The sequence below is a fragment of the Mycobacterium sp. NGS68 genome (assembly GCF_059812195.1).
In genome coordinates this window covers 55,287-111,353 of record NZ_JCALCE010000010.1, presented here as the reverse complement: position 1 = coordinate 111,353, position 56,067 = coordinate 55,287, and the positions used below count along the sequence as shown (strand labels likewise).

The following is a 56,067-nucleotide window of genomic DNA, read 5'->3' as shown; positions in this document are numbered from 1 at the left end:
GGACCAACCGACGGGCCCGCCTCGCCGTGACGTATTCGGCCGGCAACGGACCGGCGACGGTGTTCGCCAAGGCCGCCGATCCCGCGCACAAGGCGATGATCCGGCTGACCAGCGGCATGTTCCACGAGCCGCGACTGTTCATGTGCGGCGTCGACCTGCCCCTCGAGCACCCCGTCGTCTATACCGCCGCGATCGATGAGGCCGACTACGACTTCGTGATGATCATGGAGGACCTCACCGCGCGCGGCGCCGATCCCCGCGACTCGACCAGGCCCATGACGGTCGAGCAGGTGGCGACCGGCGTGCGCGGCCTGGGGCGGATGCACGGAAAATTCTGGGGCGAGCGCGTGCTCCGCGAACCCGCCTTGGGCTGGCTCGAACCGTTCCTACCCTGGGACGGAATGGAATTGGCGCCGCTGCCGGCCGCGCTGGAACAGCTCGGCGACGACGCGCCGCCGGAGGTCATGTCGTTGACTATCGACCAGCTGATCGAGTCGATCTGGAAGCCCTACATCAGAACGCTGACAACGCCGTCCGAGTCGCCGCAGACCCTCCTGCACGGTGATCCGCACATCGGCAACACGTATCTGACGCCCGACGGCGAGGTGGGTTTCCTCGACTGGCAGGTCGCCCGGCGCGGCAACTGGTCGCTGGATCTGGGCTACTTCCTGCAGGGCGCGCTGACGATCGAGGACCGCCGTCGCAGCGAGCGGGACCTTCTCGAGCAATACCGCGAGTCGCTGGGGCTGCCCTCCGACGAACTGCCCAGCGCCGACGACATCTGGCTGCGATACCGCGCGTCGGTGGCACACGGGCTGACGCTGTGGCTGGTGACCGCGAGCGCCGGCGCCTGGCAGCGACGCGACATTTCCGTCGCTCTGGCGCAACGGTATTCGGTCGCCTACGCGGACTTGGACACCGCCTCCGCGCTGGCCGCGCTCTCTTAGGACCACTTGTCCGCGAGCGCCGCCACCCAGTCAGCCACCGCGTCGGCAGTTTCCGGCGGCGACTCGACCAACACCAGCTCGTCGACACCCAGTTCGGCCAACGCGCCGACGTCGGCGACGTGGGCGTCGCGCAGGGCCACGGCAAGCCGCAGATCACCACGGTCACGTCCGGACTCCGCGCACAGCCGCTCCAACTTGCCGATACTTTCCCTTACGGCCTCGACGCCGTCCAGGTTGAAGCCGTACCAACCGTCGCCCCAGGCGGCCACCCGCCGCAGGGCCGCATCGCTGTTGCCACCGAGCACGACCGGGATGTGGCGATCACGAACGGGCTTGGGATTGACGCGAATTGAGTCGAAGCCGACGAACCTTCCGTCGAAGGACGCGACGTCGTCGCGCCACAGCGTGCGCATCGCCGCGACGTACTCGGCGGTACGCGCCGCGCGGTGCTCGAAGGGGACGCCCAGCGCGTCGAACTCCTCCTTGGACCAGCCGACTCCGATCCCCAGCGTTAGCCGGCCGCCGCTCAGCTTGTCCAGGCTTGCGGCCTGCTTGGCCACGACCACCGGATTGTGTTCGGGCAACAGCAGCACGCCGGTCGCGATGCGAATGCGCGACGAGGCCGCCGCGGCGAAGCCCAACGTAATCATCGGATCGAGCCAATCCGCTTGAGCGGGAACGGCAATGACGCCGTCGTCGGAATACGGATAGCGCGACGAGGATCGGTCCACCATCACGACGTGCTCGCCGGCCCAGAGCGTGGCGAAGCCATTGCTTTCCGCCGCGGAGGCAACCGCATCGATCACGGCACGGTCGGCGCCGGAGCCAATTCCCAGGGCATGCAATCCCAGTTCCATCGGTCAGCGGCCGTTCAAAAGTTTGGCGAGCACCGCCGCGTGGCTGCCATCCACCTCGCGGGTGGCCGTGACCAGGGTGACGCCACCCTTCTCGGCCAGCTGCCGCAGCTCCTCCAACGCCGGGTTGCCGTCCAGCTCCGCTTCGTAGCGCGACGCAAACTCGTCGAATCTCTCGGGTCGGTGGTGGTACCACTCACGCAGATCCTTCGACGGGGCAACGGCTTTGAGCCAGATGCCCACCCTCGGGTCCTCCTTACGGATTCCGCGTGGCCAGATGCGGTCGACAAGCACGCGCCGGCCTTCGCCGGGGCCGACGTCGTCGTAGATCCGTGCGGTGCGGATCCGGCACTGGGTAGCCACGTCAACATCGTGGCACCCCGCGGGACGAAAAGCTCGCTTGTCGCCCGGGTGGAGTAAAGTCGAAAGTATGTTCGAACAATTGGTGGCGGTGGACCCGACGGCCGGTGAGTCGGCGTTGATCGAGCGGATCGCGCAGTTGGAGCGGGTGAAGTCTGCGGCGGCGGCGGGGCAGGCCCGTGCGACGGCCGCGCTGGATGCGGCGCGGCGGGCCGCCGAGGCTCAGGCCCGGGTGCCCGCACGGCGGCGTGGTCGGGGGTTGGCCAGCGAGATCGCGCTGGCGCGGCGGGACTCTCCGACCCGCGGTAACCGGCATCTGGGGTTCGCCAAGGCACTGGTACACGAGATGCCGCATACCCTGGCCGCGCTGGAATGCGGGGAGCTCTCGGAGTGGCGCGCCACGCTGATCGTGCGCGAGAGCGCCTGTCTGGATGTCGAGGACCGCCGCGCCCTGGACGCCGAGTTGTGTGCCGATGCCGCGGGGCTGGACGGGATGGGGGATGCGCGGGTGGCCGCGGCGGCCAAGGCTATCGCCTACCGCCTCGACCCGCACGCGGTGGTTGACCGTGCCGCCAACGCGGAACAGGACCGCACGGTCAGCATCCGCCCGGCGCCGGACACCATGACGTATGTGACCGCGTTGCTGCCGGTGACCCAGGGGGTGTCCGTGTATGCCGCGCTGCGGCGCGCCGCCGACACCTGTGCTGACGGGCGCTCGCGTGGGCAGGTGATGGCCGACACTCTGGTCGAGCGGGTCACCGGCCGTGCCGCGGCGGTGCCCGTGCCGGTCGCGGTCAACCTGGTGGTCTCCGATGCCACGCTGCTGGGCGGGGCGGACACCCCGGCCGAAGTCGGCGGCTACGGGCCCATCCCCGCCGCGGTGGCCCGCAACCTGATCGCCGACGCGGCCACCGACCGCCGCTCGCGGGTGACGTTGCGCCGGCTCTACGCGCACCCGGGCAGCGGCGCGTTGGTGGCCATGGAATCGCGCGCACGGCTGTTCCCGCGCGGGCTGGCCACGTTCATCGAGCGTCGCGATCAGCGCTGTCGCACCCCCTACTGCGACGCGCCGATCCGCCACCGCGACCACGCCCTGGGCCGACGGCGGCCCCACGACGGCGGTCAACGGACTGGGCACCTGCCAGCAGTGCAACTTCGCGAAGGAAGCCGCCGGCTGGAAGGTCCACACCCGCATCGATGAAAACCACACCCACACCGCCGAATACACCACTCCCACGGGTCACCGATATCGGTCAGGGGCCCCGCCGCGGGCTCCGGTGATCACGATCAGCGAACTCGAAATCCAAGTCGGCATCACCATCGCCCGACACGCGGCCTAGGAAGGACTGCGGCCGCCGGTGAGCCGCTCTACGTCGATGACCTCGCCGCGATTGATGCTCACCCAGTCGCGGCCGTCGAGGTAGGGGCGCAGGCTTCGTCCGATGAGCTCGGCGTCGGCTTGCGTCTTGGGCCGCTGCAGTTCGTAGACGTGTGGCAATTCGGCCATGCCCGTGACGACGTTCCACAGCGTCAGGGCGTCGGGACCGGTCGGCGGGTCGACCAGGACCGGCCCGAACAGGCACTGCCCCGACAGAAAGAGCGTCGGCACCCCGTAGCCACCCGCGTCGACCACCCGCTGATGCTCGGCGCGCACCTCGTCGTGGGTGGTCGGGTCCTCAAGCGCGGCATCCAGCACCGTCGCGCCGGCGCCGATGTCGCCCAGCAGCCGCCGCGCGACCTCGGGGTCGTGTGGTTTGCCCCCCAACGTATGCAACTCGTGTCCGATCGCGGCGTACCACCGGTCCAGCAACGACATGTCGGTGCGTCGCAGCAGAGCGCCGATCCGCATCAGCGACCAGCCATAGGACCAGTCGCGCTCCCACGGGTGCTTCTTACCCTCGACGCGGTTGATCTCCTCGAGACTGAAAAACCGCCAGTCGACGGTGATCCCAAGCTGTTCGCGGACGTCGCGAATCCACAGCGACGTTTGATAGGCAAACGGGCACATCGGGTCGAAGTGGAAATCCACTGCAGTGTTCATCAGAACTCCGTCCAACACGAAGAATCATAGCCGCGCCCCACCAGGCCCCGTGTTTGTTCGCCATCGACAACATGAGCGCGCAACTTCATCGACTCGAGACTGCGTTGGCGCCAAGGCCGATTCGTACCGTAGCCCGATGAGTCCTCGCTACGCGGGGACATAGAACGGGACAACGATTTTCGATAGGAAGGGTCACCGGGGATGAAGGACTTACTTGGACGGCGCGCGATCGTGTCGGGCGCCGCCCGCGGGATCGGCCTTGCGATCGCCAAGCGGCTCGTCGAGGGCGGCGCCAGGGTCGCGGTGGCAGACCTCGACGCGGACGGGGCCGACGAGGCGGCGGCGCAGCTGGGCAACGGCAGCATCGGAGTACGTTGCGACGTACGGTCCACGGCAGACGTGGAAGCGGCGGTTACCACCACCGTTGAAGCCTTCGGCGGCGTCGACCTGCTGGTCAACAACGCAGGAATCGAAATCGCCAAGCCGATCACCGAACTCACCGAGGATGATTTCGGTCGCATCCTCGACATCAACGTCACGGGCACATTCCGCTTCACCAGGGCCGCGATACCGGCGCTGGCGGCGGCCGAAGGCAGTGCGATCGTGAACTTGGCGTCTGTCGCCGGAACCGCGGGCGGCCACTGCTCAGCGCGTATTGCGCATCCAAGGGTGCGGTCATCCGCTTCACCGAATCGGCGGCGATCGAACTGCGCCCCGCGGGAATCCGCGTCAACGCGGTCTGCCCGGGCTTGATCCAGACCGAGATGGCCGACCGGCTGGCCGCGCCGATCGAGGCGGTCGCGCCGATCTCGTTCGACGAGCTCATCACTCTCAAGCAGGGCCGCTTCGGCACCCCTGACGAGGTTGCCGAGACCGTCGCCTTCCTCGCCTCCGACGATGCGCGATTCGTCACCGGCGCCCACTACCTGGTCGACGGCGGCCTGACCGCCAGCCTTTTCTAAAGGAGGACGAAACATGACACATGCAACCTCGACCCAGACCGCCGCGGCATCCGATTCGCTGGCCGGCAAGGTCGCCGTGATCACCGGCGCCGCACGCGGTATCGGTCACCAGATCGCCCAGGCATACGCGGCACGCGGTGCCAAGGTCGTGCTGTCCGACGTCGACGAGTCGGCCGCCGAGGCGGCCGCCGACGCCGTGCCGGGTGCCGCCGCGCAGCGCTGCGACGTGCGTGACGAGCACAGCGTCGCCGAACTCTTCGATCGCGCCGCCGATCGCTACGGCAGGGTCGACATCGCGGTCGCCAACGCCGGCATCGCTACGGTCGCCCCGCTGCTGGAGATGTCGCTGGATACCTGGCGCACGATGATGTCCATCAACCTCGACGGCGTCTTCCTCACCCTGCAACATGCGGCGCGCACGATGGTCACAACGCAGACAGCGGGATCCATCATCACCATGGCCTCGGTGACTGCCCTGGGTGGTGTGCCACTGGTGGGGCATTACGCGGCGGCGAAGGCGGCTGTCGTGAATCTGAGCAAGACGGCGGCACTCGAACTGCGTCCGGCCGGCATCAGGGTCAACGCGATCCTCCCGGGTTTTGCCGAGACCAAACTCGTCACGGCCAACCGCGAGCACTACGAGGCCGCGCTGGGTACCGATTTCGACGGCCTGATCCACCAGTCGCAGGGCGGGTACGTCGACGTGCACGACGTGGCGAACCTGGCGCTGTTCCTCGCCGGCGACCGGTCCAGGTTCTGCACGGGAGGCGCCTTCGTGGTCGACGGTGGTCTCACGGCAAGCCTGCTCTGACACCGAGCAGAATGGGCAGATGATGACCGGACCGACGGAGCTTGGGCGCTTTCAGGAATTGGCCGCTTCCCCGTTCGCGATGAATCGACCGACCCCCGAGGCCAGCGCCACGCTGCGTGACGAGCTGTTGTTCCAGCGCGCCACGCAAACCTATCTGTGGGCGCTGCCGTTGCTCAACACCCTTGGCATGCAAGAAGGCTCGGAGGTTCTGTTCGGTTCCGGCTACCACGTCCTGCCGGTCTGGAAGAAGCGACTGGACGCCAAGACGCTGATCACCACGCCCAACTCGGACGTCATCTACGCGCTGGGATACGTCGACCTCGGAACCGACGGGCCCTTGGTGTTCGAGGCGCCGCCCCGCCTGCAGGGAATTCTGCTGGACTTCTGGCAGCGACCAATCCCGGTGGACGGCGGCAAGTTCTTCGGCGACGTCGGGCTCCCCGGGCCCGACGCCGGCGAGGGCGGCACGTTCCTGTTGTTGCCGCCCGGCTACGCCGGCGAGGTGCACGAGGGCCACTACGTCTACCGCTCGAGCACCAACGGCGTCTTCGTGTTCCTGCGCGCGTTCTACGACGACCCGGACAACCTCACGCCGGCGGTTGAACTCGTGGAGCAATCGCGCATCTACCCGCTCGGTCAGCGCGAGCAGGCCGAGCCGATGACGTTCCCGGACGCGTCCGGTGTCCCGGCCAACATGCTGCCGGCGACCGACGGCCGCGCGTTCGAACAGCTCAAGCGACTGCTCGACCGCGAGGGCACCGCGCTGGCCGGGCCCGACTGGCTGGGCCTGCTGGCGGCTCTCGGCATCGTCAAGGACCAGCCGTTCGCCCCCGACGAGCGCACCCGCGCCATCCTCGATTACGCCGCAAAGACCGGCTACAAGATGAGCCGCGTGATCTGCTTTCAGGACGATGTCGGCGGACGTTCGCTCCGGGTCTATCCGGACCGCCGTTGGGTCAACCCCGTTGCCGACGGGACACCCGAAAACCCGTCTGGCCCACTGGATCTGAGCTGGCATCGGGTCGCCGCCGGATATCTCGACGTGGATCTGCGAAGCTGGTTTTTCACCAACTACTACTCGATCAGCCCGGGGATGATCTCGCAGATTCCCGGTCGCGGTGCCAAGTACATGATCGCGTTCACCGACGCCGACGGCCAGCCGCTCACCGGTGACGATGAGTATCGCCTGCACCTGCCCGCGAACATCCCGGCGGCCAATTTCTGGTCGTTGACCCTTTACGAGGCCGAGAACGGAGCCGGCCTTGCCAACGACCAGCGGTTTCCGTCGTTGGGTGTGCGGGATCATCCCGAGGAGGGCGACGACGGCAGCGTCGACCTCTACCTGAGTCCGAGACCTCCCGCCGGCAAGGAGCGCAACTGGCTCCAAACCGTATCGGGCAGAGGATTTTTCGCCATATTGCGGCTTTACGGCCCGACCGAGGAGGCGATCGATAAGACATGGATACCCGGCGACATCGAGAAGATGTGACCACCGGCCCGGTCGCGGGCACCCGCATGACGGATTCGTTCGTCCGTCAGATGGGGCGCGTTGCGTACCTCTGGGCGTGGCCCATGATCAACATCTACAACCGCTTCCTGACGTACCAGAAGATTCCGGCCCCCGGGCTGGCCGGCGGTGTGCTTCCGGTCGCGCCGCCGAACCGCCTGTGCATGCTGCGCGACTACATCGAGCCGTCCGAGCGCGCGGTGGCCTGCCCCAATCAGGATGTGGTGTACGGCCAATCGGTCTGCGACCTCGCCGACGAGCCCGTCGTGCTGCAAGTCCCCGACTTCGGCGACCGATTCTGGGTCTACCAGGTCGTCGACCAACGGACGGACAGCGTCGCCGAACTCGGCAAAATGTATGACACCACGCCGGGCTTTTATCTGCTCGCCCACGACGATTGGGCGGGGCAGGTACCCGACGGCATCACCGCGGTCTTCCGTTGCCCAACCCGGATCGGGGCGGCGTTTCCGCGGGTGTTCATGGACGACACAGCAGAAGACCGCACGGCGATCCAGCCGGTCGTCAACCAGATCACCGGCTATCCCCTGTCGGAGTTCGACGGACGGATGAAAACGGTGGACTGGTCGGATGTCCCGTCATACCCCGGCGACACGGGCGACGCCGAGGTGCGCTGGGTAGACCCGGACGCGTTTGTGGACCAACTGCCGGCCGTGCTCGACGCAGTCCCGCCGCTACCTGGGGAGGAGGCGATCTACGGCCAGATTCGCGCGCTGCTCGAAGCGGCCCAGGCGGACTCCGGCGCGGCCGCGGCGCTCACCGCCGCCGCCCGCGAGAGTGACCAGGATCTGGTTCGCCCGCTCTTCGAATTCCGCAACTACGGTCTGCCGCTGCCGCACCACTGGACATACGTGCCCAACGGTGCGCGGTTCGGCACCGACTACTTCACCCGCACCGCCGTGGCGCGGTCGAACATCTTCGTCAACAAGAGCATTGAGACGATGTATTTCTATCAGGACCTCGATGCCCGCGGAATTCGTCTGAATGGCGCGAACAACTACACCGTCACGTTCGCCGAAGACCAGCTGCCGCCCACCCGCGGATTCTGGTCCCTGACGCTCTACAACCAGCACCACTTCTTCCACCCCAACGACCTGCGGCGGTACTCGCTGGGCACCAAAAACAAGACATTGAGGCTCGACCGCGACGGGTCGTTGACCCTGCACGTCGGCACGCGACCGCCCAACGACGACGCCCTGCCCAACTGGCTTCCGGCCCCCGACGGCGATTTCTCCCTCTACCTGCGCGCCTACTGGCCGGACCAGGCGATCCTCGACGGTAGCTGGACCCCTCCCCCGGTTCAGTAGTGATACGTGTCCGACGGGGCGGGCATGTGCACCCTTTCGTCCTCGAACTCCGACGCCTCGATGCCGTACGCGCGAGCCAGCTCCAGGATCTTGGTGGCCCGCGCTATCCGAGGTAGGTCGGACCCGTTGCGGATCTCTCCCCCGTCGCGTTCGAATTCGGCGAAGAACTCTTTCGCCCAACCGATTTCGTCCTGAGACGGCGACAGGCCCTGGTTCACCACCGCGCACTGGTCCGGTGTGAGGCAGATCTTCCCGGTCATTCCGAACTCGACGGACACCGCCGTCGCCTCGATCAGCTTCAGCGCATTCGAGCCGATGGTCGGCCCGTCGATCGCACTGGCCAAGCCGGCCGCTTTGGCGGCGATCGTGAAGCGGGACCGGGCGTAGGCCAGGGTGGTCGGCTCCTCGCCCAGGCCGGTGTCGCGCCGGAAGTCGCCGATGCCGAAGGCGAGCCGGAACGTGCCCTTGGCCGCGGCGATCTCGGTGATGCGCTCCAAACCTCGGGCCGTTTCGACCAGGGCCACGATCGGCACGTTGGGCAGCCGTCGGGCGGTCTCGGTGACGTGGTCCACCGATTCGACCATCGCCAGCATCACGCCGCCGACCGAGCTGGTGGCAAGGGCGGCGATGTCATCCGCCCACCAGGGGGTGCCGAAGCCGTTGATGCGCACCCAGTCGGTGTTGGTGCCGTCGAGCCAGCGCGCCACGTTGTCGCGGGCGGCGTCCTTGCCTTTGGGCGCGACGGCGTCCTCGATGTCGAGAACGACGATGTCGGCCCGAGAGTGCGCCGCGGCCTGGAACCGGTCGCCATGCGCGCCGTTGACCAGTAGCCAGCTGCGTGCGAGGACCGGATCGATGCGTGAGCCGATGTTGTCAGGATCCGCGGCCGGATCCACCACGTTGCTGTTGACCTGTTCGGGCATCCCATAACCGTAGCGACCTGCTCAACCACAGCAATCCCGGCACGCAAACGCGGGCCATGGTGTTGGATGGCGGGGTGGCAGACATCAGCCGCGGCCGCACAATAGCCGCTCAGCCGCAGGCGATCTGGGACGTTCTGGCCGACTTCGGCGCGCTGAGTTCCTGGGCCTCGAACGTCGATCATTCCGCCATCGCCAACGAAGGCCCCGGCGGTGCACCGCTGGGCACCACCCGCCGCGTGCAGCTCGGCCGCAACACCGTACTGGAGCGCATCACCGCGTTCGACGCGCCCACGACGCTGGCCTACGACATCACCGGCCTGCCGCGGCGGTTGCGCAAGGTTGCCAACCGCTGGACCGTGCGGCCTCTCGCCGAGCGGCCTCAAGCCACCGAAGTGACCTTGACGAGCACCGTCGAGATCGGGTCCGGCCCGCTGGCCCGCGTGGCCGAACGCGTCGTCGCCCGGACCATGGCCAAGCAATCCGACGCACTGCTCGCCGGGCTGGCACGCCGAATGGAGAACGCCCATGCCTGACCGACCCGACATCGTCATCCTGATGACCGACGAGGAGCGCGCGGTCCCGCCCTACGAGTCGCCCGACATCCTCGCCTGGCGCCATCGCACGCTCGCCGGTCGCCGCTGGTTCGACGAACACGGCGTGAGCTTCACGCGGCACTACACCGGCTCGCTGGCCTGCGTGCCAAGTCGCCCAACGCTTTTCACCGGCCAGTACCCCGATTTGCACGGAGTCACCCAGACCGACGGCATCGGCAAGCGGTTCGACGATTCGCGGCTGCGCTGGCTGCGCGCGGGCGAGGTGCCGACGCTGGGCAACTGGTTTCGCGCGGCCGGCTACGACACCCACTACGACGGCAAGTGGCACATCTCGCACGCCGACCTGCACGACCCCGAAACGGGGGGTTCGTTGGCCACCAACGACGACGACGGCGTCGTCGACCCCGCCGCCGTCCAGCGCTATCTCGACGCCGACCCGCTCGCCCCGTACGGCTTCTCCGGCTGGGTGGGACCCGAACCCCACGGCGCCGGCAACGCCAACAGCGGCCTGCGGCGCGACCCGCTGATCGCCGACCGTGTGGTCGCCTGGCTGAAGGAGCGGTATGCGCGGCGTCGGGCCGGTGACACCGCGGCAATGCGCCCGTTCCTGCTGGTGGCAAGCTTCGTCAACCCGCACGACATCGTGCTCTTTCCGGCGTGGGTGCGGCGCAGCCCGCTGCAGCCCGGGCCGCTGGACCCGCCGCACGTACCGCCGGCGCCCACCGCCGACGAAGACCTCGCCACCAAACCGGCCGCGCAGATCGCCTTCCGCGAGGCGTACTACTCCGGATACGGCCCCGCGCCGGTGGTCGGCCGCACCTACCGGCGCAACGCGCAGCGCTACCGGGACCTTTACTACCGGCTGCACGCTGAGGTCGACGCGCCGATCGACCGGGTGCGCCGCGCGGTCACCGAAGGCGGATCAGCTGACGCACTGCTGGTGCGCACCTCCGACCACGGCGACCTGCTCGGGGCGCACGGCGGGCTGCACCAAAAGTGGTTCAACCTCTACGACGAGGCCACCCGGGTGCCGTTCGTCGTTGCCCGCGTCGGCCAGAACGCCACGCGGGCGCGCACGATCGACGCGCCGACGTCGCACGTCGACCTGGTGCCGACGCTGCTCGGGGCCGCCGGCGTCGACGTCGACGTGGTGGCCGCGAGTCTGGCCGAGCGGTTCTCCGAGGTCCATCCGCTGCCGGGGCGCGACCTGATGCCCGTGGTGGACGGCGCCCCGGCAGACGAGCACCGGGCCATCTACCTGATGACCCGCGACAACGTCCTCGAAGGCGACACCGGCGCTTCGGCGTTCGCCCGGCAACTGGGTCGCGATTCGAATCCTCCTGCACCACTGCGTATTAGGGTGCCGGCACACGTCGCCGCCAACTTCGAGGGGCTGGTGGTCAAGGTGGACGGCCGGCTGTGGAAGCTGGTCCGCACCTTCGACGACCCGGCCACCTGGACCGAGCCGGGCGTCCGGCACTTGGCCACCAATGGCATTGGCGGCGAGGCTTATCGCACCGATCCGCTCGACGACCAGTGGGAGCTCTACGATTTGACGGCCGATCCCTACGAGGCCGTCAACCGCTGGACCGATCCCGAATTGCATGAGCTGCGTGCGCATTTGCGGATGCAGCTCAAGCAACAGCGCGCGTCGTCGGTGCCGGAGCGCCATCAGCCGTGGCCCTACGCGCACCGACAGCCACCCGAGCGCACGTCAAAAGGCATGGGCCCGCGCGTATTGCGGCGATTTGGCCTCTAGACCGTGGTGGGCCCACCCGTCGATTCCGCCATTCCGGCGATAGGCCATGCTGGCATGTGATGGTAAAGGTCGGCGTACAGATTCATCCGCAGAACACGACGATGGCTGCCCTGAAAACGGGTTGGCAGGGCGTCGACGAGCTGGGCGTCGACAGCCTGTGGACCTGGGACCACTTCTTCCCGCCGCTGTATGGCGCACCCGACGAATCACACTTCGAGGGCTGGCAGATCCTCGCGGCAATGGCGGTGACAACACGGCGCGTTTCGCAGATCGGCATGCTCGTGACGTGCTGCGGCTACCGCAATCCGGATCTACTCGCCGACATGGCGCGCACACTCGATCACCTGAGTGACGGGCGGGCCGTCCTGGGTGTCGGGGCGGGGTGGATGGAAAAGGACGAAACCGAATACGGCTACCCGGTGCGGACCCCTGCGCAGCGACTCGATGGGCTTGCCGAAGCGCTGCCTCGCATTCGCCGCCGACTTGGGCGGCTGCAGCCGGGACCGATCGGCCGGTTGCCGCTGCTGATCGGAGGCAACGGCGAACGGCGCACCCTGCGACTGGTAGCGCAATACGCGGACATGTGGAACGGCTACGGGGACGCCGAAACGGTTCGCGTCAAAACCGCCGTCCTCGACCGATGGTGCGAGGAGATAGGCAGGGATCCCCGCGAGATCGAACGCACGGTGTGGATCCACGAGGCGGACCCAGACCTGATGCGTTCCCTGGTCGATGCCGGAGCCGACCATCTGATCCTCGGCCTGCGCGCGCCCTACGATCTGCACGAGGTGGAGCGCCTGGTAGCAGTGCGGCAAGCGTTTTAGCGAACCTGCTTGAGGGTATGCGGCCGAAAGCGGTGCACAGCCCACAGCCCGCGTTTCTCTACCCCCCTCTCAGGAGGTGTATCGCCCATGAGCGAGATGCTCATCGAGTCGCCCGACGAAGTCGTCGCATTCCTCAAAGCCCAACACAACCTCATCGAGGACATGTTCGACGAGGTGCTGCTCGCGTCGGATCCCGAAGCCCGCGAAAAGCCGTTCATCGAGTTGCGCCAACTGCTGGCCGTCCATGAGACAGCCGAAGAGATGCTGGTGCACCCCCGCGTCCGCCGCGACTTTCGGGCCGGCGACGAGATCGTCGACGCGCTGCTCAAGGAGGAGCACGACGCGAAGGAACAGCTGTCGAAGATCGAGAAGCTCGACATCACCTCGCAGCAGTTCATCGACGAACTCAGCAAGCTGCGCGATGCCGTGCTGGAGCACGCGGAGCAAGAAGAGCGCGACGAATTTCCGAAACTGCAAAGGGAACTCGACGCCGCCGAACTCAAGCGGATGGGGACCGCCGTACGGGTCGCGGAGGCCATCGCGCCCACCCGGCCGCACCCCGGAGTGGAATCGGCGAAGCTCAATTTCGCCGTCGGGCCGTTCGCCTCGATGCTCGACCGCGCGCGCGATCTGATCCAGCAGGCAGTCGGCTAGCCCGACGTACTCTGGATCGAGTGAGCGTCACTGTTCTGCACAAGCGCTTTGCCACCGACCTGCCCGAGATGGCCGTCGAGTGGCGGGCTGAGGCGGCCACCGAACCTCGGCTGCTCGCCCTCAACGATCCGCTGGCCGCCCAACTCGGCCTCGACGCAGCGTGGCTGCGGAGTCCCGACGGGCTGCGTTTCCTGGTGGGCAACCTGGTCCCCAGCGGCGCCACCCCGGTAGCGCAGGCCTACTCGGGACATCAGTTCGGCGGCTTCGTCCCGCGACTCGGCGACGGTCGCGCGCTGCTGCTGGGCGAGCTCGACGGCCCCGGCGGTCGTGCGGTCGACATCCACCTCAAGGGTTCCGGGGCGACGCCGTTCGCGCGCGGCGGCGACGGCTTTGCCGCGGTGGGACCGATGCTCCGCGAATACGTCGTCAGCGAGGCGATGCACGCGCTGGGGATCCCGACCACCCGATCCCTGGCCGTCGTCGCAACGGGGCGCCCGGTGCAGCGCGAGACGGAACTTCCCGGCGCGGTGCTTGTCCGCGTCGCCAGCAGTCACCTGCGGGTGGGGAGTTTCCAATACGCCGCGTCCACCGGTGACCTGCGCCTGTTGCGGCGCCTGGCCGACCACGCGATCGCGCGCCACCATCCCGGCGCGGCACAGGCGGAGCGCCCTTACCTGGCGCTGTTCGAGGCGGTGGCCGGGGTGCAGGCTGCGCTGGTGGCGCGCTGGATGCTGGCCGGCTTCGTCCACGGGGTGATGAACACCGACAACATGACGATCTCCGGTGAAACCATCGACTACGGGCCGTGCGCCTTCATGGAGGCCTACGACCCCGACACGGTATTCAGTTCGATCGACCACTGGGGGCGCTACGCGTACGGCAACCAGCCGGCCATCGCCGGCTGGAATCTCGCCCGGTTCGCCGAGGCGCTGCTGCCGCTGCTCGCCGACAACCTCGAGGAGGGTGTCGCGCTCGCGGAGCAGGCGTTCGGCGCGTTTCGGTCCGGGTACGACGACGTATGGTCGTCCGGCATGCGCGCCAAGCTCGGGTTGCCGCCGGATGCCGACCCTGCAGTGGCGGAGGAGCTACTGGGCCTGCTGAAGGAAAACCGCGTCGACTACACCTCGTTTTTCCGCCGGCTGAGCCAAACCGCCCGCGGTGAAACAGAATTCGATCAGCCTGGCTTCGCCGACTGGATCTCGCGCTGGCGGGCCCTGGGGCCGGACGCCGACGCGATGGACCGCGTCAATCCGGTATACATTCCGCGCAACCACCTGGTCGAGGAGGCCCTGACGGCGGCGACGGCCGGGGATCTCGGTCCGTTCGAACGGCTCGTGGAGGCGGTGCGGGCGCCGTTCACGGAACGAGAAGGCTTCGAGCGGTATGCCCTGCCGGCGCCCGAGGATTTCGGCGTCTACCGCACCTTCTGCGGCACCTGACTCACAGGAACGAATTCTCCGCGGTCAGTCCGCGGTCGGGAAACGCGCCGAGGGCAAAGGTTTCCGCGTTGCCCAGGCCGCTGCCGCCCCCGACGGGGTCCTCGACGCGCACCAGCAGGTCCCTGAGCTGGTGCAACTCTCGCGCGTTCGCGGGGTGGTCACAGTCGGTGACGTGGTTGCCCTCGACCTTCAGATCGCCGACCCACTGGCCCAGCACCCAGTCGTTCCAGCCGTAGTAGCCGCCGGTGCCGAGGTGGAAGCCCGTCGGGCCGGCGGCGGTGATGGTCAGGGGGCGCCTCGACCCGGCGGAATCGATCAGGGTGATCGTGCCGTGGGTGAGTCGACGGTTGTCGTCCTGAAAGTACAGGTCCTGCTCGACGCAGGTGAACCGCTGCGACGTGCCGTCGGCATTCTGTTGCTCTGCCTGACAACGGATCTCGGTGAATCCGTCGCCACGCTCCTCCTGGTAGAAGACGAACAGCGAATACGCGGAGCCGTCGGCCCGGGTCAGCGTCATCGGCAGCCAGGTCATGAACATCTGCTTGATCTTGCGGCTGCCGCGCGGCAGGCCCGGTATCGGCTTGCCGACGCCGGGTCGCAGCCCCCAGGAGTGGTCGCGGATGCAGATCCACTCGTCGTCGTCGATCGCGGTGCGCACGCCGTCGCATTCCACCCAGCCGGACGCGACGCCAATCTGGTGGTAGCGCAACACATTGTGGGTGACCCGGTACCCGTCCGGGCTGCGATCCGGCCACGGGTCTTCCAGCGCGGCGTCAAACGTGCCGCGCAGGACGACGTCGAACGAGATCGGGGCGTGTTCGCTCGCGTCGAGGCTGACCCGGATCGCCCGCAGCGGTTCGACGACGCGGTAGTGAATGGGCCCGACGGACGTGCCCGCCGGGTCGCTGGAGAGGCGCCGCCCCGCGCGCACGGTCCACTGCTCGGTTCCGCGGCACACGCCGGCCGCGCCGTCGAACACGCCCCGGTTGGTGTACTTGCCGATCCCCAGCACCACCTGCAGCGAGTTGTCCCGCGCGTGCGCGATGGTCCAGATCTTCTCCGTCCACGACGGATCCGATTGGCTCACCGTCGCAAAGGTATCCACGATCTGATGGGTCAGGAGTTCATCCTCGGGCACCAGCGAGCCGTAATTCGTTGACAGCACTGCGATCACCTGCTGAAGGTCGGGTTTGCCGGCTGCCACAGGAGAGACCGACGAGGTTGGGCCATCCGTCAGAGTGTGACATTTGGCCTCCGAGATGTAAAGTACGCGATGTGGCTTCTCGTTCCTTCGCGGAGGCCGAGTCGTCGACGAGACGGCGGATCCTGGCCGCGACGTTCGTCGTGCTCGCCCGCAGCGGCCGCCGCCGGCTGCAGTTGTCCGACGTGGCCGCCGAGGCGAAGGTCTCGCGCCCGACGGTGTACCGGTACTTCGGCACGAAGGAAGGACTGCTGGAGGCGTTCGGACTCTACGAGCAGGACAATTTCGATGCCGGCATCGCGGCCGCCATGGCCGGGCTGAGCGGCGCCGCCAGGCTTGACGCCGCACTGCAGTTCATCGTCGACTTCCAGAGCACGTACTCGCTGGGATCGCTGGCCGACACCGAGCCCGATCATGTGCTGTTCCAGATGAAGCGGGTGCTGCCGGTCATGCAGGAGCGCATCGCGCGCATCATCGGCACCGACGACGGGGACGTCGCAGCCAGCGCCGTAGTCCGGATTGCCGTCTGCCACTACATGATCGGCGGCGGCACTCCCGGGCAATTCCTGGCCGAACTGCGGCACGCCGCCGGATTGGAGTCGCCTAGCCGTCGAGCCAGTCCGCGATCCTGGCCGCGACCAGCTCGGGCTGCTCGAGGTGCAGGAAATGCCCTACGCCATCGATGATTTCGAAGGCCGACCCGGTGGTGGGCAGGTGCGGGGCCAGATCGACGAGCAACTCCGCACCGATGGCACCGTCGTCGGCTCCGTGTAGATACAGCGTCGGCACCGGCGGCGGCTGCATCGTGGCGGCGGCCTCGGCCCCCGCCTCCGGGTCCGCGAACTCCGGATTGAACGAGGCCCGGTAGGGGCAGATGACGTCGGCGATGTTCTCGGGCGTCAGATATCGTTGCAGGTCAGCCACGTCGGCGCGCGGGTCGTGGCCCGGCGACCAGTCCCGCCACAGCCCCTCCCAGAAACCCGGGGCCAGCAATGCGGCCTCGGCGAGACCGACCTGCTGGATCAACCAGATGTAGAACGAGCGCTTGAGTTGGGCGTAGCCGAATAGGCCGGCCGTCAACGCGGCGATCGGCGGAACCGCCAGCGCAACGAATCGCCGAAAGGCCGTCGGGTCCGTCGCGACCACTCCGTATCCCGCGTGGGCGCCCCAGTCGTGGCCGACGAGGATCGCGCGCTCGTCACCCGCGTATGCGCGACGGGTCTCGAGGATGTGACGCACATAGGTGCCCACGCTCACGGGCGCGGACACCGCTGCGGCGTAGCCCGGCAACCACGGCGCCGCGACGCGGTATCCGCGCGAGGCGAGGTCGGGCCCCAGGTAACGCCACGTGTTGGGCGTGTCCGGAAAGCCGTGCACCAGCACCGCCAGCGGTAGCGTCGCATCGTCGATGTCGCCGAACGTCAGGGGCGCGGTCACCCGACCAGCGTATTACATAGGACTAGCGAAACGTAAACACCGGATTCTTTACATCGGGCCCGCGCTGTGTAAATCTTGCTCGCATGGCAGGCATCGCCCTCGTGCAACGCGATCTGGCCGCCACCCGAGAGCAACTCGAGTCGTGGTTCGAGCACAGGTTCGGCCGCAGGACCGCGGTTTCGGATCTGCGCGCGGCCAACCGCGCCGCTGGATGGTCCAGCGAAAGCCTGGTCTTCACCGCCGAAATGGACGGTGCCGGCACGGAGTACGTCGTCCGGATCCCGCCCGCCGGTGGCGGCATCTTTCCGGCGTACAACCTGGACGCACAGACCCGCACGCAGAATCTGCTGCACGAGCACGGGATCGCGACCCCGTCACCGATCCACTACGAGCCGGACGAATCGTGGATCGGCTCAAGGTTTCTGGTGATGCCGCGGATTGCCGGGCATACGCCGTCGGACACGTCGTACGCCACGCGGGGATGGCTGCACGACGCCGGGCCGGAAGTACAGCGGCGCGTGCACGACTCGTTCCTCGAGACGCTGGCCGACCTGCAGCGTGTTCCTATCGAGGGCACCGCCTGGTTGCAGCGGCCCGCTGGGGTTGGCGTCTCGGCCGAATTGTCCTGGTGGCGAGACTATGTGAGTTGGGGCACCGACAACAAGGTGCCCGCCCTCATGACGGAGGCATTCGACTGGCTGGTGCGGCGCCAACCCGAGGAAACCGGTCCGCTGGCGGTCTGCTGGAACGACGCCCGGCTGTCCAACGCGATCTTCGACGACTGGGGTGGGCTCGTCGGGGCGCTGGACTGGGAACAGGCCTGCGTCTGTCCAGCCGAGACCGACTTCGCCTGGTGGCTGGCCACCCGGCGGCAGACGTTGGAGGTCAACGGCCTCGACCTCGATCCTGAGCTGCCGGGATTCGACGCCCGCGAGCGGGTTATCCGGCGCTACGAGAACATGATTGGCCGCAGCCTTGTCGATCTGGGCTGGTATGAGATCTTCGCCATGGTGCGGATGGGCTGCTGCATCCTGCGTACGCAGGTGCTGCTGCGCAAGATCGGGCAAGGCGACCACTTCCTCACCCGCGCACCGTTTCTGCCGAGGTGGACGGTCGATACGATCCGCCGCTGACGGCGCTAGCCCAGCTGCGCGAGGTCGGCTGCCATCGCGTCGAGACGGCGCAGCGTCTGGTCGCGCGGTTGAGTGGGCAGATCCAGCAGAACCCGCTCCACTCCGAGATCCCGATAGCCCGCAACGGCTTTCGCCGTCTGGTCCTCGCCCCATTGACACACCGTCACCGGCACGTCGTCACCGGCGACCGCACGCAGTTCCTCGAGCGCAACCGCCAACAGTTCCGGCAATGGGCTGATGGCAATCCAGCCCGCGTTCAGTCGGGCGATGCGCTTGAAGTTCACCGGTCCCCCGCCCACGTAGAGCGGTGGGTGGGGCTTCGTCACGGGCTTGGGCCAGCAGTAGATCGGGTCGAAATCGATGTGCTTGCCGTGAAATTCGGCCCGCTCCTGTGTCCAGATCTCGACCATCGCGGCCAACCGCTCGTCGGTCACCCGCCCGCGCACCGCGGGGTCGACGCCGTGATTGGCCAGTTCCTCGCGCAGCCACCCAACTCCGACGCCGAGGCGGAAACGCCCCTGCGAAACCAGATCGAGGGAGGCCACCTCCTTGGCGGTGATGATCGGGTCCCGCTCGGGGATCAACGCGATTCCGGTGCCAACGACCAACGACGTGGTGGCCACCGCGGCGGCCGTCAACGCCACGAACGGATCCAACGCGCGGAAGTACTTACGCGGAATCGGACCACCGCTCGGGTACGGCGTCTTCGTGTCGACTGGGATGTGGGTGTGTTCGGCGACGAACAGCGACTCGAACCCTCGTTCCTCGAGCGCCACGCCCAGCTCCACCGGGCCGATGCCTTCGTCGGTGACAAACGTCAGTACCCCGAATCGCATGCGCTGAGTGTACGCGCCCGCGGCCGGGCCTGCGGTGACTCAGGCAACAACGGCGGCTAAAGGCCTTGCCGCACATCAGGTCTGCAGATCCAACGCCGCGCCGATTAGCGCCAGATGGCTGAGTCCTTGCGGCAGGTTGCCCAGCGGGGCGAAACCCTGCTGACGGCAAGGCGATTCGCTTGGCGCTGAGGTCACGGGGTCAAGTTCCGGTGCCGGCACGCCATCGCGTTCCCCGATTCGCAGCCAATAAACACCGCCGTATCTGTCTGACCGGGCGGTGAGCGGGTAACCGTCCGCGATGGCGACTATCGGATACTTCTTATCGTGCGAACAATTCGGCCCGGCGGAACTGATCGACCAGGCCAAGCGCGCCGAAGCTGCCGGCTTCGAGGCACTGTGGATCTCTGATCATTTCCATCCCTGGAACGACGAGCAGGGTCAGAGCCCGTTCGTCTGGGGAGTGATCGGCGCCCTGTCGCAGGTGACGTCGTTGCCGGTGACGACAGCGGTCACTTGCCCGACGATCCGCATCCATCCGGCGATCATCGCCCACGCTGCCGCTACGGCCGCAGTCCAACTGGAGGGTCGCTTCATCCTCGGCGTGGGCAGCGGCGAAGCGCTCAACGAGCATGTTCTGGGTGATCGCTGGCCCTCGGTCGGCGTCCGCCAAGAGATGCTCGAGGAGGCGATCGAGGTGATCCGATTGCTGCATGCCGGCGACGAAGTCAGTCACCACGGCAAGCACTACGAGGTTCAAGAGGCGCGCATCTACACCTGTCCGGATAAGCCCGTACCGATCTACGTGTCCGGATTCGGCCCGCAGGGCGCGCGGCTGGCCGGGCGAGTAGGCGACGGGTATTGCCTGGCGATGCCCGAAGCCGACTTGGTGCAGACCTTCCGAGACGCGGGCGGCGGCGACAAGCCGGTACAGGCGGGCACCAAGGTCAGCTGGGACCGCGATTCCGATGCCGCCCTCAAGGTGGCGCACCGGTTGTGGGCCAACGAGGCCTTGCCGGGTCAATCCGCGCAAATTCTGCCTCGGCCAAAGGATTTCGCTGCCCTGATGTCGCTGGTGGCCCCGGACAAGGTTGCGGAATCAGTCGCGTGCGGGCCGGACCCCGACAAGCACGCGGCCCAGGTCCGCGCCTACTTTGACGCTGGTGTCGACGAGGTGTACGTGCAGCAGATCGGGCCGGACATGGAAGGCTTCTTCAGCGCCTGGGAAAGCGACGTGCTTCCGCGGTTGCGCCAGTAACCACCTGCGCGCCCTGACCGGCTCCCGTTGTCCGGCGCGCGGCGCCCCACAACCCGACGCCGATGCCAACGATCGCTCCGCCCAGGCCGACGATCTGCTGCGAGCGCTTCATCTCGTCGTGCACGCTCATCCCGCCGAGCAGGTCGGAGGCGTCCGCGCCGGCGGACGCCAGGAACCAGCCGCGGGTGTTCCTGCCACGCAGCCCCGACGCCAGCAGCAGCCCGCCGATCAACGCGTCGCGGTAGCCCATCGACCGCAGCAGCAGCCGCGCCGTCGGCGACGACTCCTCGGCGTCGGCGCCCCATAGTTGGTTGGCACGCAGCGGATCGACCAGGAATGAGACGCCCGAGGCGAGCCGGATGCTGCCCGCGACGAGCGCGGCACGGTCTATCGACATGGCCGGAGCCTAGCCTGCCCGATCAGGGCTATGGGCACGCATTCGCGATCTGTAGCGAGGCCGGCCAGAACGCCGTCATCAGTCCGAATGCCCCGAGGTCAGAGCCGACCGGCGTCACCTTTTCCAGCCGGTCCTGGATCTGGTGCATCTGTTCGGGGTGCACGACCGTCCAGGCCAGCCCGATGCACAGATACGGAATGGCCAACCAGAACGCCAGCTCGATCAGGGCTCCGATGCTGACCTGGTGGTTCAGCAGTCGTCCGATCATGGGTAGACGCTACGCCGGATCGACGTGAGAGGCTTGAGGCACCATGCGGAACCCGTTCCCCGACGCACTGCGCAGCCGCTTGAGCCGGCGCGAGTCCACCCTCGAGCTCATCGAGGAAGCCGAAGAGGAAGTCGAAGCGGAAGCCGAGGAGTACGCCGAAGAGGAGGCGGCCTCCGACAGCGGCGAGACGCCCGAGACAGTCGACCTGCCGAATGCCGAGCCGGCCCTGCTGCTGCAGCGGATGGAGAATCGGCTGATCCGGCTCAACCTGTCCACGCCGGACGTGTTGAGCGCCGAGGAACTGCGCAGGCTGCGTTACATCCTCAACTTCGTCAGGCTCGACGATTTCGAGCCGGGCGCGGCGGGTCCGTGTGGAAGCCGCGGGCGCGGCGACATTGCCGTCGGCGCCGAAGTGGCCCCGTGGCGGTCCCGGGTCACCGACGCGCTATACGGACCGTTGCGCGAGGAGCGCGACCCGATCACCGCCCTCAAGACGGCGCGCGACGCGCTGGACACCCTGGTCGACGACCAGAACGACCAGCGGCAGGTGCTCATCGAGCGCCACGGGAACGACTTCTCCCCCGCCGAACTCGACGCCGAGGTCGGTTACAAGAAGCTGGTCGCGGTCCTGGGCGGTGGCGGCGGCGCCGGCTTCGTCTACATCGGCGGCATGCAACGGCTGGTGCAGGCCGGGCAGGTGCCCGACTACATGATCGGGTCGTCATTCGGCTCGATCATCGGCAGTCTGGTCGCCCGCACGCTGCCGGTGCCGATCGAGGAGTACGTCGACTGGGCGAAGACGGTGTCCTACCGCGCGATCATCGGACCCGAGCGGGTGCGCCGCCGGCACGGCCTGGCGGGCCTGTTCGCGCTGCGCTTCGACCAGTTCGCCCGCGCGCTGCTGAGCCGTGAGGACGGCGAACTCATGCGCATGTCCGACCTGGCCATCCCCTTCGACGTGGTGGTCGCCGGCGTTCGCAAGCAGCCCTATGCGGCGCTGCCATCCAAGTTCCGCCATCCCGAACTGGCCGCGCTGCAGGGGCGGTCGCTGCCCTTTATTCCGATCGGCATCGGCCCGCGGGTGGGCGCACGCATGTGGCAGGTGTCGGCGTTCATCGACGTGCGGGTGGTCAAGCCGATCGTGATCAGCGGCGACGATCCCGCCCGCGACCTCAATGTCGTTGATGCGGCGTCATTTTCGTCGGCCATCCCCGGCGTGCTGCACCACGAGACCAGCGACCCGCGGATGATCCCGATGCTGGATGACCTGTGCGCGGAGAAGGACGTCGCGGCGCTGGTCGACGGCGGCGCGGCGAGCAACGTCCCCGTCGAGCTGGCGTGGAAGCGGGTCCGCGACGGAAAGCTGGGCACCCGCAACGCGTGCTATCTCGCCTTCGACTGCTTTCACCCGCAATGGGACTCGCGGCACCTGTGGCTCGCCCCGATCCTGCAGGCGATCCAGCTGCAGATGCTGCGCAACGCGCCCTACGCCGACCACCTGGTCCGGTTCCAGCGCACGCTCTCGCCGATCAACCTGGCGCCGTCGGCCGCGGCCATCGACCGCGCGGGCAAGTGGGGTCGTGACAGCGTCGAGAAGGCGATCCCGGTGACGTCGGCGCTGTTGGAGCCCACCTGGTGGGAGGGGGACGCTCCCGCGGTTCCCGCCGACGAGCCCAGGACCCACGCAAAGTCGGTGGCGTCGTCGATGAGTTCGGTGATGGCGGCGATCCAGTTGCCGACGAATCGCTTCGCCCGGTGGCGCGACCGCCACTTGACTTGACCCGGCCCACAGCCAGTCGGCGCGGCTATGGGGCGTGAGCGGCTAACATGTCCTTCATGCCCGATCGGGAACGGCGCCCCTCCGACCCGACTGTCGCTGCCTCGCTGGACGGCTATACCGTTGCGGCCCCGATCAACGAGGGCCAGACCACCGCGGTGCCCAACGCCCGGCCCACCGAAAAGGTCGAGCTCGCCTGGTCGACCGGCGATGTCCTCGGCGGCGACGAACTCCCCGAGGAAGTCCGCGAGGAAACACCCCAGGGCCGGCGCCCGCCAGCCGTCGAAAACCAGTCGTGGGGGACGACACTGCGCATCGCCAGTTTGCTGGTGGCGGGCTGTCTGGTGCTCGCGGGCGCGATTGCCTTGGGGAACTGGGCGTTGGGGTCGGAGAAGACTCCCAAGCAGGCGGCGCCGCCGCAAAGTGCAACCTCGAGCGCGTCGGCTGCTCCAACGAGCAGTGCCCCGCTGGTCTCTACACCGGACCAAGACAAGGCGTTCATGCAGGCTCTCGAAGAAAAGGGCATGGCGGGCCTCGAGCCGGACAAGGCGACCGCCACCGGCAAGCAGGTCTGCGAGGACATGCGTCGTGGGGTGCCTCTGACAATCGAGATCGACAGCTTCCGCCAACAACAGCAAGCCGCCGGTTCCTTCCTCGCCGAGCACGCCCAAGACTTCGTGAACACCTCCATCGACGCGTACTGCCGGCAGTATCGCTGACACAGCATTGACAACCTCGCCGGTCGGCAGACATAGTGATTCCGCGTTAAGTGAAAACAATATTCTCAGATAACGCGCGCAGGAGGCGAGGTGGCCGTGACAGAGCGCCCGATGGCGTGGTTGCCGTTCTCCATCGCCGAAGCGTCGTTGTCCCCCCACCCCGACGGCGATGCCGACCTGCCGCAGGCGTGGTCGCATCTGACACGCCGGCTCGAAAGTGCCTCGCAGCTGGTCGAATCCGACCCGGTGAACCGGAATCGCCTCGACTTCACCGGGGGTATCCGGCACCTCCTGGTGTTGCTGGCGGCCGGAATCGACGAGGCGCTACGCGCCGATCCGGACCCGATGCTGGCGGTGCGACGCACCAGCACCGACGACATCGTCACCTGGGGTATGGAGTGCCCGGACTGCATCTACACCCGGGCGACCATGCGCGGCGGTGAAAGCTACCGGTTGTTCGGCAACCGCGGCACAGCCCGCTACGTCGGACTGCAGACGATGAACGGAATCGTCTCGACCGCAAACGAATTGGTCGACGAACTCGAGGTGGACGCCGACGGCAACTTCGAGGTCGTGCTGTCCGCCGACGAGCGGGACGGCAACTGGATGCGCCTCGACGGGGCTAACCCCACCCTCACGGTGCGGCATTTCTTCTACGACTGGGACACCGAGACGCCGTCGTCGCTGCACATCGAACGCCTCGGCGAGCCGGCGCCGGCCGGCGGCGGCGGCCCCGCCGGCACTCCGGCCCCGGACGTGGCGTTGTCCCGGCAACTGATCGCGCTCGGCGATTTCGTGCAGGACAACTTGCAGTTCTTCCTGCAGTTCGGAGCGGCGGCGCCGGCCAACGGCTTCCTGCCCGCGATCGATCGGAGCGCGATGGGCGCGGCCGCGGAGAACCGGCCCGTCATCGGCCGCTGGGAGCTCGGCCCCGACGAGGCGCTGATCCTCGAAGTCGAGCCGCCCGAGGGCGTGTATTGGAGCTATTCGCTCGGCAACCCGTGGTGGGAAACCATCCACTACGGCCGCCACCAGTCCAGCCTCAACGCCAAGCAGGCCGTCGTCGATGCCGACGGGCTGGTCCGGGTCGTGCTGTCGGCACGCGACCCCGGCATCGCGAATTGGCTGGACACAGCGGGGTTCAGCAACGGCCCGATGATCCTGCGCTGCGTGCGCACCGCCACGGCTCCTACCCCGACCACCCGACTGGTGTCGTTCGACGACATCGCCGCGGCCCTGCCCGCCGATACCGCGACAGTAACCCCCGACGAACGGCAGGCAATACTCGCGCGGCGCCGCCGCGCGGTACAGGAAAGGTTCGGAAGATGACGTTTTCGGCCGACCAACTTGAGGACGGCGCCCGGGCCGCGACGGGCCTCGAGGACTTCGGCTCCCCCTACTATCGGGAAGGGTTGGAACGCACCGTCGAGGCGTTGAACACCGAAGCCGGGCTGTCCGAAATGGGCAACGTCATCCAGCACGCCACCCTCAGCAACGCCCTAATCCAGCGCCTCAAAATCGAGGACGCCTACGCTCGGCACCCCGAAATCGACGACGAGGCGGTCGGCGGACCGGTCTTCGTCATCGGACTGCCCCGCACCGGGACCACGGCCCTGAGCCAACTGGTGGCCGCCGACCCGCAGTTCCGTTCGCTGCGGATGTGGGAGTCACAGGCTCCGACACCGCCGCCCGAGGCCGCCACCCAGCACACCGATCCGCGGATCGCGCAGGCCGAAGCGGGCCTGAAGATGCTGCACGACATGTTCCCGCTGATGAAGACGCTCTACAACTCCGAGGCGACGGCCCCGACCGAATGCCAGGACCTGATGGGCATGAGTTTTCGCACCTTCCATTTCGACGGAGTGGTGCGGGTCCCCGGTTATCTTGCGTGGCTGATGGATTGCGACATGCGCGAGACCTACACGTTCCATCGGCGGGTGCTCAAGCTGCTGCAGTGGCACTGTCCGCCGGTCCTGTGGCACCTCAAGACTCCGGTGCACATGTTCGCCCTCGACGCCCTGGTCGAGGCTTACCCCAACGCCAAATTCATGTGGAGCCACCGCGATCCGGCCAAAGTGATGGGTTCGGTCTGCAGCCTCATCCGCTACGTGCGCAGCTGGAGTAGCGACCGTGACGACCCCGAAGAACTCGGCGCGGAACAGCTGGACAGCTGGGCCGAGGCCGTGCGCCGGGCGATGAACTTCCGCAAGCGGGTCGGTGATGACCGGTTCGCGGATGTGGCCTTCGCCGATCTCCAGACCGACCCGGTGAACACGTTGGCAACCACCTACGAAACCCTGGGTCTGGACTTCACCGACGACACCGTCCGTTCGGTCGAAGGGTGGGCCGCCGAGCACAAACCCGGCTCCCGCGGCGCCCACGACTACGACCTGGCCGACTACGGCCTGACGCCGGACGGCGTCCGAGACCGGTTCGCGGAGTACCTGCGCGCCTACGACGCGAGCGCATGACGCGGCCGGCCACGCGGCGACGGGACAAGCGCCCGCCCGACCCCGACGTGCGTCGCGCCATCCTGACCGCCGCGTCGAAATCCGTTCGTGAGCAAGGAGTCCGGGGGCTGAGCATCGCTGCCGTGCTGGATCGCGCGCAGCTCAGCACGCGCGCGTTCTACCGTCATTTCGAATCGAAGGACGAGCTGGTCGCGGCGCTCTTCCTGGACATGGCGCGCGTTGAAATGCAGCGGCTGCGAAGAAAGATGGCCAACGCCGCCACCCCCGTCGAGGCGGTGGCCGCCTGGATCGACGGGCGACTCGACCTGGCGTTCGACGAGAACCTCAAGTCCGATCTGCGGCATCTTTCCCTCGAGGCGCAATCGCAGATGTTCGCCTCGCCCGAACTGATTGCGCCCGCCTACGCCCAGATGCTCGAGCCGCTCATCGAAGCGCTGCGGCGCGGGGTTGACGAGGGCGTGTTTCACGGCATCGATCCGCACGTCGACGCGCAAGCCATCCAGGGCGTGGTGTGGGCCGGTACCGAACGGCAATGGGCAACAGGCGATTCCGAACACGGCGAAGTTCGCGATCGGGTGCTCCGGTTCTGCCTGCGCGGATTGGGCGTAACGGACGACAAGCAACACTGAGCACGAGGAGACACGATGGACCTGGGATTCGCGGGATCGAAAGCCGTTGTCACCGGCGGCAGCAAGGGCATGGGGTTGGCCATCGCGGAAACCCTGGCCGCGGAAGGGGCCAGCGTGGCGGTGATGGCCCGCGGGCGGGCCGGCCTGGACGCCGCGGTGGAGAAGTTGCGGGACGCCGGCGCGCCGGACGCCGTGGGCATCAGCGTGGACATGTCCGACGCCGCGTCGATCGCCGACGGCTTCGCCGCGGTTGCGGATCGCTGGGGACAACTCAACAGCCTGGTGCACACCATCGGCCCGGGCGACGGCTACTTCGAGCAGATGGACGACGCGGACTGGGACGCCACCTTCGCGCTCGGCACCATGTCGGGGGTGCGCTCGATCCGCGCCGCGCTGCCCCTGCTGCGGGCCGCCGAGTGGGCGCGCATCGTCACGCTGTCCGCGCACTCCATCCAGCGGCAGAATCCACGCATCGTCGCCTACACGGCATCCAAGGCGGCGCTGTCCAGCGTCACCAAGAACCTGTCGAAAAGCCTTGCCCAGGATGGCATCCTGGTGAACTGCGTGTGCCCCGGCACCATCGTGACGGCCAGCTTCACCGAGAATCTGAAGGACATCCTGGCCGCCGACGGCCTCGATGCCACCAACCCGGTCGACGTGATGACCTGGATCGACAAGTACTTCCACCAGCCCTGCGACCTCGGCCGGGCCGGGCTTCCGGAGGAGATCGCATCCATCACGGCTTACCTGGCGTCGCGGCGCAACGGCTACGTCACCGGCGCGACCGTGAACGTCGACGGCGGCTCGGACTTCGTCTGATGCCGCCCCGGGCCAGGGGCCGGTGACGCCGGTTTCACGGCGCGGTCACTTCCCCCGGCGCCGCAGCAGCAGCGACAGCGGCATGATCAGCCCGAGGGCCACGGCTCCGACGATCAACCCGACGGCCGCGGACACCCCGGTGTCGACCAGCCACGCCAGCAGGTCACCGATCGACGGAACAGCGTGGCGAACCTGATCGTCGAGGTGGTGCAGCAGGCGGTACGGGGTGTGCCAGCCGAGGCGGTTGGAGCCGGTAATCAAAATGTGGCCGCCCACCCAGAGCATCGCCACCGTTCCGACCGTCGAAAGGGTCGCGAGCACCGTGGGCATGCCGGAGACCAGCGCCCGACCGACCCTCTGCCCGGTTCGGGAGGTGGTGTGGGTGAGGCTCAACCCGACGTCGTCCATCTTGACCACGATCGCAACGACGCCGTAGACGACAAGGGTGAGGACGAGGGCGACGACGATCAGGATGAGGAGCCGGGGCACGAATGACTCGTCGGCCACCTCGTCGAGGGCGATCACCATGATTTCGGCAGACAGGACCAGATCGGTGCGCACCGCGCCGGACACCATCTGGTCCTCGTCGGCCGGCGTCTCGTCGGCGTGATGTCCCCGGATGCTGCCCCAGATCTTCTCGGCGGCTTCGTAGCACAGGTACGTGGCGCCGGCCATCAAGAGCGGGCTCAGCAGCATCGGCGCGAACTGACTGAGCAGCATGGCGACGGGCAGGATCAGCAGCAGCTTGTTGCGCAGGGACCCTTTGGCGATGCGCTTGATGATGGGCAGCTCGCGCTCGGCCGCGATGCCGTGGATGTATTGCGGCGTCACCGCGGTGTCGTCGATGACGACGCCGGCGGCTTTGGCCGTCGCGCGGCCGCTGGCCGCCGCCAGACGCGCGAGCAGAGCCACATCGTCCAGGAGGCCGAACAGACCCGCACTCATCGCGTCCCCGCCATCGTTGGAGGCTACTCAGGAAACCTTCACTGCGGGTGGCTCGCCAAATACTCGGCGACGGGGATCCGTTGGCCCTCGGCATAACCGACGGGCAGGAGCACGTCGCCGGACGTGGTGAAGTAGTAGATGTCCCAACGGTAGTAGCCCGCGAAGGCGCCCGGATCGCTGGCCAGCACCGCGGCGTAGTCGTTGATAGCGCCGACGTACTCGTTGGAGTGGTTGTACGCGAAGACGGCGCGATCGTGGTCGCTGGCGAAGCCATTGGCTGCGAGGTAGCGACCGGCCGCCATGATGCTGTCGTGCGGCGAGTTGATGTCGCCGCCGTTGCCGTAGCCGGCGAACGTCGAGGGCAGAAATTGCATGGGTCCCTGCGCGCCGGCAGAGCTCAGTCCGGCGATGCGGCCGAAGCCGGTTTCGACCAGGTTGATCGCCGCGAGGTAGTTCCAGGCGACGCCGCTGGCCGCCTCGGACTCGTGGTACAGGCCGAGCAACACGTCGGCCGGGGCCGGTGGCTGGATCCGCCAGGCGGGCAGCGTGTCTTTCGCCTCGCCGTGGTTGAGCGCGGCGAGGTGATATCGCGCGCTGACGTTGCGGCCGTACGTCCCGATGAGCGACGGCGGGATTTTCGCTCGCACGGCCGAGTCCCATTCGGGGTGCCGGCCGATGGCGCGGTAGGCCGCCTGCTGGCGGAGTGCCGCGGACACCAACGCCGCTTCCGACGCCGACGGATCGCGCAGTGTCTGCTCGTCGGCGGCCAGATCCGCGCCGATCAGCGCCGGATCCGAGGCCAGCGCCGGCTGAGCCGGGAGCGTGGTGGCCACGGGGGTCGACATCGGGTACGGCGGGCCCGGCGACTCCGCACAGAGGGCCAATCCCAATATCGCCAAGCTAGCCAGAAGCACTGTGCAGCAACGCATCACGCGGGACCCGTACGCGGGAGGCTGGTGCATCCCCTGCTCCATTGTTGACGACGTCGCCGGCTTGCGCCGGACGGTGAATAGCTCGACTATACGAGATTGCTATCAGCCCGGCCGGCTGCCGATCTCCAGGCCCGCCAGATCGGACGTGCCGTCGAAGATGGTGCGGCCCCATTCGCGGACGGTGCAGCGCAGAGTGCCGCCCAAATATTCGTAGTCGGTGTCGATGTTGCGACGATCGCCCGGCAGCGGCACCGGGAGCACGTGTGGTCCGGCGCCGGTTCCCTGCCCGTCCAGCCGGACCCGGTAGCGCGCCGTCCGGGCATCGACGTGCCAGCGCCGCCCGTCGCACGTCGACGACACCAGCGCGGGCGGCGTGATCCGCAGGACCCGATCCCCGAGTCGTACAACAACTCCGGTGACCTCCCTCTTCAGCGGGCCCAACTCCAACAGGCCTCCCGAGAACGCCACGCACACGTCGTCGCCGCCGAAGTCATGGGCCTCGCCCCACCACCAGCGCAGCGGAAAGCCGGCGCCCCAGTTGCGTTCGCAGTACAAGGTGGCGTCGGTGAATTCCCACGTCTCGGCACCGCACGTCACTGTCCCCGATGCGGTGCCGCCGAGGCGGTAGGGGTGCCAGTACTGGTTCAGGAACGGCACCGATGAGAAGACCCCCCCTCCGCCGAATGCCTTGGGCCACGGGCACTCACGCGTTAGCTTCAGGTCCACCTTGCTGTCGCCGATGACCATCGTGAGCCGGTCCCGGTCGGCGTCGACCAGGTCGGTTCCCGCTTGAGCCCGCACCGAAAAGCGCGTCCGGTCGGCGCTGACGCCGTCGATGGCGGCCGAACGCACGACCCCACCCGGGTGCAGCGCGATGGCCGCCGTGGACCAGTCGCCTTCGGGGTGTCGATTCGAGCTGCACAGGGCCACCACGACTCGACCGTCAGATGGGTCGGACAGCCGCCAGAACCAGCCCTCCATTTCGGTGCCGTGCGAGGGCAGCGGATCCCCGAACGGCACATCGGCGCCGGTGCGTCGATAGATCGAGACGAGTCGCTGGGCGGTGTGCGCGAGGGAACCGACGATAGCCACACCTCAGCCGATACCCCGCGGCGCACGGACCCAACCCCCCGGTCGCGCGTCAGCGCTTGCCGCGTGTGTCGACGACCCGTTGCGCGACGTCGACCAGTGGGGTGTTGCCCTCCTGGGAAAGTTGCCGCAGCATCTCGAACGCGCGCACCTCGTCGACGTCGAACCGCTCCATGATGATCCCCTTCGCCTGGCCGATGCGGTCCCTGCTGGCCAGGGCGGATTGCAGTTGCAGGCTGTGTCGGTTGGACATGATCGCCGCAGCGGCATGGGCGGCGAGCACCATTCCGATCGTCTGACGCTCGGCATCCCACGTCGTCGGCTCGAACCCGAACAAGTTGAGCGCGCCCGCGGTGCGCTCGTGGGTGTAGAGCCGGAAAGACAACCCGCTGAGCACACCGAGCTGCTGGACGGCAGCCGAGTAAGCAGGCCAGCGAGTCTCGTGCCGGAAGTCGTCGGTACTCACCATGACCTCGTTGAGTGCCGCTTCCATGCACGGCCCCTCCTGGAGGGTGTGCTGCAGTTCGTCGAGTTGGTGCGGCAACTCGTCGGTCCCGGCGATCGACTCGAACGCTCCGCCCCGCTTGATCAGCAGAATTCCGGCGGTGTCGATGCCCGGAATCAGCTCGACCGCGGCGGTGGTGACTTCGAGCAGAATCTCTTCGGCGGTGCGCGGCACGGCCGCCGCGCGAGCCAGCTCGCTCATCCGCACCGCTAAGTCATGGCTGGATCCCGGGGACACGCGCTGAAGTTTTCCCCTTGAATCGCCGATCAAACCCCCGCACGATCGCGTCACCCCTGCCGGTGGACGAGGTAGTGTGCGAAAAATGCCTGGACAAGCGCCGCTTCGCGTCATCCTGTGGGGCACCGGCGCGGTAGGCAGCGAGATGCTCACCGCGATCCTCGACCGCCGGCCGGATTTGCTGGTCGTCGGCGCCAAGGTGTACTCCGACGACAAGGATGGCGTCGATGTCGGCACCCTGGCGGGGCGCGAGCCCATCGGGGTCACCGCCACCGCCGACGTCGAGCGAATCCTGGCGCTGGACGCCGACTGCGTGCTGTACACGCCGCGCAACGTCGACTTCGACGAGGTGTGCGCCCTGTTGGCCGGCGGCAAGAACGTCGTCACCACGGCGTTTCTGTTCCACCCGCGTCGCATCTCGCCCGCCGACCGGGACCGGTTGTCCGCCGCCTGCCGGGCGGGCGGAACCAGCGTCCACGGCAGCGGCCTGAACCCCGGCAATCTGTCGGGAGTCCTGCCGCTGGCACTGTCGGGCATGAGCCGCCGCATCGACAAGATCACCCTGCAGGAGCGCGCGGACTGGTCGGTATACGAAAGCACGTCGATCACATTCGACAACATGGCTTTTGGCCAACCGATCGACCACATCGGCCCGACGGCCAGCGATTTCCTCGCATTCAACAGCGCGATTTTCGAGGAGCAGGTCTGGTTCCTCGGCGACGAGTTGAACGCCGACCTCGACGAGGTGGTCGCGACGGTGGAGGCGGTTGCGGCCGAAAACGACCATCAGATCTTCGAACATCTGCTGCGCGCCGGCACGACCGCCGGGCAGCGGTGGCGATGGACCGGCCGGCGCGGCGGGGAGATACTGGTCGAGATCGAGACGCTGTGGACGGTCGGCGGCGAGTACCCCGGGCATTGGCCGAAACCCGAACATGGTTGGACCCTGACGATCGAGGGCGACCCGTCGATGCGCACCCACTTCTTCTGCCTGGCCAGCTTCACCCGCGCCGCCAGTATGGAAGAGCACGTCCGCTCGGCCAGTGTCGCGACCGCGATGCAGGCCCTGAACGCGGTGTCGGCCGTGTGCGCCGCCCCGCCCGGATTCGCGACCATGGCGTCACTGCCGTTGATCCGCAGCCACACGGGTTTCGGGCGCGGTCCCCAGGACGCGTGAGATGACCGCCGTTTATCGTGCGCCGATGCGATCCCGCAGCGACGCCGTCGACCCCTCGGCGACCATCGAACGCGCACGGCGACTCGGCCTCTGCGGATTCGGTCGGCTGAGCCGCGGAAAGGGCGACGAGGATCGACTGGCTCGCCGGGTCGCCCGCTTCATCGCCGTAGACGAGGGCTCGTTCGTGTGGACCCGCGACGCTGATCGGCTGTTCTGGCTGGGTCGGATCTGCGGACCGTACTTCCACGACACCGAAGACGGCGCCGCGGCGGTGGATCTGGTCCATGTCCGGCCCTGCGACTGGCTATCGGAGCCACTCCTCGAACCGGCTGTGCCCGCCGCGGTCGTCGCGACGTTCAACCGCGGCGGACGCAACTTTCAGCAGACCCATGACCGGGGGGTCGGCGAACAGACACAACGGATCTGGGATCTCAGTCGAGCGCGAGGATGAGCTTGCCGGTGTTCTCACCACGGAACAACGCCAGCAGTGTCTCGGGGAAGTCGGCGACATCGCCGTGGACGACCTGTTCGCGGGAATGCAACTCGCCGCTGCGCAGCCAATCCGCAAGTTGCGCAAGGCCTTCGCCATATCGCTCGACGTAGTCGAAGATCACGAACCCGGTCATCGACGCGCGCGCGACCAGCAGCTGCATGTAGTTGCTCAGCCCGCGCAGTTCGCCGGCGGAATTGTACTGCGACACCGCACCGCACAGCACGACGCGCGCGCCCCGCGCCAGCCGCGACAGCGCGGCCTCCAGGACCTCTCCCCCGACGTTGTCGAAGAAGACGTCAATACCGTTGGGCGCGTGCGTCTTCAGCTGCCCGCGCAGATCACCGGCCCGGTAGTCGATCGCGCCGTCGAATCCGAGCTCTTCCACCAGCCAGCGGCACTTGTCCACCCCGCCGGCGATGCCGACCGCCCGGCAGCCGCTGATCCGGGCGATCTGTCCGGCGATGCTGCCCACCGATCCGGCCGCACCGGAGACGACGACGGTCTGTCCGGGCTGCGGCCGACCGACGTCGAGCAGCCCGAAGTAGGCGGTCAGGCCGCTGATGCCGAGCGCGCCGAGCTGCACCGGGGCCGGTGCCAACGTGGTGTCCACCGTGGTCACGCCGACGCCGTCGGAGACCGCATAGCGCTGCACGCCGAACGTGCCGTACACCTCGTCGCCCGCCGCGAAGCCGGGGTGTTGCGATTCGACGACGCGCCCGATGCCACCGGCGCGCATCACCTCACCGATCTGCACCGGTGGCACATACGACCGGCCCGCGTTCATCCAGGTCCGCATCGCCGGATCGACCGAGAGGTACTCCACCCGCACCAACAGCTCGCCGTCGGAGGGACTCCCGACGGGCTCGTCGGCGATCTGCCAGTCCGACGGCGTGGGCAGACCGGATGGCCGTGCGGCCAGCCGGCATACGGTGTTGACGGGCATTCATACCTCCGTGAGGGAGCCGAGCGCGCGCAGCAGCACCCGCGCTCCGGGGTCTTCGGCCGTGGCGGGCACCACCGCGACGCAGTCGGCGCCGGCGTCGAGGTAGGCGTCAAGCCGCGCCACGACCCGATCGGCGGAGCCCAGGGCGCTCACCGCGTCGAGCAGTTGAACGGGTATGGCGGCAGCCAGTTCGCGGCGGGTCGCGCCCCCGCGGGCCTTTCGCACCAGGCCGTCAAAACCCAACGCGCTGAACATCTCCCCGTAGCCGGGCGGGCCGAGGTAGACCGCCAGCTGACCCGCCAGCTGCCCGAGCGCGGCGCCGCCGGGGTCCAACGCGGCCGGCACCCACACCGTCAGGCGCGGAGCGGCGCGCCCGGCCGCGGCGGCCTCGGTTTCCAACACCGTGCGCACCTCGGCCACCCGCGCCGGGGAGGCAAGGTTGAGCACCACCTCGTCGGCGTGCCGGGCCGCCAGTCGGATCATGCCGGGCCCGAAGGCCCCCAAGGCGATTCGTGTCTCGGGGCACGCTGTGCGCAGCCGAAACCCGCTGCTGTCGACGTAGCGGCCCGCGTACGCGCTGCGGGCGCCGTCGAGGATCGACCGCAGGCATGCGATCGTTTCGCGCATCACGGGCACGTGGTGAGCCCATTGCCGGCCGTGCCAGCCCGCCACGATCGCCGGACTGGAGGCGCCCAGCGCGACGTCCACCCGGCTGCCGGTGAGGGACGCGACGGAGCTCACCCCGAGCGCCAAGGTCACGGGGCCGCGTACGCCGACGGCCAGCGGGCCGATCTTGAGCCGCATGCCGGGCGCGCGCACCCCGACGGCGGTGGCGAGCGAAAAGGCGTCGTACGTGGCCATTTCGCCGATCCACAACGCACCGAAATCGGCCGCCGACGCCGCCAGCGCGATCTCCATCGCCTCCTCGTCCGGCCGGTCGAGCCAGAAGGGTAGGACGACCTCGAGGTCGGTCACAGCATCGACACGTCGGCGGGCAGGTCGAGAAGTACGCGGCCGGACAGCTCGCGCGACGCCTCGTTGACCTGGAAGTGGGCGGTGGCCGTGAACGCGTCGCGGAACCGTCGCTGCAAGGGTGCGCCGTCGTAAATCGCGCTGCCACCGGCGATGTCATACATGTTGCGCACGACATCAGCCGAGCTCCGGACGGCGTGCGTGGCGGCCAGACGAAGCCGGTTGCGCAACTCCACCGGTACCGCGCCGGCCTCCTGACTGGCCTGCCAGGCCGCGGCGATCGACTCGTAATACAGTGCGCGAGCGGCACTTAACGTTGCCTCGGCCGTCGCCACCGCGGCTTGGGTCGCCGGCCGCTCGGCCAGGGTGCGGGTCGAGCCCAGCCCCTTCTTGCCGCCGGCCAGCTCGGCGAGATCGTCGATCGCGGCCCGCGCATTGCCCATCGCAGCGGCACCGATGCACAGCGCGAAGAACCCGAACACCGGAAAGCGATACAGCGGCCGGTCCACCACCGGCCCGTCGAACACCGAGAAGACCCGTTCGGCGGGCACGAAAACTTCCTCGGCAACGCTGTCGTGGCTGCCGGTGCCGCGCAGTCCCAGTGTGTGCCAGGTATCGAGGACTTGGAGGTCGCTTTTGGGCAGCGCCACGACTGACGGCACCCGCCGATCGTCGACGAAGCATCCGGCGAAAAGCAGGTCGGCGTGGTTGATCCCGCTGCAGAAGGGCCAGCGTCCCGACACCACGACGCCGCCGTCGACCGACTTCGCGGTGCCCCGCGGCGCCCAGACCCCCGCCGCGACGCCGCGACCGCCGCCGAACAGTTCGTCGCGACTCGACGGCGGCAGGTAGGCGACCAGCAGGGCGCTGGTGATCGCGATCGACACGCACCAGCCCGCCGAGGTGTCACCCCGGGCCACCGCCTCGGCGCACCGCAACGCGAGGCCGGGTGCCAATTCCAGCGCGTCCACCTCCCGCGGCATGGTCGCGCGCAGCAGGCCGGCTTCGTTGAGGCGGGCCACCAGTTCGTCGGGCAGCCGTCGCTCGCGGTCGATCTCCGCCGACATCTCCCGGGCCGACAGCGCGATCTTCTCGGCGAGGGTCTCGAATTCGGTGTCGCTTCGGTCCATCGGCGGCTCCTGGTCGCGGTGTCGGTTCAGTTACGTTACCAGCTATGGTTCAAGAATTGCACCGGGTACAGTGACTGAACTATGACCGACCTGTCGCATCGCTTCGACGGCGAATCGGTCGGCCGTGCCCTCGAATTGGTCGGCGAGCGGTGGACGCTCGTCATCCTGCGCGAGGCATTTTTCGGTGTGCAGCGCTTCGGGCAGCTCGCGCGCAACCTCAACATCCCGCGGCCTACGTTGTCGTCGCGGCTGCGGATGCTCGTCGAAGTGGGCCTGCTGGATCGCGTGCCCTACTCACGCGATCCCGAGCGCCACGAATACCACCTCACCGAGGCCGGCCGCGAGCTCTTCGCCGCGATTGTCGTCCTGATGCGATGGGGCGACGAACACCTGCCGCACCCGGACGGTCCACCGATCATGTTGCGCCACAACGTATGCGGTGAGGTGATCGATCCGCAACTGATCTGCGCCCATTGCGGCGAGGAAATCACCGCGCGCAATGTGACACCCGAGGCCGGGCCGGGCTTTCGCGAGAGAGCCTAAGCGACCGCGCCACGGTGCAATCCGTCGACCAGAGCGGCGACGTCAGCGGCGACGGGTGTGTAGCCGGGGAAGTAGCAGCAGACATCGGAAGCCATTACACCGAAACGGTTCTCGATCTCGGCGGCACATTGCTCCGGGGTGCCGACAATGCCGATGGTGCGCACCATCTGGTCGGTGATCAGCGCACGCATTCCCGCGTAGTCGCCCGACTTGGACATCGCGTTGAGGCGCGGCTGCAACTCGCCCCAGCCCTCGGCGTCGAGCACCGGGCGGTAGTTGGGAGTCGATCCGTAAAAAGCGATCAGCGTCGCGACCCCGTCGATGGCGCTCGCCAGCTGCGCGTCGGTGCTGCCGACGGCCACCATGGCCTGGGCGATCACCTGGAAGTCGGCGCGCGGACGGCCGGACGTCCGCAGCCCCTCGGCCAGTGCGGGCAGAGTGCGCTCGGCCAGGTGCCGGGCACTGTTAAACGGCATCACCAAAAGCCCGTCGGCCACTTCGGCGGCCTTACGAGTCATCACCGGCCCCAACGCACCCATCAGAACCGGCGGCGGACCGTAGGGGTTAGGGCCTGGATTGAACGTTGGCGGCATCAGCGTGTGCGTGAAGAACTCACCACGGAACTTCAACGGCGCGAGTCCTTCCCACGCCGCGAAGATCGCCTGGACCGCGGCGACGCTCTCTGCCAGCCGGCTCGCCGGCCTGTCCCACTGGCTGCTGTATCGCTTCTCGATGTGGGCTTTGATCTGCGAACCCAGCCCGAGCCGGAAACCGCCGCGGCCGAACACTTGTAGGTCGTAGGCGGAATGCGCGAGGTGCATGGGACTGCGCGGCCCGGCAATCGCCACGTTGGTCATCACCTCGAGGTCCGTCGCCCCCGCGGCGACGACGAGCGGGAAAAACACATCGTGCGGGCCTTCGAATGAGAAGGCACCGTCGGCGCCCGCCTCGGCAATGTCTCGGGCGCTCTCGCGCACGCGATCCGGCGCGCCATCGATCTGAAGATGCACCTTCACGTCACTGAAGTCCTCGTGTGCTTCGACCGTTGCGGTCAACCCCGGTCAGCCGGGAATCACCCAGTCCGACCACCGATTGGCGGGATTGACCCGGTAAGAGCCCGGGAACGCTCGGGCCATGACGACGGGCATCGGTTCGGTCCCCAGGGGCGTGCCCTGTCGCTTCCATACGTCGGGATTCTGACACGACAGCTCGAAGGTGAGCTGCACAGGTATGGATCCCGGGATGGCCTCCGCACAGGCCTGGCTGGCGGTAACCGTCCGGTCCGCGTGGGCGATCGGCGCACACAGCACGGCGGCGCCGGTCAAAGCGACAGCTGCGAGCGACTTGAACATCGGACTGCCTCCGCGTCGATCTTCCCGGTTGATCAGCGCACTCAATAGTGCCGCGCGGGCGGCGCGGGATCAATTCCCGACGGTCATGCGACCCGGTGCATGTGCGCGGCGGAATCACCGATCGTCGCTCCACCAACGCCGACGATGGTGTGCAGCAACGCTTTCTGTTCCCGCTGGCCGCGGGCGGCCGCACGGTCGCGGCCGCCGGGCAGCGTCAGCGCCGCCACACTGCGGGCCACGTTGGCCGGAATCCGCAACACCGGATACCACGGCGGCACATAGGCCGGCAGGCCCAGCGTGCGCATCGCGCGCGGCCCGAGGAAGCCGCTGGTCACCGACAGGTGCTGCGCCCGCGCAAGACGGCGGCGCAGGCCCGGCATGGTGCGGTAGTTCCAGCTCAGCGGGTCGTCGGCCATCGGGACGGCCAGCTGCTTGGTGGATTCGTCGGGGCGCGCAAGGGCGGTGGCCGTGTGGTACAGCACGCGCACGCTGTCGCGGAAATTGCCCGGCAGCCATTCGTCCTGCACGCCGATCAGCCAGCCGACGTAGCGGGTGACGTGCGCAATGGCGTCGAGTTCGTCGGGCGCGCGCAGGAGTCCCATGCCCATCGCACCGATAGGCGGGGCGATGAGCGCGCCAACGAGCGTCGCCGCCATGTCGGTCTGGTTGACCGGGACGCCCCATTCGTCGGCGCGCCAGTCCGGCATCGCGGCCACATGCCGGCGCACCAGCGCGTGAATGAACCGCACGCGCAAGGTGGAACGGTAACCCACGCCGAGCGGGGCGAGCCCGCCCTCGGAGATGACGTCCAGCGCCCACTGCATCGTTTCGGCGAACCGCTTGTTGGAGCCCTTCTCCAACGCGCCGGTCCGCAGCAGGGTCTTGTTGAACCCGGAGAACTGGTACCCGCCGAGCAGCGACACGTCGCGCGCGATGTACATGGCGTCGGCGCCGCCGCTGCGCAGTGCCCGCTGCCCCCTGCGCAACGTGGCCACGTCGACCCAACCCGGGACCGACTCGACGCCGATGAAGAACTCGCGCAACGGCTCCGGAGCTTCCGGCACGTTGGCGATGCCCTCGGCCAGCGCACGGTCGAACAGGGGCCGCGTCCGCTCCATTCCGGTAGCCGATATCCACTCGACGAGGCGGTCCATCGGCTCGTCGCCGACGGTCAGCCGCTCGCCGAGCCTGCGCCACTGGGCCGGCGTGGGCTCGCGCAAGCCCAAGAGCAGGGCAAACAACCGAATACCGGCCGGAACCGCGACCGGTTTGTCGGGATGTCGAGCCGGGATGGGCAGGTTCATCGCCGCTCTCCTTTGAGGGCTATTTTTGGATAACGACCGTGTTCCAAATTTAGGGTCCGGGTAGGGTGATGTCAATGAAACGCGCGGAAGTGGTGCGCGACTACGGCGGTATCAGCGCGGTCGACCGCCGCGCCGAACGCCGCCGCAAACTGCTCGAAGCCGGCCGGCACATCTGGGGGGAATCGGGCATCACCGAGGTGACGGTACGCGGCGTGTGCACCTCCGCCGGGCTGATCCCGCGCTACTTCTACGAGCAGTTCCCGAACCGGGATGCGCTGCTGTTCGCGGTCTCCGACGACGTCCGCGACGAGTTGCTCGACGCGCTGGTCATCGCCGGCGTCGGCGACCCCGGCACGTTGCGCGACAAACTCCGCTCGGCGCTGACGGCGTTTCTCGACATCATCGCCGCCGACCCCCACGTCCACCGCATCGCCACCGGCGACGTGAGCAGCGTTGCCGGACTGGCCCAACACCGCACACACATCCTCGACATGATCACCGACCTGGTGATCCGGTACACCCCGGATGTGCTCACCGCCGACGAGCCGAGCGCCGCCGACATCCGCCGGGGCGCGGTGTTCATGGTCGGCGGCGTAAACCAACTCATCGAGGCCTGGCTCGAAGACCCGACGGAAACCACTGAAGAATTGGCCGCCATTTGCGCCGACCTCTGCGTCGCCGTGGTAAGGGGCGTCACGCAGTCCGCCGACGGTGCTTGACCGTCACTCGCGGTGACCCGTATACACCTCGCGCATCACGGGTTTGATCGCTTCCGCCAAGGGTGTCGGGACTCCGAGCGATTCGCCGAGTACGGCGGCGGCGTCGAGGTCTTTGACGGCCAGCGCGGCCACCCGGTCCGCGTAGTCCGCCGGCACGGTGATCCCGGCGGCGCGGACGTCCAACAGGCGCAGGGCCTGGACGCCCTCGGCATCGGCGGTCCGCAGCACCGACAGCAGCGTCTTGAGCGAAACGCCGTTTCTTGCCACGAGATTCGCGGCTTCGTCGACGACGGCCCAGCAGCCGTACTGGATCAGGTTGCGGGCGATCTTGGTCGTCATCCCGGATCCGACCGGCCCGCAGTGCACGACGGACCGGGCGAAGTCTTCGAGGACCGGCCGTGCCGCGCCGACGGCGTCGTCGGGTCCACCGATCATCGCCACGATCCCGTGTTGGGCGGCCTTGTCGCCGCTGGTCACGCCGCAGTCGAGCAGGGTCACGTCCGCGTCGGCGCACAGGCCCGCAAACTCCTGAATCTCCGCGACCGAGACCGTGGAAAGGACCACGACGATCAGGCCCGGTCGTGCGGCCGTCAGCACCCCGCCGGAGCCCGCCAGAACGTCACGCACCTGATCCGCCGTCACGACGGCGATCAGCACGACGTCGGAGTTTCGCACCACGTCGGCAATCGAATCAAGCTGCGCCGGAACATCTTCGAGGCCCGCGGTCGCGTCGGCACGGACGTCGAAAACGCTGGGCACCCGCCCGCGTCGGGCCATGCTGACCGCGATGCCCCCGCCGATCTCGCCCAAGCCGATCACCCCGGCGCGTAGTTCGGTCATTGGGCACTCCTTGCATTGCGGCGCTGGATCTCACCAACGATATGCGAGCGCTCAGTCCGCGCCGGGACCCGCCGTGGGCGGGCACGCCGGCAACCTGTGCAACGAGTCGGGGTCCGCGCCCTTCACTCGCAGCCGGCGTCGTCCGTCTGCACCAGTGGTTACGCAGATAGGCAGCTCGTCGCCGGCGACGCTGCCCGGCTCCACGAAGAGCTGGAGTTCACCGGAGTCGACGTACAACATGGCGTCGTCGTTGGACAGCTTCCAGGGCTGGCCGTCCGTCGGCCACTTGCCGCCGACGAACCGAATGTCCTCATGGTCGTCAACCGCCTCGACCGTGACGCAGCCGACCCACAGCTTCGCCGGCACCGCGCGGAAGTACACGGCGAGGCGTTGGCGGTTGAGGTCGACGTCGACCGGTATGCCGATGGGGGGCAACAGGGTGCCTTCGGGACGGTCGCTCATCGACTTCTTGACCTGGCGGGACCCGAGCCCGGTGCCGAACCAGTCGATCGTCAACACGGTGGTGATGTATTGCACGATCGCCAGCGTCAGCAAACCGCCCGCGCCGGCTGCCCCGAGTCCTGCGGCCCCCACCGCCCAGGTGACCGGCAGCGCCAGCAGACCGACGACGGCCGCGGCACCGGCGGCTGCGGCGGCTTTGCCCGCCACCGTCAGGTTGAAGTCTGAATTCACTTCCGGCTCTTCGGGATTCTGCGCTGGCCGCACCCCCACCGTTCTCGGCAGCTTGTCGAGCAGGTCGCTGACCCGCTTGACTTCGGCCTCGAAGTCCTGGTCGGTGATCTCGCCCGCGCGCTTCTTGTCGCGCGCCGCGCTGATGGCCTGTTCCAGAGTCTCGACCGTTTCCCGGGTCACCGGCCGGGGTTCGTCGCCCGTCGCGTCACGCGGTACGTCGTCCAGGCCCATCTCGTAGACGATTTCGAAGTTGGCTTTGAAGTCATAGAGCGTGGTTTCCGCGCTCACCGTCCCGTCGACGATCAACCGGCCGTCTTCGCTTCGCGGCACGATATCGGCTTCAAGGCTGTCGAGGCTGCGGTCTTGCCCGCCGACGTTGATCGTCTTGGGACCCGCCAGCAGGCAGGGTGCCTCAGCGTCGAAGTCGCCCTCCTCGAGACCGAAGCTGTTCATCACCGTTTCGCGGACCTGACGCAGGATGCTCCACCCGGTCACGGCCAATCCGGCTTTCTCACGCGGGTTTTCCGCCAGGATCGACGCGGGCAGCCGCTCGCCCGCCGGCAGCGCACGCAGTGTCCTCAGCTGGACCACCATCGACTCGTGGATATCCTCGCCGACCTCGAAGCGCTGCACGACGGCGTCGAGATCCTTGAACGTGCTGTCGTCGTCGGCGTCGGGGTCGATGTCCAGCGGCGACGGCAACAGTCCCACGACGCCGCCGTCGCCCATCTCGGCCAGCTTCGGGCGGACCGCATCGGCGATCTGGGTGGCCAGCGAGTCAAGCACCCTGATTCTCGCCTCGTCGTCGGAGAGGCCGGGGTGCTGCAGCTTTTCCAGGTTCACCATCAGTTCCCCAGCGATGCTGTGCGTGATCCAGTAGGCCTCGGCATAGTCCAGTTCCCAGCTGATGCGCGGGTCCTCTCCGGCGAACACGGTGTCGCCGTTGTCACGGCGCTCGATGTGCGGGCCATACAACTGCGCCGCGTACTCGTCGCGCAGCGACGCGGCGACCAGCACCGGGGCCGCCTGCACACCGAAGTTCAGCGCGATCGTCTGCTTACCGGGCTCGGTCTGGTGCGGCTCGAGCTGGTCGTGAATCGACAACCGGCCGAACAGCGGGATCTCGTTGTACGGGATGTCGCGCGACTCCCCCGCCCGCGGACCGTCGGGAATCACCGTCGTGGCCGGCGGCAGCTGCACCAACGGGATACAGGTCACCGAGTCGATGACGATCTTGGAATCAAAGATCGCCAGGTCGATGGCAAAGTGCCGCAACGGATCACGAGACTGACCATCGACCTCCTCCTGCCACAGCCGCCGGTGGGCATCCAGGATGAACCAGACGCGATCCAGCGTCAGGTCAAGCGTGGCCGTCGCGGAGTAGCCGGTACCGTCGACGGACTCCGTGTACTTGTCACCGCTGAAAATGTCGACCGTCTGATCCTGGACTCGCTCACGATGAATTTCGATGATCGTGTCGGGGCGATGCATGTCGACTCCAATGGACCAGCGGATGTGCACGGACAGGCTTGCGGGTCCTGTACCCAAAAAGACCGTTGTTGAGTCAACCCCCGGACCGTCAGTCCGTCAGCCCAGCGACGAACCGCCGGAAGGTCCGCCGCAGTGACCGTGGAACGTGGTCGGGATCCATCAGGTCGTTCTCCGCCAGCGGACCTGCCTCGTTGGCCACGGTGCTCTCGGTGAACGGCCGCAACGTTCGGTCCCGTCCGCGCAGCGCCTCGACGGCCCGCAGAAACGACCGACCCTCGTCCATCGCCCTGGCCAGCTCGCCAACCGGCACGTCCAGGTGCTCGGCCACCAATTGGTTTCGCACCGCATGTATCTCGCGACGAATGCGGTCGTGCTCGGAGCGGTCCACGTCCGCCTCGACGGCCACGTCGCATTCGCTGTCGAAACCCAACGAGCGGTTGTTCAGGTTCGACGAGCCGATGCGCAGCAACCGGTCGTCGACCACCAGCACCTTCGAGTGGACATAGATCGGCGCCCCGCCGTCGGTCGCCGGCCAGTAGACGCCCAAGCGCTCATGCTCGTCGGCAGCCCACAGGACCTGCAGGAGCCGGTGGCGCGCGCTGTCCATCGCTCCCCGCTCCAGGGGGTTGTTGCCTTTGCGGGGCAGGATGATGACGATCTCGGGACCGTCAGCGTCCCTCAGGCGCGCGGCCAGCGCATCCACCAGGCGGCGGGCGGCCAGATACTGGTTTTCCAGGTAGATGGAGTGCCTTGCCGCGGCTATGGCGGCGAGGTTGAGCGCCTCCACCTCCCGAACCTCGCTGCGCCCACCCAGTTCCGGCACGGTACGCACGATGCCGACCTCGACGTCGCGCAGCGTCGGCGTCAGTTTGGTGGGCCAGGCGACGTGTTCGGCGTCCAACGGTTTCAACGTTTCGTCGGTCGCCGTGCGCCAGCGAACCCGAGCCTGCTCACCGAGCGAGCGTGCGGCCTCACCGTCGACCGCCGCCGCGACCTCGTGACGCGGCCCGTAGCGGCGCCCCAGCGCGCTGCGGCCGCGACTGTCGTGCTCGTGCGCGCGCGTGTCCCACCGCGCAACGGTGAGGTCGATGCCACCGCAGAACGCCACCGCGTCGTCGACGACGACAATCTTCTGGTGATGCACGGACCCGGTCGGGTGGGCGCCGTCGACGGCGAAATGCATTCGGTTGCTGCTCATCTGATTCAGCAGCGCCACCGGCGTCAGCCCCAGCCAGATGTTGTCGAACGCCGGCAGCAGGCGAAGATTCGACCTGAGCAGGTAGACGTCGAGGCCCGGCCGTTTCCACACCAACCAATGCAGGAAGGAACCCAGCTGATTCGGTCCCGGGAGCGTCCTGGCGCCTCGCTCGAACTTCATCCTGAGGTCCAAATCCCAACCGATCAGCATGATTCGGTGCTGTGCGCGCAACATCGCCGCTTTGACGTGCCTGAAGTAGTCGGCCGCGTCGATGACACAGGCGAACTGGTCCGCGCGCGCCGTGCGCCAGCATGTCTGGCCGGGGGTCAGCAGTGGTTCGTCGCGCACGCCGAATGTCTCAACGACGTTGACGGCTCGACGCGGACATAGTCAAGTGTCTACCAGATGCACGCCGGACGCCATCCGGTCACGGGGTGGGCAGCGTACCCATGGGTCGCTGGTAGGCCGATTCGACGACCGGGCGCAACCGGGCGTCGTCGGTGATCTTCCAGGAGTTCAGCGTCCACTTCAGGGTCACCATCGGCAGATAGTAGGTGGCGGGGGCGCCGAGAATGTAGGTCGCATTGCCCTCGACGAAGGTCTTGTTCGCGGGATCGTTCAACCCGATCTTGCTGTAGTCGGCGTGGACCTGACCAAGTTCACCCTTTCCCCCGACCAGGGACGCGGCCAAACGGTTCTGCACGGCCCGCCAGTTCGACAGGTCGTTCGGGCAATCGGCCCAGTAGTCGTATTGGCGGGCGATCACCTTCACGGTGTAGCGGGTGTCCGCGGGGAAATGGTTGCCGCCGTAGGCGGCCTTACACCCGCTCTTCGGTACGTTCGCGCAACCGTTGTACTTGCCTTCCGGATCACCGGTGAGAACGAAAAGCACTGTGGTCGGGTCGATATCGCTACTGGGCCCGTAGCGGCGCAACCAGTCGTCTTCCACCTGCGCACCCTCGCTATGGCCGAGAACGATTTTCGGCCCGGGCGTCGAGTGCAGGTATTTGTCGAGGTTGTCCGCCCCCTTGTGCACATTGGTCGCGCTGGGCAGGTTCGTGTACGGAACCTTCACCTTCACGTTCGGAGCCGCGAAGAGCTCGCCGCGTAGCCAATCGGACGGCAATTGGTTGAACGCCGGCGCGAGAGTCAACACCGTCGCGCCACCCGGACCGGGTGCGGCTTGAACCGCGTCCGGCACAGCGTGCGCGGAACCGGGCCTCAGCCCGCCGGCGAACACCAACACCAAAGCGACCGACATTGCGATGCGGGTCACCGGTGTCATCCGGGCTCCTCGGTCACGGGTCAATCCGGGTGGCGCCGCAGGCCGCCCAGAATCTATATAGCGTTCGGTGGCGCAAACTGAGCGGCGCGTGGATGAATTGACGGCCTAAGTGACATCGGATCGACGCGGAAACGACATTCAGGGTTAAATGCATTCCATGCAGGGTCAGAGTTCCGCCCTTTCGCTGAGGAAGCCGACGGAACAATACAAAGACGCTGTGCTGAGCTATCGCGACGAGTTCGCGGGGGCCCGGGACGCCCACGGAACCGCGTCCCTCGACAAGGCGGCATCCTACGAGCAATGGCTTGCGCGGGTGCGTGTACTCGAGCGGCCGGACAACCTCCCGGCGGGTTATGTCCCGTCGTCGCAATATCTGGCGATCAGAAAGACCGATGCGAGACTCGTTGGCATGGTGGCGATTCGGCATTCGCTGACCGAGGCACTGGAATTCGAGGGCGGCCATATCGGCTACAGCGTCCGCACGTCCGAGCGCCGCAAGGGATACGCCACGCAAATGTTGAAGGAGGCGCTGGCGATCTGTGCGGACATGGGAATCGGCAAGGTGCTATTGACCTGCGACAAGGACAACGTCGGCTCCGCGGGCGTCATCAAGGCCAACGGCGGGGTGCTGCATGAGGAATTTAAGGCCGCCAACGGCACACCGTCCCAGCGCTACTGGATCACCTTGGCCTGAGCGCCATCGAGCGACTGCCGATAGAAATATTTGAAGTTCGCAAGAAATTTGCAAGTGGTCCGCGTTAACCTTCAGCACCCGCAAGAAGGAAACCGCCATGGACAATTCGCCGACGACCGAGAGCGGCGACGCCACGACCTCGCGCCGCTTTGTGGCGTCCATTGCCGCGCCCACCACCAAGCAGATGATGAAGCACACGTACGTGTTCATCGCGGGGGCCATAGCGCTGCTCGGAGTCCTGGAAGCCGTGGTCGTCCTCGTCGGCGCCGTCCTGGACTCGCAACCGCTGATGCAACTCGGGGGCGCGGTGCTGTTCATGGCGTTCTTGCTGTCCAGCATGCCCCTGTATGCGGCGTTCCAGCGACGGCTGAATGCCGCGAGGACCGTCGCGCTACGCGTCGGCAGCGGCGAACTGAGCGTCGATAGCCGGCCGGGCGTCACCTTTCGTCTCGCCGACGCCCGACTTGGCCGGTGGACTCCCCCGGGATATGCCGCGATGACCAAAGGCACCGCGCTGCACCTGCACTGCGGCGGCAGCCGCTTTGTGCTCGGCGGACGGGATCATCGCGCCGGCCGAACCCCACTGGCCGCATCGCCGGTGGACACCGTCGACGCCTGGATGTGGGCGCCCGAGTTCGACGAACTGCTCACCGCGACCGGGTTGCGCGAGCCGGATATCGACGAGCCGACTCGCTGCCTGCTGGTGCCGAACCCGATGAGATCGGTCTCTAGCTCGGTCTTCGGGCTGTTCAAGAACACCGCGACCGCGCTGCGCCTGACCGCCAGCCCGCCACAGGCCAGTGTGGCCATCGACGTGGGAGACAACGCCATCTCGGTGATCGACTTGAAGAGCAAGGCGCGCGTGACGTCCGTCCCGCTCGAGCGGGTGAAGGCGACACCGGCGCAGAGCACGCGTTCGATGCCCCGCGTCGGTCGGTACACGACGGCCGTCCTGGTCGTGCACGTTCCCAACTCCCCACCACTGACCATCGGATGCCCCGAATTGGCCGGGCCCGCACAGGCTTCGTGGAAAGGGGGGACCAAGCTGACCCACCGGTTCGCCTGGCGCGGCGAGGTGCCCGCAGAGGGAGAACCGGCATTCGTTGTGTCCGAACCGGATTGGCTGACCCTGGTCGAAACATTCGGGCTCACCGCCCATCTGGAAGACAGAGCGGCGCCGGGCGACACCTGGACAGCTGCACCACCCGGTGCCGGTAAAGCATCGCCGCCGCGAACCCGGCGCTGGATCATTCCCATCGTCTTGGCATTCGGGATCACCCCGATCATCTGGGTCCCCGCCCTCATCGTGCTCAACCGCCATCACGAAAGCTCCGACGCTCTGAAGGCCGATCGGGAACGGCCTTTCGCGCTTGCGTTTACCGACCTGCGCGTCCCGCACGGGGTGGCGGTCGACTCCACCGGCGACGTCTACGTCGCCGACGGCCGCGGCAATCGCGTGCTCAAACTGTCGGCCGGGTCCAATGCCCAAACCGTGCTGCCGTTCACCGGCCTCGATCTTGGCGCCGGCACCGTCGACTCGTCGACCGCCGGCATCGCGGTGGACGGCGCAGGCAACGTGTACGTCACCGACTCCGGCCACAACCGGGTGCTCGAACTGGCGGCCGGGGCCAGCGGCCAAACCGTGCTGCCATTCACGGGCCTGAACATGCCAGAGGGCATCGCGGTGGACGCCGCGGGCACCGTCTACGTCGTCGACGAACAACACGCCCGGGTGCTGAAGTTGGCGGCGGGGTCGAACACCCAGACCGTGCTGCCGCCGACCGGCAAATACGTCTACCCGCACGATGTGGCCGTGGACGCCACCGGCACCGTGTACGTCGCCGTCCACTCCGGAACGCACAGCTACCCAATGAAGCTGGCGCCGGGATCGAACGGCTGGACCAAGCTGCCGGCAACCGGCAACACGCAGTTCGTGGCGGTGGACACCGCCGGCAACGTGTACGTCATCGCGGGCGGCGTGCGGCGGCTGGCGCCCGGGTCGGGCAGCTGGACCGAGTTGCCCGGAAACCACCGCTTCATCGATCCCCAGGGTCTGGCGGTGGATGCCCGCGGAAACGTGTACGTCACCGATCACACGGGTGAGCGGCATCCGGGAACCGCGTTCGGCACATGGGAGTTGCCGGGCGATAACAGTCGCGGTTTCGTGCTCAGGTTGCCGCCGAGCTGATCGTCCGCGTCGCGGCATCGCAAAGCGCGTTATTACACATCCGGGTTACGAGTCTGCAAAAGTGGGCGGGCCCGCCGGCGCGGGCAATTGAGGTACCGACCTACGCTATGCGCCTCAAGGTCGAACGCGCACCCTCAGGCATGGCCACAGCACGACGGTTGGGCCATGCAGCGAAGGAGCGGACGTGATCGACCTGACCGAACGGACCGGCGCCGGGTCGCTGCCGCTGCCGCCGAAAAACCCGCTGCCATTGCGGCAGAGGATAAAAGCGCTCAGGGATTTTCATACCGGACTGGAGGCGCTGCGCGATGCGGGCGGACCGGTGAGCCAGTTCTGCCCGCGAGTCACGCGGCTAAGGTCGGCCGTCGTCATCGTGACATCACCACAGGGTGGTCGGGACATTCTGAGCCGCACCGATGCGTCGGTCGACCGGACCTCTCTTCATGCCGAGATGCGGCATCTGTTGGGCGACAACCTGTTCGACGTTCCCCACCGCGAATGGGTGCAGCGCAAGCGAGCTCTGCAACCTATCTTCACCAAGCAGCGCGTCCGTGCCTTCGCCCGTCACATGTCCCAGGCCGCCGAAACGGTCTGCGAGGGTTGGCTCGACCGTGCCGAGATCGATCTCGACACCGAGGCTCGCCGACTGACGCTCCGCGCGCTGGGCCGCTCGGTGCTGGGCCTGGACCTCGACGAACGCGCCGAAGTAATTGCCGAACCGCTGCGGGTGGTCCTGAACTACGTCGCTGATCGTTCCCTTCGGGCGGTGCGCGCGCCACGCTGGTTACCCACGCCGGCACGCCGTCGCGCGCGCCGCGCCAGCACCGCATTGCACCGGCTCGCAAGCGACATCCTCCAAGGCTGCCGTGAGGACCCGACCCGGGCTGCACCGCTGGTGCAAGCTCTGATCGCAACGACGGACCCCGCGACCGGCCAGCCGCTTTCCGACGACGACATCTGCCACGAGCTGGTGATATTCATGGCCGCCGGCCATGACACCACCGCAACCACACTCGCGTATGCGCTCTGGGCCCTGGGCCGCAACCCCGACATCCAGGATCGGGTCGCCGCCGAGGCCACCGCGATCGGCGACCGAGAACTGACCCCGGAAGATGTTCCCCGGTTGGGATACACGGTTCAGGTACTCCACGAGGCGCTGCGGCTGTGTCCGCCGGCAGCCGCGATCGGCAGGACCACGCTGCAGGACATCGAGGTTGACGGGTACCGCATCCCGGCGGAAACCATCGTCGTGTACGGCGTCCGCGCCGTCCATCGCGATCCCACGCTCTGGCAGGACCCCCTGGTCTTCGATCCCGACCGATTCAGCCCCGAAGAGTCGCAGTGTCGCAACCGCTGGCAATACATTCCGTTCGGCGCCGGCCCGCGGACTTGCATCGGCAACCACTTCGCTATGCTGGAAGCAACCATCGCGCTGGCCACCGTCGCGAGGCGTGTCGAAATCAACTCCCTTGAAACAGATTTCCCGCTCGCGGTACCGATGACCATGGTTGCGGCGGCGCCGATCCCCGCCCGCATAACGGCGCGCAAGCACGCTTGACCGGCACTTCTGCAACCGCCCGAACGAGTACCGAACTACTCGTGCCATAGCACGCGAGCGCTGAAACGATCAACTGTGAGCGACTCGGCATCGACGGTCGCCGAGAATAGCCGTCAAGGAGTGCTCATGAGCCCACCGCGAGACACTGACGCGTCGACACAACTCAAGAAATTGTCTGTGGTGCTCACCGCGGCGGCATCTGTTGCGAAGCCCGGGGTCTCGCTCACCCGGCGCGACATAGACCTGCTGCTCGGGGTTGCGGCGTGACAAACCCCTATCTTCAGGGCCACTTCGCCCCGTTGCGCGAGGAATACACCCTCACCGACCTCGAGGTCGCCGGAACGATACCCGACTACCTGGACGGACGCTACGTACGGAACGGGCCCAATGCGATCGGTGAGATCGATTCCCAGCGTCACCATTGGTTTTTGGCCGACGGCATGGTGCACGGCATCCGCTTTCGCGACGGCAAGGCGGAGTGGTACCGCAACCGCTGGGTGCGTGGTCCCCACGTCGTCAAGTCGCAGGGCGGCCGGTCACGGTTCTGGCATGCCGGCACCTTGCCGATCAGCGCAAATACCAATGTGGTCGGGCATGCGGGCAAGACCATCGCGTTGATGGAGGCCGGCGCGGCAATCTTCGAGCTCACCGATGAGCTGGAAACCGTACGCGTATGTGACTTTGAGGGGTCATTGCGGGGCGGATACACCGGTCACCCCAAACGTGATGCGGAAACCGGAGAGCTGCACGGTATTTCGCACAGCCCCTATCGCGGCAACTCGGTCCAGTACTCGGTGATCGGCGTCGACGGCCGGGTACGCCGTACCGTAGACATCGAGGTGACCGGCGGCCCGATGATGGACAATCTGTCGTTGACGGAGCGTCACGTCGTGTTCTACGACCTGCCGGTAACTTTCGACCCCAGGCGGGGAGCGGCGATGATGATGCCTCCCGGCCTGCGGCTGACCGCGCGACTGTTGTTGTCGGCCTTGGTCGGCCGGGTCCGCATCCCCGACCCGATCACCGCACGCCACCCCGGTTCGAAGATTTACGACCACCCGTTCCCCTACTCGTGGAATCCGAAGCATCCTGCCCGCATCGGTGTGATGCCGCGTGATGGCGGCAACGCCGACGTGCGTTGGTTTGACGTCGAACCGTGCTTCGTATTCCACCCCATGAACGCCTACGACGACGGCGACACCATCGTGCTGGACGTCGTGCGACACGAGAAGGTGTTCGACCGCAACTGCTTCGGGCCTACCGAGGGACCGGCCACACTGGACCGCTGGACCGTGGATCTCGCCGACGGCAAGGTACGCGAATCCCGCTTCGACGATCGGGGGCAGGAGTTTCCCCGCATAGACGAGCGCCGTGCCGGCAAGCGGCATCGGTACGGCTACGCGCCCGTCGGGGAGATCACCTTCGGCAACACCTTGCTCAAGCACGACTTCATCAGTATGAACACACGATCGCGCTGCTTCGGCGCGGGAAAAGCGGTTGGCGAATTCGTCTTCCATCCCTCGTCTCCGGACTCGGCGGAGGATGACGGCGTGCTCATGGGATATGTGTATGACCGCAGCACCGACCGCAGCGAACTGGCGATCCTTGATGCGCAGACACTCGAGAACGTGGCCAGCATCAAGCTGCCGCACCGAGTACCCGCCGGATGCTGCGGCAGCTGGGTACCCACGGGCAGCTAAACAGGCGCGCCGGCGCCACTGCGTGGAACCGATTCCGAACCTTCTCAGGCGCCCTCGGTTGGCTCCGGTGTTTTCGCCTCGCTGATACCGAACCGCTGATGCATCCGGGCCAGCGGTGGGGGCGCCCACCAGTTGCCGCGGCCCAGCACATGCATGAACGCCGGAAGGAGCATGACCCGCACCAGAGTCGCATCGACCAAGACCGCCAGCGTCAGTCCGACACCCAGCATCCGCATGAACGACACCTTCGCCGCGATCAACGCGGCGAACGAAATCGACATCACGAGTGCGGCAGCGGTCACCACCCGACCGGTATGGGCCAGCCCCAGTGCGACGCTTTCATCGTTATCGGCCCCCGACTGCCAGTACTCGCGAATGCGCGAGACCAGAAACACTTCGTAGTCCATCGACAGCCCGAATGCGACGCAGAACAGCAGCACCGGCATGGCGGCCATCAGGGTGCCGGTGGATGTGGTACCGAACGCGCCCAAATGTCCGTCTTGAAAGATCCACACCAGCGCGCCGAAAGCGGCGCTCAGCGACAAGACGTTGAGCAGCAACGCCTTTAAGGGCAAGGCCACGCTGCCGGTCAGCAAGAACAACACCACAAACGTGATCGCCGCGATCAGGCTGAGCACCAGTGGCAGCCGGGAGGTGATTGCGTGGGAACTGTCCCGGTTGATCTGCGCCAAGCCGGTCATCAGAACACGTTGGCCGCCTGGACCAGCGACGGCGTGCAATCGGTCCAACTGAGCCTCCGAGGCCGGCGAGAATAGCGGCACGGCGCTGCCGACGGTGAAATACGCGCTCCCGTGTTTGATCGCCGCCGGCGCTGACGGCGGTCCGGTCGCCGCGCCGCCGACGAACGTGCCGCCCGGCCACGAAACGGAGGTCACGCCGGGAACGCGCGACAGCGCAGCCGCATAGCGGGCGAGGTCATCGGGCGTTACTCCGCTCATGTCCGGAATTACGACGACCACGTTGGCGGTGGCGTCACCGTCGAAATCACTGCGCAACCTCTCGCCGACCTGGCGCACCGAGGCCGATGAAGGGAGCACGCGATCGTCGGCGAAGCCCCATTTGATGCCGAGGAACGGTGCGCCGAGTAGCAAGAGCAACGCGATAATGGCGACTCCAACCGGAATCGCCCACCGCATGACCACTTTCGTCGATCGGTAGAAGAACGCTTGCTCGATCGGGCGTCGCGCCGGTGCTGGACGGCCCAACACGCGGCGGATCAACCGGCTCACATCCAGTGCGTCCAGGCGGTCCCCGAGCACCATGATCGCCGCCGGCGTCACGACGATCGCGGCAACCGCCGCGAACGCAACCACTCCGATTCCGGCGTAGGCAAACGATTTCAAGAAGTACAGCGGGAAGAACACCATCGCCACGATCGACAACGCGACGGTCACTGCCGAGAACAACACGGTCCGCCCCGCCGTCGCCATCGTGCGCACCAGCGCCTCCTCGCGCCCGACACCCTCGGCCAACTCGTCGCGGAACCGGCTGACCACGAGCAGCGTGTAATCGATGGCCAATGCCAGCCCCATCGCCACGGTCACGTTCAGCGCGAAAATCGACACGTCGGTCAGCAGGGCGACGACACGCAGCACTGCCATCGAACCCAGAATCGCGAACCCGCCGACGGCCAGCGGCAGCATGGCCGTCAACAGGCCGCCGAATACCCATACCAGCACCGCAAAGCTGAGCGGGATGGCGATGGACTCCATTAGGAGCAAGTCTTTTTCGGTCTGCGCGTTGATCTGCACATAGGTCATTGCATCGCCCGTCGCGCGGACCGTGACACCGTCACGATCGTGGACGAGCTGGTCGGCCAGCTCCTTGGCGTGCTTCTGCGCACCGTTTTCCCCGCCGCTGATGCCGGCGACGATCAGACCGGTCCTACCGTCCTTGCTGATCAAAGATCGCGCGGTCGGCGACGCGGCCCACGCCGAGTTCACACCCGTGACGTGGCGCGACGCCTGCAAACGCGCGATGATGTCGTTCGCGACGGCACGGGCGGCGGGACTTTGCGCGCCCGCGCTTGAGCTGACCGCAATCACCATCTGCATGTCGCCCTGGCCGAACTTTTCGGACAGCAGCCCGGCGGCCCGGGACGACTCGCTGTTCGGGTCATGCAGGCCACCGGCGGACAGGCTCTCGGCAACCCCGGCGCCGAAGATACCGGCGCCCAGCATGATCAGCGCCGCGACCGCGATCAGCCGCCGCGGCGCAGCTATGGCAATTCGCGCGATTCGTTCTAGCACGATTGCCCTCCGCGGCGGACGCCGGCGGAGACCAGCGCTCCACGAGCGTCGTCTCGATCAATGATCGTTCTCATCGCAACTCTGCCGATCTTCCGTGTCTGTGCCGTGCGTGTCGACCACTCGCGATCATGCGGAAGCCACGACGTGGCTTACACGTTCAGCACCGGTAAACTCGTAATGAGCTTCGTCGAAATTGCGGACCGCACGCCAGTACTCCCAGCTGAAGCCTGGCCAGAGGGCCCGGTTGATGCCATCGTCATCCAGAAAATAGGGATTGCAGCCCGCGGTGGACCACACGCGTTTCGCCAGTCGGGAATGAATCTTCTCGTTGTACCTCTCCTGGACGTCCGACTGGATTTGGATGGCGGCAGCGGCGCGTTGCTGTGCGCTGTCCATGGCGCGCAGCACCAGTTTGATCTGCTGCTCGATCATGAACACGATCGAGTTGTGTGCTATCGCGCTGTTGGGGCCCATGATGAAGAACGCGTTGGGCATACCGGCGACGGTGACGCCCATGTGAGCATGCATGCCCGATCTTTTCCAACGCTGCCGCAACGACTCTCCACCGCCGAGGCGGATATCCAGTGTGTCGATACCACCCGTGACGTCGAACCCGGTGCCGTAGATGATCACGTCGACCGCGCGCTCGGTCCCGTCGACGGTCACGATGCTCCCGGACCGCACCTCGGCGACACCGTCTGTGATGACTTCGGCATTGGGCCGGGCTAGAGCCGGGTAGTAGGTGGGCGAATACAGGATGCGCTTGCAGCCGATCTGGTAGTCGGGGGTGAGCTTGGCCGCGAGTGCTGGATCCTTGATGCTCTTGCGGATGTTGGCCTTGGCGGCCCATTCCATCGGCTTGTGCAGCGTCCCGTACCCATGCAGCGCGACGGCTTGCGCCTCCGCGACCCAGTACGCCGCCGCCCGGAAAATGTTGCGGACCAACGGCACCTTGGCGAAAAGCCGCTGAACCGACTTGGGGACGCCCGGGTCGAAACGCCCTAAGACCCAGGGCGGCGTACGCTGATACAGCTGCAACTGCCCCACTTGCTCGGCGATCATCGGCACGAATTGGACGGCGCTGGCACCGGTGCCGATCACCGCGACCCTCTTGCCGGTCAAATCGACAGTGTGGTCCCATCCCGAGGAGTGAAACGCCGCCCCGGTGAACGACTCGATGCCTTTGAGGTCGGGGAACTTTGGCACAGTCATCGGGCCGACGCCCATCACCAGGAACTGGGCGGTGACGGCGCGGCCGTCCGCTGAGCGCAGGCGCCAACGCAACGCTCTCGCATCCCAGCTCGCCGCGATGATCTCGGTGCCGAACAACGTCCTTGCGCGCAGGTCGTACTTGTCGGCGATTCGTCGCAGGTACTCGTGGATCTCGGGCTGTGCGGACCACACCTTGGACCAGAACGGGTTCTGCTCAAACGAATACGAGTAGGCTACCGTCGGCACGTCGCAGCCGCAGCCCGGATAGGTGTTGTCGCGCCAGACCCCGCCGACGTCGTGCGATTTCTCCAGGATCAGAAAATCGTCACGCCCGCGTCTGCGCAGCTGGATGGCCATCCCGAGGCCCGAGAACCCCGCCCCGATGATCGCGACGGTGGTTTCCAGATGACCGGTCTGGTTCATACGCTTTTGTCCATCCTCTTGAACGGTGACGGGAAGAACGCGGGAACGCGGGCGGCGTACGCGCGGTACGCCGCGCCGAAGCGGGCCAACAGATCTCGCTCCTCCAAGATGGTGCCCAGCAGGATGTAGCCCGTCAGGCCGGCCGCCCACAGCAGGTGCCCGGCCGTGAAGGTGCTCGCACACCAGAAGCAGAGCAGCAGCCCGGTCATCAGCGGATGCCGCACCATGCGGTAGGGACCGTGCACCTGCAGCCGGTCGGCGGTCGCGTCCGG

53 protein-coding genes and 2 pseudogenes (2 of these 55 running past the window's edge) are annotated in these 56,067 nt (G+C 67.3%); 29 read left to right on the top strand and 26 right to left on the bottom strand.

The window, feature by feature from the left end:
* Positions 1 to 947 carry the 3' portion of a phosphotransferase gene (locus AC5Y5V_RS13465; RefSeq protein WP_499935873.1) on the top strand. Its footprint begins 73 nt before the window's first position, so the window shows 947 of its 1,020 coding nt (coding positions 74-1,020); its start codon lies off the left edge, out of view; its stop codon occupies positions 945 to 947.
* Here the strand turns inward: AC5Y5V_RS13465 and AC5Y5V_RS13460 are convergent.
* Positions 944 to 1,804 (bottom strand): LLM class F420-dependent oxidoreductase, encoded by an 861-nt coding sequence (locus AC5Y5V_RS13460; RefSeq protein ID WP_499935636.1) that lies wholly within the window; start codon positions 1,802 to 1,804, stop codon positions 944 to 946. The genes AC5Y5V_RS13465 and AC5Y5V_RS13460 overlap by 4 nt on opposite strands.
* Positions 1,805 to 1,807: 3 nt before the next feature.
* A complete protein-coding gene (locus tag AC5Y5V_RS13455; RefSeq protein ID WP_499935634.1) occupies positions 1,808 to 2,164 on the bottom strand; it encodes a DUF488 domain-containing protein in 357 nt (118 codons plus the stop codon).
* 67 nt (positions 2,165 to 2,231) lie between these two features.
* On the opposite strand from AC5Y5V_RS13455, the pseudogene AC5Y5V_RS13450 reads away from it, so the two are divergent.
* Positions 2,232 to 3,501: pseudogene (locus AC5Y5V_RS13450) on the top strand (HNH endonuclease).
* Here the strand turns inward: AC5Y5V_RS13450 and AC5Y5V_RS13445 are convergent.
* Complete coding sequence (locus AC5Y5V_RS13445) at positions 3,498 to 4,202, bottom strand: mycothiol-dependent nitroreductase Rv2466c family protein (RefSeq protein ID WP_499935631.1); 705 nt, start codon at positions 4,200 to 4,202, stop codon at positions 3,498 to 3,500. The pseudogene AC5Y5V_RS13450 and the gene AC5Y5V_RS13445 sit on opposite strands and share 4 nt — an antisense overlap.
* A 201-nt stretch (positions 4,203 to 4,403) precedes the next feature.
* Here AC5Y5V_RS13445 and AC5Y5V_RS13440 point away from each other — a divergent pair.
* The 4 genes and pseudogenes from AC5Y5V_RS13440 (at position 4,404) to AC5Y5V_RS13425 (ending at position 8,807) form a co-directional block, all read left to right on the top strand.
* Positions 4,404 to 5,164: pseudogene (locus AC5Y5V_RS13440) on the top strand (SDR family NAD(P)-dependent oxidoreductase).
* Positions 5,165 to 5,177: 13 nt separating this feature from the next.
* Entirely contained in the window at positions 5,178 to 5,975 is a 798-nt protein-coding gene (locus AC5Y5V_RS13435; protein ID WP_499935627.1) for an SDR family NAD(P)-dependent oxidoreductase, read from the top strand.
* Positions 5,976 to 5,994: 19 nt separating this feature from the next.
* Positions 5,995 to 7,464 (top strand): DUF1254 domain-containing protein, encoded by a 1,470-nt coding sequence (locus AC5Y5V_RS13430; protein WP_499935623.1) that lies wholly within the window; start codon positions 5,995 to 5,997, stop codon positions 7,462 to 7,464.
* Positions 7,461 to 8,807 carry a DUF1254 domain-containing protein gene (locus AC5Y5V_RS13425; protein ID WP_499935619.1) on the top strand — a complete coding sequence of 449 codons (1,347 nt, stop codon included), beginning with the start codon at positions 7,461 to 7,463 and terminating at the stop codon, positions 8,805 to 8,807. The genes AC5Y5V_RS13430 and AC5Y5V_RS13425 overlap by 4 nt, the downstream gene beginning before the upstream one ends.
* Here the strand turns inward: AC5Y5V_RS13425 and AC5Y5V_RS13420 are convergent.
* Positions 8,801 to 9,730, bottom strand: coding sequence for an HpcH/HpaI aldolase/citrate lyase family protein (locus tag AC5Y5V_RS13420; protein WP_499935616.1), 930 nt, complete (start codon positions 9,728 to 9,730; stop codon positions 8,801 to 8,803). The two genes, AC5Y5V_RS13425 and AC5Y5V_RS13420, sit on opposite strands and share 7 nt — an antisense overlap.
* A gap of 56 nt (positions 9,731 to 9,786) precedes the next feature.
* Between AC5Y5V_RS13420 and AC5Y5V_RS13415 the strand changes: the two genes are divergently transcribed.
* From AC5Y5V_RS13415 to AC5Y5V_RS13395, 5 genes are all read left to right on the top strand, one after another.
* On the top strand, positions 9,787 to 10,263 hold the full coding sequence (locus tag AC5Y5V_RS13415) for an SRPBCC family protein (RefSeq protein WP_499935612.1): 477 nt from the start codon (positions 9,787 to 9,789) through the stop codon (positions 10,261 to 10,263).
* Positions 10,256 to 12,043: a sulfatase-like hydrolase/transferase gene (locus AC5Y5V_RS13410; protein ID WP_499935610.1), complete on the top strand. Its 1,788-nt coding sequence runs from the start codon at positions 10,256 to 10,258 to the stop codon at positions 12,041 to 12,043. The genes AC5Y5V_RS13415 and AC5Y5V_RS13410 overlap by 8 nt, the downstream gene beginning before the upstream one ends.
* Before the next feature lie 59 nt (positions 12,044 to 12,102).
* Entirely contained in the window at positions 12,103 to 12,867 is a 765-nt protein-coding gene (locus AC5Y5V_RS13405; RefSeq protein WP_499935606.1) for an LLM class F420-dependent oxidoreductase, read from the top strand.
* Positions 12,868 to 12,954: 87 nt separating this feature from the next.
* On the top strand, positions 12,955 to 13,521 hold the full coding sequence (locus tag AC5Y5V_RS13400; protein WP_499935603.1) for a hemerythrin domain-containing protein: 567 nt from the start codon (positions 12,955 to 12,957) through the stop codon (positions 13,519 to 13,521).
* Positions 13,522 to 13,589: 68 nt separating this feature from the next.
* Complete coding sequence (locus AC5Y5V_RS13395; RefSeq protein ID WP_499935871.1) at positions 13,590 to 14,960, top strand: protein adenylyltransferase SelO; 1,371 nt, start codon at positions 13,590 to 13,592, stop codon at positions 14,958 to 14,960.
* Between the two features lies 1 nt (position 14,961).
* Here AC5Y5V_RS13395 and AC5Y5V_RS13390 read toward each other — a convergent pair whose 3' ends face one another.
* Positions 14,962 to 16,125, bottom strand: a complete 1,164-nt coding sequence (locus tag AC5Y5V_RS13390; RefSeq protein ID WP_499935600.1) for an Rv3169 family protein — start codon at positions 16,123 to 16,125, stop codon at positions 14,962 to 14,964.
* 110 nt (positions 16,126 to 16,235) lie between these two features.
* On the opposite strand from AC5Y5V_RS13390, the gene AC5Y5V_RS13385 reads away from it, so the two are divergent.
* A complete protein-coding gene (locus AC5Y5V_RS13385; protein ID WP_499935597.1) occupies positions 16,236 to 16,847 on the top strand; it encodes a TetR/AcrR family transcriptional regulator in 612 nt (203 codons plus the stop codon).
* On the opposite strand, the gene AC5Y5V_RS13380 is transcribed toward AC5Y5V_RS13385, so the two are convergent.
* Positions 16,765 to 17,598: an alpha/beta fold hydrolase gene (locus AC5Y5V_RS13380; protein ID WP_499935593.1), complete on the bottom strand. Its 834-nt coding sequence runs from the start codon at positions 17,596 to 17,598 to the stop codon at positions 16,765 to 16,767. The genes AC5Y5V_RS13385 and AC5Y5V_RS13380 overlap by 83 nt on opposite strands.
* An 83-nt stretch (positions 17,599 to 17,681) precedes the next feature.
* On the opposite strand from AC5Y5V_RS13380, the gene AC5Y5V_RS13375 reads away from it, so the two are divergent.
* A complete protein-coding gene (locus AC5Y5V_RS13375) occupies positions 17,682 to 18,731 on the top strand; it encodes a phosphotransferase family protein (RefSeq protein WP_499935589.1) in 1,050 nt (349 codons plus the stop codon).
* Between the two features lie 5 nt (positions 18,732 to 18,736).
* Here the strand turns inward: AC5Y5V_RS13375 and AC5Y5V_RS13370 are convergent, their stop codons facing one another.
* A complete protein-coding gene (locus AC5Y5V_RS13370; RefSeq protein ID WP_499935586.1) occupies positions 18,737 to 19,567 on the bottom strand; it encodes an LLM class F420-dependent oxidoreductase in 831 nt (276 codons plus the stop codon).
* Positions 19,568 to 19,865: 298 nt separating this feature from the next.
* Between AC5Y5V_RS13370 and AC5Y5V_RS13365 the strand changes: the two genes are divergently transcribed.
* On the top strand, positions 19,866 to 20,822 hold the full coding sequence (locus AC5Y5V_RS13365; RefSeq protein ID WP_499935583.1) for a TIGR03557 family F420-dependent LLM class oxidoreductase: 957 nt from the start codon (positions 19,866 to 19,868) through the stop codon (positions 20,820 to 20,822).
* Here the strand turns inward: AC5Y5V_RS13365 and AC5Y5V_RS13360 are convergent.
* A complete protein-coding gene (locus AC5Y5V_RS13360; RefSeq protein ID WP_499935579.1) occupies positions 20,779 to 21,219 on the bottom strand; it encodes a DUF4267 domain-containing protein in 441 nt (146 codons plus the stop codon). The genes AC5Y5V_RS13365 and AC5Y5V_RS13360 overlap by 44 nt on opposite strands.
* 28 nt (positions 21,220 to 21,247) lie before the next feature.
* Positions 21,248 to 21,487, bottom strand: coding sequence for a hypothetical protein (locus AC5Y5V_RS13355; protein ID WP_499935576.1), 240 nt, complete (start codon positions 21,485 to 21,487; stop codon positions 21,248 to 21,250).
* A 43-nt stretch (positions 21,488 to 21,530) separates the two neighbouring features.
* Here AC5Y5V_RS13355 and AC5Y5V_RS13350 point away from each other — a divergent pair, with 43 nt between their 5' ends.
* The 6 genes from AC5Y5V_RS13350 (at position 21,531) to AC5Y5V_RS13325 (ending at position 27,902) form a co-directional block, all read left to right on the top strand.
* Entirely contained in the window at positions 21,531 to 23,267 is a 1,737-nt protein-coding gene (locus tag AC5Y5V_RS13350; protein ID WP_499935574.1) for a patatin-like phospholipase family protein, read from the top strand.
* A gap of 56 nt (positions 23,268 to 23,323) precedes the next feature.
* Positions 23,324 to 23,983 (top strand): DUF732 domain-containing protein, encoded by a 660-nt coding sequence (locus tag AC5Y5V_RS13345; protein ID WP_499935572.1) that lies wholly within the window; start codon positions 23,324 to 23,326, stop codon positions 23,981 to 23,983.
* 111 nt (positions 23,984 to 24,094) lie between these two features.
* A complete protein-coding gene (locus AC5Y5V_RS13340) occupies positions 24,095 to 25,312 on the top strand; it encodes a DUF1214 domain-containing protein (protein ID WP_499935868.1) in 1,218 nt (405 codons plus the stop codon).
* Entirely contained in the window at positions 25,309 to 26,454 is a 1,146-nt protein-coding gene (locus AC5Y5V_RS13335) for a sulfotransferase family protein (protein WP_499935569.1), read from the top strand. The genes AC5Y5V_RS13340 and AC5Y5V_RS13335 overlap by 4 nt, the downstream gene beginning before the upstream one ends.
* The gene (locus AC5Y5V_RS13330) at positions 26,451 to 27,083 is read left to right on the top strand and encodes a TetR/AcrR family transcriptional regulator (protein WP_499935565.1); all 633 of its coding nucleotides are present in this window, start codon (positions 26,451 to 26,453) and stop codon (positions 27,081 to 27,083) included. Before AC5Y5V_RS13335 ends, AC5Y5V_RS13330 begins: the two co-directional genes overlap by 4 nt.
* Before the next feature lie 15 nt (positions 27,084 to 27,098).
* On the top strand, positions 27,099 to 27,902 hold the full coding sequence (locus AC5Y5V_RS13325) for an SDR family NAD(P)-dependent oxidoreductase (protein WP_499935561.1): 804 nt from the start codon (positions 27,099 to 27,101) through the stop codon (positions 27,900 to 27,902).
* Positions 27,903 to 27,947: 45 nt separating this feature from the next.
* Here the strand turns inward: AC5Y5V_RS13325 and AC5Y5V_RS13320 are convergent, their stop codons facing one another.
* The 4 genes from AC5Y5V_RS13320 to AC5Y5V_RS13305 form a co-directional block, all read right to left on the bottom strand.
* Complete coding sequence (locus AC5Y5V_RS13320; protein WP_499935558.1) at positions 27,948 to 28,847, bottom strand: DUF808 domain-containing protein; 900 nt, start codon at positions 28,845 to 28,847, stop codon at positions 27,948 to 27,950.
* 38 nt (positions 28,848 to 28,885) lie between these two features.
* Entirely contained in the window at positions 28,886 to 29,776 is an 891-nt protein-coding gene (locus AC5Y5V_RS13315) for a lytic transglycosylase domain-containing protein (protein ID WP_499935864.1), read from the bottom strand.
* A 105-nt stretch (positions 29,777 to 29,881) separates the two neighbouring features.
* Positions 29,882 to 30,871 (bottom strand): tocopherol cyclase family protein, encoded by a 990-nt coding sequence (locus tag AC5Y5V_RS13310; protein ID WP_499935554.1) that lies wholly within the window; start codon positions 30,869 to 30,871, stop codon positions 29,882 to 29,884.
* A 49-nt stretch (positions 30,872 to 30,920) separates the two neighbouring features.
* Complete coding sequence (locus AC5Y5V_RS13305; protein WP_499935550.1) at positions 30,921 to 31,574, bottom strand: GAF and ANTAR domain-containing protein; 654 nt, start codon at positions 31,572 to 31,574, stop codon at positions 30,921 to 30,923.
* Positions 31,575 to 31,695: 121 nt separating this feature from the next.
* Between AC5Y5V_RS13305 and AC5Y5V_RS13300 the strand changes: the two genes are divergently transcribed.
* Together AC5Y5V_RS13300 and AC5Y5V_RS13295 are read left to right on the top strand one after the other, a co-directional pair.
* The gene (locus tag AC5Y5V_RS13300) at positions 31,696 to 32,787 is read left to right on the top strand and encodes an NAD(P)H-dependent amine dehydrogenase family protein (protein WP_499935544.1); all 1,092 of its coding nucleotides are present in this window, start codon (positions 31,696 to 31,698) and stop codon (positions 32,785 to 32,787) included.
* A gap of 1 nt (position 32,788) precedes the next feature.
* The gene (locus AC5Y5V_RS13295) at positions 32,789 to 33,238 is read left to right on the top strand and encodes a GAF domain-containing protein (protein ID WP_499935541.1); all 450 of its coding nucleotides are present in this window, start codon (positions 32,789 to 32,791) and stop codon (positions 33,236 to 33,238) included.
* Here the strand turns inward: AC5Y5V_RS13295 and AC5Y5V_RS13290 are convergent.
* Genes AC5Y5V_RS13290 through AC5Y5V_RS13280 form a run of 3 tightly spaced genes read right to left on the bottom strand, consistent with a single transcriptional unit; the run spans position 33,219 to position 36,325 of the window.
* Positions 33,219 to 34,223, bottom strand: coding sequence for an NADP-dependent oxidoreductase (locus AC5Y5V_RS13290; RefSeq protein ID WP_499935539.1), 1,005 nt, complete (start codon positions 34,221 to 34,223; stop codon positions 33,219 to 33,221). The genes AC5Y5V_RS13295 and AC5Y5V_RS13290 overlap by 20 nt on opposite strands.
* Complete coding sequence (locus AC5Y5V_RS13285; protein WP_499935537.1) at positions 34,224 to 35,198, bottom strand: LLM class F420-dependent oxidoreductase; 975 nt, start codon at positions 35,196 to 35,198, stop codon at positions 34,224 to 34,226. It abuts the gene before it with no gap.
* On the bottom strand, positions 35,195 to 36,325 hold the full coding sequence (locus tag AC5Y5V_RS13280; protein ID WP_499935535.1) for an acyl-CoA dehydrogenase family protein: 1,131 nt from the start codon (positions 36,323 to 36,325) through the stop codon (positions 35,195 to 35,197). Before AC5Y5V_RS13280 ends, AC5Y5V_RS13285 begins: the two co-directional genes overlap by 4 nt.
* A gap of 81 nt (positions 36,326 to 36,406) precedes the next feature.
* Between AC5Y5V_RS13280 and AC5Y5V_RS13275 the strand changes: the two genes are divergently transcribed.
* A complete protein-coding gene (locus tag AC5Y5V_RS13275) occupies positions 36,407 to 36,868 on the top strand; it encodes a winged helix-turn-helix transcriptional regulator (RefSeq protein WP_499935533.1) in 462 nt (153 codons plus the stop codon).
* Here the strand turns inward: AC5Y5V_RS13275 and AC5Y5V_RS13270 are convergent.
* The 3 genes from AC5Y5V_RS13270 to AC5Y5V_RS13260 all read right to left on the bottom strand — a co-directional run bounded on the left by AC5Y5V_RS13270 (position 36,865) and on the right by AC5Y5V_RS13260 (position 39,524).
* The gene (locus AC5Y5V_RS13270) at positions 36,865 to 37,884 is read right to left on the bottom strand and encodes a TIGR03617 family F420-dependent LLM class oxidoreductase (protein WP_499935862.1); all 1,020 of its coding nucleotides are present in this window, start codon (positions 37,882 to 37,884) and stop codon (positions 36,865 to 36,867) included. The two genes, AC5Y5V_RS13275 and AC5Y5V_RS13270, sit on opposite strands and share 4 nt — an antisense overlap.
* A 45-nt stretch (positions 37,885 to 37,929) precedes the next feature.
* Positions 37,930 to 38,220, bottom strand: coding sequence for a hypothetical protein (locus AC5Y5V_RS13265; RefSeq protein WP_499935531.1), 291 nt, complete (start codon positions 38,218 to 38,220; stop codon positions 37,930 to 37,932).
* A gap of 83 nt (positions 38,221 to 38,303) precedes the next feature.
* Positions 38,304 to 39,524 (bottom strand): oxygenase MpaB family protein, encoded by a 1,221-nt coding sequence (locus AC5Y5V_RS13260; RefSeq protein WP_499935529.1) that lies wholly within the window; start codon positions 39,522 to 39,524, stop codon positions 38,304 to 38,306.
* Positions 39,525 to 39,598: 74 nt separating this feature from the next.
* On the opposite strand from AC5Y5V_RS13260, the gene AC5Y5V_RS13255 reads away from it, so the two are divergent.
* Entirely contained in the window at positions 39,599 to 40,243 is a 645-nt protein-coding gene (locus AC5Y5V_RS13255; RefSeq protein ID WP_499935527.1) for a TetR/AcrR family transcriptional regulator, read from the top strand.
* 3 nt (positions 40,244 to 40,246) lie between these two features.
* Here AC5Y5V_RS13255 and AC5Y5V_RS13250 read toward each other — a convergent pair whose 3' ends face one another.
* The 4 genes from AC5Y5V_RS13250 to AC5Y5V_RS13235 all read right to left on the bottom strand — a co-directional run bounded on the left by AC5Y5V_RS13250 (position 40,247) and on the right by AC5Y5V_RS13235 (position 45,750).
* Entirely contained in the window at positions 40,247 to 41,083 is an 837-nt protein-coding gene (locus tag AC5Y5V_RS13250; RefSeq protein WP_499935525.1) for an NAD(P)-dependent oxidoreductase, read from the bottom strand.
* A gap of 51 nt (positions 41,084 to 41,134) precedes the next feature.
* Positions 41,135 to 43,267 carry a hypothetical protein gene (locus tag AC5Y5V_RS13245; RefSeq protein ID WP_499935523.1) on the bottom strand — a complete coding sequence of 711 codons (2,133 nt, stop codon included), beginning with the start codon at positions 43,265 to 43,267 and terminating at the stop codon, positions 41,135 to 41,137.
* 88 nt (positions 43,268 to 43,355) lie between these two features.
* Positions 43,356 to 44,813, bottom strand: a complete 1,458-nt coding sequence (locus AC5Y5V_RS13240; protein WP_499935521.1) for a phospholipase D-like domain-containing protein — start codon at positions 44,811 to 44,813, stop codon at positions 43,356 to 43,358.
* Positions 44,814 to 44,892: 79 nt separating this feature from the next.
* Complete coding sequence (locus tag AC5Y5V_RS13235; protein WP_499935519.1) at positions 44,893 to 45,750, bottom strand: PE-PPE domain-containing protein; 858 nt, start codon at positions 45,748 to 45,750, stop codon at positions 44,893 to 44,895.
* 148 nt (positions 45,751 to 45,898) lie between these two features.
* On the opposite strand from AC5Y5V_RS13235, the gene AC5Y5V_RS13230 reads away from it, so the two are divergent.
* From AC5Y5V_RS13230 to AC5Y5V_RS13210, 5 genes are all read left to right on the top strand, one after another.
* Positions 45,899 to 46,444 (top strand): GNAT family N-acetyltransferase, encoded by a 546-nt coding sequence (locus AC5Y5V_RS13230; protein WP_499935517.1) that lies wholly within the window; start codon positions 45,899 to 45,901, stop codon positions 46,442 to 46,444.
* 97 nt (positions 46,445 to 46,541) lie between these two features.
* Positions 46,542 to 48,632: an NHL repeat-containing protein gene (locus AC5Y5V_RS13225; protein WP_499935515.1), complete on the top strand. Its 2,091-nt coding sequence runs from the start codon at positions 46,542 to 46,544 to the stop codon at positions 48,630 to 48,632.
* Between the two features lie 184 nt (positions 48,633 to 48,816).
* Positions 48,817 to 50,190, top strand: a complete 1,374-nt coding sequence (locus AC5Y5V_RS13220) for a cytochrome P450 (RefSeq protein WP_499935514.1) — start codon at positions 48,817 to 48,819, stop codon at positions 50,188 to 50,190.
* Between the two features lie 126 nt (positions 50,191 to 50,316).
* Positions 50,317 to 50,457, top strand: a complete 141-nt coding sequence (locus AC5Y5V_RS13215) for a hypothetical protein (protein ID WP_499935512.1) — start codon at positions 50,317 to 50,319, stop codon at positions 50,455 to 50,457.
* Entirely contained in the window at positions 50,454 to 51,890 is a 1,437-nt protein-coding gene (locus AC5Y5V_RS13210) for a carotenoid oxygenase family protein (protein WP_499935510.1), read from the top strand. Before AC5Y5V_RS13215 ends, AC5Y5V_RS13210 begins: the two co-directional genes overlap by 4 nt.
* A 44-nt stretch (positions 51,891 to 51,934) precedes the next feature.
* On the opposite strand, the gene AC5Y5V_RS13205 is transcribed toward AC5Y5V_RS13210, so the two are convergent.
* From AC5Y5V_RS13205 to AC5Y5V_RS13195, 3 genes are all read right to left on the bottom strand, one after another.
* Positions 51,935 to 54,160, bottom strand: a complete 2,226-nt coding sequence (locus AC5Y5V_RS13205) for an MMPL family transporter (RefSeq protein ID WP_499935508.1) — start codon at positions 54,158 to 54,160, stop codon at positions 51,935 to 51,937.
* A gap of 126 nt (positions 54,161 to 54,286) precedes the next feature.
* Complete coding sequence (locus AC5Y5V_RS13200; RefSeq protein WP_499935506.1) at positions 54,287 to 55,795, bottom strand: flavin-containing monooxygenase; 1,509 nt, start codon at positions 55,793 to 55,795, stop codon at positions 54,287 to 54,289.
* A protein-coding gene (locus tag AC5Y5V_RS13195) for a methyltransferase family protein (protein ID WP_499935504.1) crosses the window boundary here: on the bottom strand, positions 55,792 to 56,067 show its final stretch. Its footprint extends 519 nt past the window's final position; the window shows 276 of its 795 coding nt (coding positions 520-795); its start codon lies off the right edge, out of view; its stop codon occupies positions 55,792 to 55,794. Before AC5Y5V_RS13195 ends, AC5Y5V_RS13200 begins: the two co-directional genes overlap by 4 nt.

Bases quoted from the DNA above. Each gene is read 5' to 3' on its own strand.
- AC5Y5V_RS13245 (WP_499935523.1), bottom strand. From the start codon at position 43,267: ATGCATCGCCCCGACACGATCATCGAAATTCATCGTGAGCGAGTCCAG.
- AC5Y5V_RS13300 (WP_499935544.1), top strand. From the start codon at position 31,696: ATGCCTGGACAAGCGCCGCTTCGCGTCATCCTGTGGGGCACCGGCGCG.
- AC5Y5V_RS13200 (WP_499935506.1), bottom strand. From the start codon at position 55,795: ATGAACCAGACCGGTCATCTGGAAACCACCGTCGCGATCATCGGGGCG.
- AC5Y5V_RS13350 (WP_499935574.1), top strand. From the start codon at position 21,531: ATGCGGAACCCGTTCCCCGACGCACTGCGCAGCCGCTTGAGCCGGCGC.
- AC5Y5V_RS13260 (WP_499935529.1), bottom strand. From the start codon at position 39,524: ATGAACCTGCCCATCCCGGCTCGACATCCCGACAAACCGGTCGCGGTT.
- AC5Y5V_RS13395 (WP_499935871.1), top strand. From the start codon at position 13,590: ATGGCCGTCGAGTGGCGGGCTGAGGCGGCCACCGAACCTCGGCTGCTC.
- AC5Y5V_RS13250 (WP_499935525.1), bottom strand. From the start codon at position 41,083: ATGACCGAACTACGCGCCGGGGTGATCGGCTTGGGCGAGATCGGCGGG.
- AC5Y5V_RS13415 (WP_499935612.1), top strand. From the start codon at position 9,787: ATGGTGTTGGATGGCGGGGTGGCAGACATCAGCCGCGGCCGCACAATA.
- AC5Y5V_RS13355 (WP_499935576.1), bottom strand. From the start codon at position 21,487: ATGATCGGACGACTGCTGAACCACCAGGTCAGCATCGGAGCCCTGATC.
- AC5Y5V_RS13280 (WP_499935535.1), bottom strand. From the start codon at position 36,325: ATGGACCGAAGCGACACCGAATTCGAGACCCTCGCCGAGAAGATCGCG.
- AC5Y5V_RS13445 (WP_499935631.1), bottom strand. From the start codon at position 4,202: ATGAACACTGCAGTGGATTTCCACTTCGACCCGATGTGCCCGTTTGCC.
- AC5Y5V_RS13305 (WP_499935550.1), bottom strand. From the start codon at position 31,574: ATGAGCGAGCTGGCTCGCGCGGCGGCCGTGCCGCGCACCGCCGAAGAG.
- AC5Y5V_RS13360 (WP_499935579.1), bottom strand. From the start codon at position 21,219: ATGTCGATAGACCGTGCCGCGCTCGTCGCGGGCAGCATCCGGCTCGCC.
- AC5Y5V_RS13295 (WP_499935541.1), top strand. From the start codon at position 32,789: ATGACCGCCGTTTATCGTGCGCCGATGCGATCCCGCAGCGACGCCGTC.
- AC5Y5V_RS13335 (WP_499935569.1), top strand. From the start codon at position 25,309: ATGACGTTTTCGGCCGACCAACTTGAGGACGGCGCCCGGGCCGCGACG.
- AC5Y5V_RS13460 (WP_499935636.1), bottom strand. From the start codon at position 1,804: ATGGAACTGGGATTGCATGCCCTGGGAATTGGCTCCGGCGCCGACCGT.
- AC5Y5V_RS13230 (WP_499935517.1), top strand. From the start codon at position 45,899: ATGCATTCCATGCAGGGTCAGAGTTCCGCCCTTTCGCTGAGGAAGCCG.
- AC5Y5V_RS13370 (WP_499935586.1), bottom strand. From the start codon at position 19,567: ATGCGATTCGGGGTACTGACGTTTGTCACCGACGAAGGCATCGGCCCG.
- AC5Y5V_RS13345 (WP_499935572.1), top strand. From the start codon at position 23,324: ATGCCCGATCGGGAACGGCGCCCCTCCGACCCGACTGTCGCTGCCTCG.
- AC5Y5V_RS13320 (WP_499935558.1), bottom strand. From the start codon at position 28,847: ATGAGTGCGGGTCTGTTCGGCCTCCTGGACGATGTGGCTCTGCTCGCG.
- AC5Y5V_RS13265 (WP_499935531.1), bottom strand. From the start codon at position 38,220: ATGTTCAAGTCGCTCGCAGCTGTCGCTTTGACCGGCGCCGCCGTGCTG.
- AC5Y5V_RS13225 (WP_499935515.1), top strand. From the start codon at position 46,542: ATGGACAATTCGCCGACGACCGAGAGCGGCGACGCCACGACCTCGCGC.
- AC5Y5V_RS13315 (WP_499935864.1), bottom strand. From the start codon at position 29,776: ATGCGTTGCTGCACAGTGCTTCTGGCTAGCTTGGCGATATTGGGATTG.
- AC5Y5V_RS13325 (WP_499935561.1), top strand. From the start codon at position 27,099: ATGGACCTGGGATTCGCGGGATCGAAAGCCGTTGTCACCGGCGGCAGC.
- AC5Y5V_RS13405 (WP_499935606.1), top strand. From the start codon at position 12,103: ATGGTAAAGGTCGGCGTACAGATTCATCCGCAGAACACGACGATGGCT.
- AC5Y5V_RS13365 (WP_499935583.1), top strand. From the start codon at position 19,866: ATGGCGACTATCGGATACTTCTTATCGTGCGAACAATTCGGCCCGGCG.
- AC5Y5V_RS13215 (WP_499935512.1), top strand. From the start codon at position 50,317: ATGAGCCCACCGCGAGACACTGACGCGTCGACACAACTCAAGAAATTG.
- AC5Y5V_RS13235 (WP_499935519.1), bottom strand. From the start codon at position 45,750: ATGACACCGGTGACCCGCATCGCAATGTCGGTCGCTTTGGTGTTGGTG.
- AC5Y5V_RS13400 (WP_499935603.1), top strand. From the start codon at position 12,955: ATGAGCGAGATGCTCATCGAGTCGCCCGACGAAGTCGTCGCATTCCTC.
- AC5Y5V_RS13430 (WP_499935623.1), top strand. From the start codon at position 5,995: ATGATGACCGGACCGACGGAGCTTGGGCGCTTTCAGGAATTGGCCGCT.
- AC5Y5V_RS13420 (WP_499935616.1), bottom strand. From the start codon at position 9,730: ATGCCCGAACAGGTCAACAGCAACGTGGTGGATCCGGCCGCGGATCCT.
- AC5Y5V_RS13255 (WP_499935527.1), top strand. From the start codon at position 39,599: ATGAAACGCGCGGAAGTGGTGCGCGACTACGGCGGTATCAGCGCGGTC.
- AC5Y5V_RS13410 (WP_499935610.1), top strand. From the start codon at position 10,256: ATGCCTGACCGACCCGACATCGTCATCCTGATGACCGACGAGGAGCGC.
- AC5Y5V_RS13435 (WP_499935627.1), top strand. From the start codon at position 5,178: ATGACACATGCAACCTCGACCCAGACCGCCGCGGCATCCGATTCGCTG.
- AC5Y5V_RS13340 (WP_499935868.1), top strand. From the start codon at position 24,095: ATGGCGTGGTTGCCGTTCTCCATCGCCGAAGCGTCGTTGTCCCCCCAC.
- AC5Y5V_RS13290 (WP_499935539.1), bottom strand. From the start codon at position 34,223: ATGCCCGTCAACACCGTATGCCGGCTGGCCGCACGGCCATCCGGTCTG.
- AC5Y5V_RS13330 (WP_499935565.1), top strand. From the start codon at position 26,451: ATGACGCGGCCGGCCACGCGGCGACGGGACAAGCGCCCGCCCGACCCC.
- AC5Y5V_RS13275 (WP_499935533.1), top strand. From the start codon at position 36,407: ATGACCGACCTGTCGCATCGCTTCGACGGCGAATCGGTCGGCCGTGCC.
- AC5Y5V_RS13375 (WP_499935589.1), top strand. From the start codon at position 17,682: ATGGCAGGCATCGCCCTCGTGCAACGCGATCTGGCCGCCACCCGAGAG.